Annotated in this window: 46 protein-coding genes and 8 tRNA genes (1 of these 54 running past the window's edge); 22 read left to right on the forward strand and 32 right to left on the reverse strand. The window is 41.3% G+C overall.

Features of this window, described 5'->3' with window-relative positions; translation table 11 throughout:
* The first annotated feature begins 152 nt into the window (after window positions 1–152).
* On the forward strand, window positions 153–1,625 hold the full coding sequence (gene ltrA, locus BM739_RS02005; RefSeq protein ID WP_076537314.1) for a group II intron reverse transcriptase/maturase: 1,473 nt from the start codon (window positions 153–155) through the stop codon (window positions 1,623–1,625).
* A 164-nt stretch (window positions 1,626–1,789) separates the two neighbouring features.
* On the opposite strand, the gene BM739_RS02015 is transcribed toward ltrA, so the two are convergent.
* From BM739_RS02015 to BM739_RS02030, 4 genes are all read right to left on the reverse strand, one after another.
* The gene (locus BM739_RS02015) at window positions 1,790–3,109 is read right to left on the reverse strand and encodes a tyrosine-type recombinase/integrase (RefSeq protein ID WP_076536790.1); all 1,320 of its coding nucleotides are present in this window, start codon (window positions 3,107–3,109) and stop codon (window positions 1,790–1,792) included.
* An 87-nt stretch (window positions 3,110–3,196) separates the two neighbouring features.
* Window positions 3,197–3,287: transfer RNA gene (locus BM739_RS02020), tRNA-Ser, on the reverse strand.
* A 133-nt stretch (window positions 3,288–3,420) separates the two neighbouring features.
* Complete coding sequence (locus BM739_RS02025) at window positions 3,421–3,696, reverse strand: hypothetical protein (protein ID WP_076537315.1); 276 nt, start codon at window positions 3,694–3,696, stop codon at window positions 3,421–3,423.
* A 108-nt stretch (window positions 3,697–3,804) separates the two neighbouring features.
* Window positions 3,805–4,452: a 2OG-Fe(II) oxygenase gene (locus BM739_RS02030; RefSeq protein WP_076536793.1), complete on the reverse strand. Its 648-nt coding sequence runs from the start codon at window positions 4,450–4,452 to the stop codon at window positions 3,805–3,807.
* 491 nt (window positions 4,453–4,943) lie between these two features.
* Between BM739_RS02030 and BM739_RS02035 the strand changes: the two genes are divergently transcribed.
* The 3 genes from BM739_RS02035 (at window position 4,944) to BM739_RS02045 (ending at window position 7,612) form a co-directional block, all read left to right on the forward strand.
* Complete coding sequence (locus BM739_RS02035; RefSeq protein ID WP_076536795.1) at window positions 4,944–5,411, forward strand: MarR family transcriptional regulator; 468 nt, start codon at window positions 4,944–4,946, stop codon at window positions 5,409–5,411.
* Between the two features lie 12 nt (window positions 5,412–5,423).
* Window positions 5,424–6,485 carry an HlyD family secretion protein gene (locus BM739_RS02040; RefSeq protein WP_076536797.1) on the forward strand — a complete coding sequence of 354 codons (1,062 nt, stop codon included), beginning with the start codon at window positions 5,424–5,426 and terminating at the stop codon, window positions 6,483–6,485.
* Between the two features lie 95 nt (window positions 6,486–6,580).
* Entirely contained in the window at window positions 6,581–7,612 is a 1,032-nt protein-coding gene (locus BM739_RS02045; RefSeq protein WP_076536799.1) for a DUF2955 domain-containing protein, read from the forward strand.
* Between the two features lie 43 nt (window positions 7,613–7,655).
* On the opposite strand, the gene BM739_RS02050 is transcribed toward BM739_RS02045, so the two are convergent.
* Together BM739_RS02050 and BM739_RS02055 are read right to left on the reverse strand one after the other, a co-directional pair.
* The gene (locus BM739_RS02050) at window positions 7,656–8,255 is read right to left on the reverse strand and encodes a glutathione S-transferase family protein (RefSeq protein WP_076537317.1); all 600 of its coding nucleotides are present in this window, start codon (window positions 8,253–8,255) and stop codon (window positions 7,656–7,658) included.
* A 58-nt stretch (window positions 8,256–8,313) separates the two neighbouring features.
* A complete protein-coding gene (locus BM739_RS02055) occupies window positions 8,314–11,724 on the reverse strand; it encodes a PAS domain-containing hybrid sensor histidine kinase/response regulator (protein WP_076536801.1) in 3,411 nt (1,136 codons plus the stop codon).
* Between the two features lie 186 nt (window positions 11,725–11,910).
* Here BM739_RS02055 and acs point away from each other — a divergent pair, with 186 nt between their 5' ends.
* From acs to BM739_RS02070, 3 genes are all read left to right on the forward strand, one after another.
* Window positions 11,911–13,863, forward strand: a complete 1,953-nt coding sequence (gene acs, locus BM739_RS02060) for an acetate--CoA ligase (protein WP_076536803.1) — start codon at window positions 11,911–11,913, stop codon at window positions 13,861–13,863.
* Window positions 13,864–14,128: 265 nt separating this feature from the next.
* Window positions 14,129–15,883: a DEAD/DEAH box helicase gene (locus tag BM739_RS02065; RefSeq protein ID WP_076536806.1), complete on the forward strand. Its 1,755-nt coding sequence runs from the start codon at window positions 14,129–14,131 to the stop codon at window positions 15,881–15,883.
* A gap of 72 nt (window positions 15,884–15,955) precedes the next feature.
* Complete coding sequence (locus BM739_RS02070) at window positions 15,956–16,216, forward strand: GrxA family glutaredoxin (protein ID WP_076536809.1); 261 nt, start codon at window positions 15,956–15,958, stop codon at window positions 16,214–16,216.
* Window positions 16,217–16,318: 102 nt separating this feature from the next.
* Here BM739_RS02070 and BM739_RS02075 read toward each other — a convergent pair whose 3' ends face one another.
* The 16 genes from BM739_RS02075 to BM739_RS02150 form a co-directional block, all read right to left on the reverse strand.
* Entirely contained in the window at window positions 16,319–17,470 is a 1,152-nt protein-coding gene (locus BM739_RS02075) for a DcaP family trimeric outer membrane transporter (protein ID WP_076536811.1), read from the reverse strand.
* A gap of 291 nt (window positions 17,471–17,761) precedes the next feature.
* Window positions 17,762–17,837: transfer RNA gene (locus tag BM739_RS02080), tRNA-Lys, on the reverse strand.
* 151 nt (window positions 17,838–17,988) lie between these two features.
* Window positions 17,989–18,064, reverse strand: a tRNA-Lys gene (locus BM739_RS02085).
* Window positions 18,065–18,133: 69 nt separating this feature from the next.
* A tRNA-Lys gene (locus BM739_RS02090) sits at window positions 18,134–18,209 on the reverse strand.
* 69 nt (window positions 18,210–18,278) lie between these two features.
* Window positions 18,279–18,354: transfer RNA gene (locus BM739_RS02095), tRNA-Lys, on the reverse strand.
* Between the two features lie 68 nt (window positions 18,355–18,422).
* A tRNA-Lys gene (locus BM739_RS02100) sits at window positions 18,423–18,498 on the reverse strand.
* Between the two features lie 151 nt (window positions 18,499–18,649).
* Window positions 18,650–18,725: transfer RNA gene (locus BM739_RS02105), tRNA-Lys, on the reverse strand.
* A gap of 301 nt (window positions 18,726–19,026) precedes the next feature.
* On the reverse strand, window positions 19,027–19,752 hold the full coding sequence (gene ybgF / locus BM739_RS02110; protein ID WP_076536813.1) for a tol-pal system protein YbgF: 726 nt from the start codon (window positions 19,750–19,752) through the stop codon (window positions 19,027–19,029).
* Between the two features lie 64 nt (window positions 19,753–19,816).
* Complete coding sequence (gene pal, locus BM739_RS02115) at window positions 19,817–20,365, reverse strand: peptidoglycan-associated lipoprotein Pal (RefSeq protein ID WP_076536815.1); 549 nt, start codon at window positions 20,363–20,365, stop codon at window positions 19,817–19,819.
* Between the two features lie 18 nt (window positions 20,366–20,383).
* A complete protein-coding gene (gene tolB, locus BM739_RS02120; protein WP_076536817.1) occupies window positions 20,384–21,712 on the reverse strand; it encodes a Tol-Pal system beta propeller repeat protein TolB in 1,329 nt (442 codons plus the stop codon).
* 9 nt (window positions 21,713–21,721) lie between these two features.
* Window positions 21,722–22,654 (reverse strand): cell envelope integrity protein TolA, encoded by a 933-nt coding sequence (gene tolA / locus BM739_RS02125; RefSeq protein ID WP_076536819.1) that lies wholly within the window; start codon window positions 22,652–22,654, stop codon window positions 21,722–21,724.
* A gap of 4 nt (window positions 22,655–22,658) precedes the next feature.
* Entirely contained in the window at window positions 22,659–23,093 is a 435-nt protein-coding gene (gene tolR / locus BM739_RS02130; RefSeq protein ID WP_102436497.1) for a protein TolR, read from the reverse strand.
* Window positions 23,084–23,773 (reverse strand): protein TolQ, encoded by a 690-nt coding sequence (tolQ, locus tag BM739_RS02135; protein ID WP_076536823.1) that lies wholly within the window; start codon window positions 23,771–23,773, stop codon window positions 23,084–23,086. The genes tolR and tolQ overlap by 10 nt, the downstream gene beginning before the upstream one ends.
* Window positions 23,763–24,164, reverse strand: coding sequence for a tol-pal system-associated acyl-CoA thioesterase (ybgC, locus tag BM739_RS02140; protein ID WP_139326809.1), 402 nt, complete (start codon window positions 24,162–24,164; stop codon window positions 23,763–23,765). Before ybgC ends, tolQ begins: the two co-directional genes overlap by 11 nt.
* Before the next feature lie 279 nt (window positions 24,165–24,443).
* Window positions 24,444–26,606, reverse strand: coding sequence for a prolyl oligopeptidase family protein (locus tag BM739_RS02145; RefSeq protein ID WP_254843446.1), 2,163 nt, complete (start codon window positions 26,604–26,606; stop codon window positions 24,444–24,446).
* A gap of 649 nt (window positions 26,607–27,255) precedes the next feature.
* On the reverse strand, window positions 27,256–28,125 hold the full coding sequence (locus BM739_RS02150; RefSeq protein ID WP_076536828.1) for an OmpA family protein: 870 nt from the start codon (window positions 28,123–28,125) through the stop codon (window positions 27,256–27,258).
* A 139-nt stretch (window positions 28,126–28,264) separates the two neighbouring features.
* Here BM739_RS02150 and rnt point away from each other — a divergent pair, with 139 nt between their 5' ends.
* Window positions 28,265–28,969, forward strand: a complete 705-nt coding sequence (rnt, locus tag BM739_RS02155; protein ID WP_076536830.1) for a ribonuclease T — start codon at window positions 28,265–28,267, stop codon at window positions 28,967–28,969.
* 125 nt (window positions 28,970–29,094) lie between these two features.
* On the opposite strand, the gene BM739_RS02160 is transcribed toward rnt, so the two are convergent.
* The gene (locus BM739_RS02160) at window positions 29,095–29,700 is read right to left on the reverse strand and encodes a peroxiredoxin (RefSeq protein WP_076536832.1); all 606 of its coding nucleotides are present in this window, start codon (window positions 29,698–29,700) and stop codon (window positions 29,095–29,097) included.
* A gap of 410 nt (window positions 29,701–30,110) precedes the next feature.
* Between BM739_RS02160 and BM739_RS02165 the strand changes: the two genes are divergently transcribed.
* The gene (locus BM739_RS02165) at window positions 30,111–31,430 is read left to right on the forward strand and encodes a Na+/H+ antiporter family protein (protein ID WP_076536834.1); all 1,320 of its coding nucleotides are present in this window, start codon (window positions 30,111–30,113) and stop codon (window positions 31,428–31,430) included.
* Window positions 31,431–31,558: 128 nt separating this feature from the next.
* Here the strand turns inward: BM739_RS02165 and upp are convergent, their stop codons facing one another.
* Window positions 31,559–32,185, reverse strand: a complete 627-nt coding sequence (gene upp / locus BM739_RS02170) for a uracil phosphoribosyltransferase (protein ID WP_076536836.1) — start codon at window positions 32,183–32,185, stop codon at window positions 31,559–31,561.
* Window positions 32,186–32,426: 241 nt separating this feature from the next.
* On the opposite strand from upp, the gene purM reads away from it, so the two are divergent.
* Window positions 32,427–33,464: a phosphoribosylformylglycinamidine cyclo-ligase gene (purM, locus tag BM739_RS02175; protein WP_076536838.1), complete on the forward strand. Its 1,038-nt coding sequence runs from the start codon at window positions 32,427–32,429 to the stop codon at window positions 33,462–33,464.
* Window positions 33,465–34,109: a phosphoribosylglycinamide formyltransferase gene (gene purN, locus BM739_RS02180; RefSeq protein WP_076536840.1), complete on the forward strand. Its 645-nt coding sequence runs from the start codon at window positions 33,465–33,467 to the stop codon at window positions 34,107–34,109. It begins immediately after the preceding gene.
* A gap of 82 nt (window positions 34,110–34,191) precedes the next feature.
* Here the strand turns inward: purN and cysB are convergent, their stop codons facing one another.
* On the reverse strand, window positions 34,192–35,166 hold the full coding sequence (cysB, locus tag BM739_RS02185) for an HTH-type transcriptional regulator CysB (protein WP_076537318.1): 975 nt from the start codon (window positions 35,164–35,166) through the stop codon (window positions 34,192–34,194).
* A gap of 286 nt (window positions 35,167–35,452) precedes the next feature.
* Here cysB and BM739_RS02190 point away from each other — a divergent pair, with 286 nt between their 5' ends.
* The gene (locus tag BM739_RS02190; protein ID WP_076536842.1) at window positions 35,453–36,238 is read left to right on the forward strand and encodes a hypothetical protein; all 786 of its coding nucleotides are present in this window, start codon (window positions 35,453–35,455) and stop codon (window positions 36,236–36,238) included.
* Window positions 36,239–36,453: 215 nt separating this feature from the next.
* On the opposite strand, the gene topA is transcribed toward BM739_RS02190, so the two are convergent.
* Entirely contained in the window at window positions 36,454–39,147 is a 2,694-nt protein-coding gene (gene topA / locus BM739_RS02195) for a type I DNA topoisomerase (RefSeq protein WP_076536844.1), read from the reverse strand.
* Between the two features lie 346 nt (window positions 39,148–39,493).
* On the opposite strand from topA, the gene astB reads away from it, so the two are divergent.
* Window positions 39,494–40,828 carry an N-succinylarginine dihydrolase gene (astB, locus tag BM739_RS02200; RefSeq protein ID WP_076536846.1) on the forward strand — a complete coding sequence of 445 codons (1,335 nt, stop codon included), beginning with the start codon at window positions 39,494–39,496 and terminating at the stop codon, window positions 40,826–40,828.
* Between the two features lie 63 nt (window positions 40,829–40,891).
* Here astB and BM739_RS02205 read toward each other — a convergent pair whose 3' ends face one another.
* Window positions 40,892–43,387 (reverse strand): hypothetical protein, encoded by a 2,496-nt coding sequence (locus tag BM739_RS02205; protein ID WP_076537320.1) that lies wholly within the window; start codon window positions 43,385–43,387, stop codon window positions 40,892–40,894.
* A gap of 626 nt (window positions 43,388–44,013) precedes the next feature.
* Here BM739_RS02205 and BM739_RS02215 point away from each other — a divergent pair.
* The 4 genes from BM739_RS02215 to BM739_RS02230 all read left to right on the forward strand — a co-directional run bounded on the left by BM739_RS02215 (window position 44,014) and on the right by BM739_RS02230 (window position 48,203).
* Entirely contained in the window at window positions 44,014–45,324 is a 1,311-nt protein-coding gene (locus tag BM739_RS02215; protein ID WP_139326798.1) for a dicarboxylate/amino acid:cation symporter, read from the forward strand.
* A 96-nt stretch (window positions 45,325–45,420) separates the two neighbouring features.
* On the forward strand, window positions 45,421–46,095 hold the full coding sequence (locus BM739_RS02220) for a LysE family transporter (RefSeq protein ID WP_076536848.1): 675 nt from the start codon (window positions 45,421–45,423) through the stop codon (window positions 46,093–46,095).
* Between the two features lie 90 nt (window positions 46,096–46,185).
* Window positions 46,186–46,860, forward strand: a complete 675-nt coding sequence (locus tag BM739_RS02225) for a response regulator (protein WP_076536850.1) — start codon at window positions 46,186–46,188, stop codon at window positions 46,858–46,860.
* Complete coding sequence (locus BM739_RS02230; RefSeq protein ID WP_076536851.1) at window positions 46,851–48,203, forward strand: ATP-binding protein; 1,353 nt, start codon at window positions 46,851–46,853, stop codon at window positions 48,201–48,203. The genes BM739_RS02225 and BM739_RS02230 overlap by 10 nt, the downstream gene beginning before the upstream one ends.
* A 3-nt stretch (window positions 48,204–48,206) precedes the next feature.
* Here BM739_RS02230 and BM739_RS02235 read toward each other — a convergent pair whose 3' ends face one another.
* On the reverse strand, window positions 48,207–48,905 hold the full coding sequence (locus BM739_RS02235; protein ID WP_076536853.1) for a 2OG-Fe(II) oxygenase: 699 nt from the start codon (window positions 48,903–48,905) through the stop codon (window positions 48,207–48,209).
* A 123-nt stretch (window positions 48,906–49,028) separates the two neighbouring features.
* On the opposite strand from BM739_RS02235, the gene BM739_RS02240 reads away from it, so the two are divergent.
* Window positions 49,029–50,291 (forward strand): DUF3391 domain-containing protein, encoded by a 1,263-nt coding sequence (locus BM739_RS02240; RefSeq protein ID WP_076536854.1) that lies wholly within the window; start codon window positions 49,029–49,031, stop codon window positions 50,289–50,291.
* A gap of 99 nt (window positions 50,292–50,390) precedes the next feature.
* Here BM739_RS02240 and corA read toward each other — a convergent pair whose 3' ends face one another.
* Both corA and yejK read right to left on the reverse strand, forming a co-directional pair.
* A complete protein-coding gene (gene corA, locus BM739_RS02245; protein ID WP_076536856.1) occupies window positions 50,391–51,338 on the reverse strand; it encodes a magnesium/cobalt transporter CorA in 948 nt (315 codons plus the stop codon).
* 200 nt (window positions 51,339–51,538) lie between these two features.
* On the reverse strand, window positions 51,539–52,567 hold the full coding sequence (yejK, locus tag BM739_RS02250; protein ID WP_076536857.1) for a nucleoid-associated protein YejK: 1,029 nt from the start codon (window positions 52,565–52,567) through the stop codon (window positions 51,539–51,541).
* Between the two features lie 265 nt (window positions 52,568–52,832).
* Here yejK and BM739_RS02255 point away from each other — a divergent pair, with 265 nt between their 5' ends.
* The 4 genes from BM739_RS02255 to BM739_RS02270 all read left to right on the forward strand — a co-directional run bounded on the left by BM739_RS02255 (window position 52,833) and on the right by BM739_RS02270 (window position 55,929).
* Complete coding sequence (locus BM739_RS02255) at window positions 52,833–53,051, forward strand: YejL family protein (RefSeq protein WP_076536859.1); 219 nt, start codon at window positions 52,833–52,835, stop codon at window positions 53,049–53,051.
* Window positions 53,052–53,127: 76 nt separating this feature from the next.
* Entirely contained in the window at window positions 53,128–54,918 is a 1,791-nt protein-coding gene (locus tag BM739_RS02260) for a DUF3413 domain-containing protein (RefSeq protein WP_076536860.1), read from the forward strand.
* 199 nt (window positions 54,919–55,117) lie between these two features.
* Window positions 55,118–55,194 (forward strand) — tRNA-Pro (locus BM739_RS02265).
* Window positions 55,195–55,581: 387 nt separating this feature from the next.
* Window positions 55,582–55,929 carry a hypothetical protein gene (locus tag BM739_RS02270; RefSeq protein WP_076536862.1) on the forward strand — a complete coding sequence of 116 codons (348 nt, stop codon included), beginning with the start codon at window positions 55,582–55,584 and terminating at the stop codon, window positions 55,927–55,929.
* A 129-nt stretch (window positions 55,930–56,058) separates the two neighbouring features.
* Here the strand turns inward: BM739_RS02270 and msrQ are convergent, their stop codons facing one another.
* Together msrQ and msrP are read right to left on the reverse strand one after the other, a co-directional pair.
* Entirely contained in the window at window positions 56,059–56,688 is a 630-nt protein-coding gene (gene msrQ / locus BM739_RS02275) for a protein-methionine-sulfoxide reductase heme-binding subunit MsrQ (RefSeq protein WP_076536864.1), read from the reverse strand.
* Window positions 56,688–57,671 carry the 3' portion of a protein-methionine-sulfoxide reductase catalytic subunit MsrP gene (msrP, locus tag BM739_RS02280; RefSeq protein ID WP_076536866.1) on the reverse strand. It continues 51 nt past the right edge of the window, so the window shows 984 of its 1,035 coding nt (coding positions 52–1,035); its start codon lies off the right edge, out of view; it ends in the stop codon at window positions 56,688–56,690. The genes msrQ and msrP overlap by 1 nt, the downstream gene beginning before the upstream one ends.

Consider the following 57,671-nt stretch of genomic DNA (forward strand, 5'->3'; position numbering starts at 1 on the left):
ATAGTGATGCTGGTATAGGAGGTTGGAAAAAGCAAAAGCTGCATTGTAACGATGCAGATACAGACTGGTGTCTGATCACGAAAGTGAGCCCACTTCCGACTGGTCTCCCGTTGCAAGATAATTTGAAGAACTTTATTCAAGGAGAAACGCAAATGATGATTTCAACAGAGATTAGTGCCTCTCCTGACAGCGAACAATGGCAGTCCATAGACTGGAAATCCGTTGAACCGCATGTATTAAAGCTTCAAATGCGTATTGCAAAGGCAACACGAGAAGGTAAACACGGTAAGGCGAAAGCATTGCAATGGATACTGACTCACTCGCGTTCAGCAAAACTTCTTGCTGTTAGACGAGTATCAAAAAGCAAAGGCAGTAGAACGCCTGGAATAGATGGTGTCATCTGGAACACRGATGCACGCCGCATGAAAGCAGTAAATCAATTGAGCAGGAAGGCATATCAAGCCAAACCACTTAAGCGTATCTATATCCCCAAAAAGAATGGCAAACTCAGACCTCTTGGTATCCCATGCATGATAGACAGAGCGCAACAAGCGCTCCACCTTCTTGCATTAGAGCCTATATCAGAGACGTTTGCCGACCCTAACAGCTATGGATTTAGACCCAATCGTAGCACTGCCGACGCAGTCGATCAGTGCTTCAAATGCTTGGCTCTAAAGARATCAGCGCAATGGGTTCTTGAGGGAGACATCAAATCCTGCTTCGACAAAATCGRGCATCAATGGCTAATGGATAACATCGCCATAGATAAACGTATGTTGGAACAATGGTTAAAGTCTGGTTTTATGGATAAAGGGCTGTTTTATCGTACTGATGAGGGCACGCCACAAGGAGGGGTTATATCCCCAACCTTGATGCTAATGACCCTTGCWGGACTTGAGCAGCGCATAAAGTCTACAGCACTCAAAAAGGGTGCCAGAGCCAACTTTATTGGATACGCCGACGATTTCGTCGTCACTTGCGCTTCAAAGGAAGTGCTCGAGAACGATATCAAACCGTTGATAGCTAATTTCTTAGCGGAAAGAGGCTTAACACTCTCCGAAGAGAAAACGCATATTACCCACATCAGCAAGGGTTTTGACTTCTTAGGGTTCAATCACAGGAAGTACAAAGGGAAATTGCTCATTAAACCGAGTAAATCCAATACCTTGTTGTTCTTGAGTAACCTGCGCGAACTCATCAAAAAGCACGCAACCATCCCAGTTAACGATCTTATCAAACTGATAAATCCAAAACTAAGGGGTTGGGCGAATTATTATCGTCATTGCGTTGCTAAACAAGTATTCGGGTATGTTGGGCACAAACTATTCTATACGTTATGGCACTGGGCAGTAAGGCGCCATCCAACAAAGTCTAAGACTTGGGTAGCCCTTAAATACTTCATCAACCGCAAAGGCCAATGGCAATTTCACGGTTGGCAGAAGGTCAAGGATATGGATTGCCAATTCAATCTATTCCAAATAGCCAAAGTGCCCATTGAGAGACATGTAAAAATCCGAAATGCGGCTATACCATTCGATCCTCAATACCAAGAATATTTGGCTAGGAGAAAATCGAAAAGGCAAGCTCGTAATTCTTGGAATGAACCAGCTCTCACTGCTTTATAAGTTGCTGGGTATCAAACGATACCTTTGTGGAGGCTTGAGCCTAGTGCAGTGAAAGTTGCACGCTGGGTTCTTAGGAGGGCGGCACTTGGTAACAAGTGTCGTCTATCCGACAAAAGCGTGATAGCTTTGCCCTGTTAAGATTACACATTAAACCTACCCGATCATCAAATATCATATTCAAGTCGCTCAATGTATTTGAGTAATGCCCTAGCCTGAACATCCTTACCATAACGGCCGTAGGTGATGTTTGGGTTCGCGTGACCGACTATCTGCGCCACAATATGCTCGCTAATATCCAATCGCTTAAATTCATCGATAAAGGTGTGTCGTAGACTATAAGCCGTTGGTCTTTGGCTCGCTTTCATGCCAATGCAGGTTTGTAATATCGATAGGTGCTTACAGTAGGTTTTTGACCAGTCTTCCACTAATCCCACTGGTTTGTAATTAAACAGCTGGGGTTGTTGTTTACGTGTTTCAATAAATTCAATAAAGCCCTGCTTAATCAGGCTTTGGTGGATTGGAATGCTGCGTCTTGCATTGGCATTCTTTATACGTTGCCCTTTGCCGCTGTCATCAACGTTAATGCAATAAACACCCTCGATTACAACGATATCACTGGGTTTTAACTGACACGCCTCTGATGGCCTTAGGCCGCCATAAAGCATCAATCGGGTGACCCACTTAAAGTCCGCTGCTGAAGCTTGAAATTCAGCTGAATGTATCAGCCTTTTTAATTCACTCTTATCCCAACGAGGTCTTTCTTGGTTAGCTTTAACTTTGGGCTTTTGCCCTACTGTCACGTTTTCAAAAGGATTGTGATTGCAGTAGTTCATTAACTTGCACCACTTAAAAAACTGAAATACGGCCGCTAAGTATTCTTTATTGCTTTTATAACTTCTGCCCTGTGTGAGCAATTCATCACGGTACTTCATCGCATCAGCCGAGGTGATGTCGTTAGTGCAAATAGTTTGAGTACTTTTTGATGACCGGTTACCGATTGTTGGCAGTAACTTAATGAAGTGACAGGTTCGCTGCTCTAGTTGCTTAATAGAGAGTGGTCTAATGCCTGATTTCTCTTTTGAAGTGACAAAACCTGCTAGAGCATCATTTAACGTCACCACGGGCATTGCTTGGGCGACAGCCGTGGTTTCACGGTGTTCATACACCTTAGTATCTCTGATGGGGATTTTGTACTGCTTAGGTGAAGCGGTACTGGCTGAGTTGTTTTTATCAAATTCACTACGGAGACTGTTAATCACTTCATCAACATAATGAATAAAGTCATTAATACCCGTTTGATGGTCAATTGTATTGATGATTTTTTTCAGCGTGCCTGCGACATCGATATTGCGAATAGACGCTTCTGCTCTGTCACGAGTCAACAAGGAAACTTTAATATCAAAAGGAAAGCCTTTATCGCGTAACGATTTGGCTAAACAGATACGTGTGAAGTACACACGATTGGGAGCTCTATAAAGGTACATTGTCTGAGTCAATCCTCTCAGAAAGCCCCTCAAACGCCAGAAACAAAAAAAGCCGTTGATAATCAACGGCTTTTCTCGTATTTAATATGGCGGAGAGATAGGGATTTGAACCCTAGATGGGCTACAAACCCATGCCGGTTTTCAAGACCGGTGCATTCGACCACTCTGCCATCTCTCCGAACGCCGCGAATAATATGACAAGCTGCGGTCGCTGTAAATCCCTAAATGACATAAAAGTGTTTAAGTGTTGATAAAAAAGCCAAAGTGCTCATTAATTAAATTGTCTGGGCAATAATTCAACTTTAGTTTCACTACTTTTGCATAGAATCACGCAGCCATAGTATTGCTGAGTATATGAGGTGGCTTACTGCGGCAATGATAGCAACATAGATAAAAGTAGGCGTAAACCAGCTGATGCCAGTGTCATAAACAAATTGCCAATTTGTGCCTTCAGCGCCGTGGAATATACCCCCAGGATTTTCGAGCCATTCCCATATCACAATAAAGAGTGTTACCAATACCGAGACGATTAATCCGCTGATAATGCCAAAAGACCAAAAATGTTTTATTGCAGTTGCTAATTTCAACGGCTCTCTCCTGTCAAAATTCAATAAAAAATGATGCTTCATTATCAAAACTAGTAAAATAAACCGCTTATCGCCCAGCAGTTGGTTAAGCGTATCTCAACGAATAACTTACCTCGGCGGATCGACTTTAGCAGCGATAGAAGTATTAACCCTAAACCAACCAGCGATAGAATAACGATCCCGTTTGGCTGCCAATACTTCGTGGGGGAAATCTTCACTTAAAAAAGTCACTATCGTGCCCAGTAACGGCACCACTTTAATGCCCTCTTTATCGAAGTTATCTTGATATAAAACTAACTCGCCGCCATCTGTTGCTGACCACGCTCGATTAAAATAAACCACGATTGAAAGCACGCGATTCGCTTCACCCTTAAAAGCATCATAGTGTCTTTTATAATAATCACCTGGGCCATAATGAGCAAAGTGACTTTCAAATGAAAACAAACCTAAAAATAAGCGTCTGTTTAAAAAACTTTGCAAGTGGGCAGTCCAAGTTAACCAATCTCTGCCAGCATCAGATCCATTGGTTATCCAGCTAATGGCATCAGTTCTGACAAACTCATTTTTTAAATACTCGCTGCCTCTTCCTATACCTGCTTCTTCAAACTTGTCAGCTTCTATCCCTTGCTGATAATTAAACAAATTATTCGCTAATGCATCTGGCAAGGCTGTTGGACGAATGCTGTAGCCTTTTGTTTCGATATCTTGCGCAATAAGCGCAAACAAGGTTTCATCAATTGGACTATCACCAGTCATTGATGGGCATTTCTTTATGGCGACCACATTGTCTACCTTTTTTAAATAAATACGTTTAAGGAAAAATCAGATAATACCTACCAAGAAGCAATTATCTTTATGATGAACTTACGAGTATCAATAGTCATGCTTGACCAAGTGGTGTTCGCACTGGTGCTACGATGACAAAAGCTATGATTGGAGTACTTTAATGAGGTTAGATAATTCAGTATAAGCTGAGTTACCGATATTGTTGCTAAATACTTTTTATTCATTTTTATTCGCACTTTGGTGTCAACTTTTGCCTGTTGGTTTTTCCTTTGTTGTTGCCACGCTTTACGACTTAAGTATTAACATTAATTCACCGCTTTATTTGTTTACTATTTATTCTGTTTTTTATCATTACCTTAAGGTCATTTAGGCTGAACAAACGATTTTGATGGTAAAAAAACAATTTACTTAGCGTGCTAACTAAGTAGAATAATTAGCACGCTAAGTAAATGAGAGCCATGATGCAAAAAGAATTTGACCATATGAAAGAGCTATCACTGGCAGAGCAATTGGGCCGTCTGCATCGCTTATGGCGCACCGCTGTTGATATCGAACTCGCTCCTTTAGGGCTAACTTATCCACGCTGGACCGCCTTATGGAAACTGTGGCGATTGGGCGACAACCTCAGTCAAAAAGTCTTAGCCAATGCCTTAGAAATTGAACTGGCCTCTTTAATGCGCACCTTAAGCCAATTAGAACAGCAAGGGCTCATTGAACGCCACTGTTGCCCCCATGATAAACGCGCCAGAATTGTCAATTTGACTCCTGCTGGGCTAGATTTAATAACGAAAGTCGAAGTAACAATTATCAATATCCGCACCCAATTGCTCTTAGGCATAAACCCAGAAGAAGTTACTGAGTTTGAAAGAGTCATTAATCTGATTGGTAATAATGCGCTAACTAAGTTAGCTAAAACGACAGACAAGTAAGTGAATACAAATATGACACCTGATCAACAATTTTCGCGGTTCACAAAAATTGCCTTAGCAGGCTTTATGCTAGTGTTTGGCTATTTTATGTTTGCTGATGCCACTATGCCATTAACGCCGCAGGCTATGGCAACTCGGGTTGTGACAAAGGTTACCCCACAAGTTAATGGCCGCATTAAAACCATTGCTGTAACCAATAACCAAGTTGTTAGCAAAGGTAAATTACTGTTTGAAGTCGATCCTAGACCCTATAAGTTAGCGGTAGATGAAGCGCAGCTGGCTTTAGAGCAAGTCCAGCAAGATAACGTTGAGCTAGATGCCTCTTTGTTAGCGGCGCAAGCTGATGTCAATGCCAGCCAAACCACATCACAACAAAAGCGCAGTGAAGCAAAGCGTCTTGATGCACTGTACAAAACCAATGGCGTATCTCAACAGCAACGCGATCAAGCTGATAGCGATGCCGCTGCGGCTGAAGCCAATTTACTGGCAACCCAAGCCCGTTTAAAGCAATTAGAAGTGAGCCGCGGTGTTTACGGTAACAAAAACTTAAAAATACGTCAGGCCGAAAACCGCTTAGCCCAAGCCAAATTAAACCTGTCTTATACCCAAGTTCATGCGGATCAAGACGGCACAGTGACTAACTTACAAATCATGGTCGGCGGCTTTGCAGCCATTGGGCAGCCACTACTGGCTCTTGTTTCTGATGATGTTGATATTATTGCTGATTTTAGAGAAAAGGCATTACGAGATGTCTCAATTGCATCTAAAGCCCTTGTTGCCTTTGACGGTGAACCAGGCCGTTTATATCACGCCCATGTCAGCAGTATAGATGCAGGGGTTAGCGCCGGACAGTTCGATGCCAATGGCAGTTTAGCGACCCCGCAACAATCTGATCGCTGGGTCCGTGACGCCCAAAGAATGAGACTGCATTTACAATTAGATAATGACGAAGTCATGAGAACATTGCCAACAGGTGCACGGGCAACTGTGCAGATAATGCCAGAAAATAGTTTGCTGAACTTATTAGCTCATGGGCAAATTAAAGCCATCAGTATGCTGCACTATATCTATTAACATCATACATTTGATAGCTGCGCTATATCTATTAACATCATACATTTGATAGCTGCGCTATTTTAAATATATTACAGCGACACAAGGCAACAATCATGTTACTAAGATTTAATCCCATGACAGCCAATGATTTACGTCAATGTCTACGTATTGCCACTGCTGGCACGATTGGCTTTACTTTGTGCAAACTGTTCGGCTTTAGTAATGGGGTGTTTTTTACTGTTACCCCTATGGTATTGCTAGGGCTAGCACCTGTGCTCACCGCCCATGTTGCGCGGCAGGTGTTGGCGTCTTCGGTCACCGCTGGATTAGTGGTAGGCGTTATCGGTGGTTTATTTGGTGGTCATCCAGTCTTAATGACCCTGATTATTTTTGGGGTGTTTATTGGCTTTTTTAGCGCCATGACCCGTGGCAGCTTTTTTCTATATGGTGCCAATAGCTTACTTAATCTGAGCATCATGCTTAATTTTGCCAGTTACCCTGATACCGATCTAAACAGTCTTATCGGCGCTAATCTGGGCGCCACAATACTGGCCATCATTATCGCCTATATCATGGTTACATTAATCCCTGATGTTGAACCCAGAAAATTGACAAAACCACCAGCAAAGTCAGTATATCGAATGCGACATGAGGTTTTACTGGGGGCAAGCGTTGCCACGGCATCTTTTATTGTCTTTCAAATATTTAACCTCAAAGACTCTATGTCGGCGCAAGCTGCCACAATTTTATTACTTTACCCGATGCATTTTACTGGAGTATTAAATTATGCCCTTAAGCGGGCGACGGGTACTTTTTTAGGGGTAACATTTGGTGTGTTAGCCCAGTTGTTTCTTTATGACTGGTCGGGGCTGCTTATCTTAGTGGTGCCAGTTTTATGGTTCGGGTTAATGCTATTTAGCCAAGTTCATGTAAAAGAAAACGTCGGCGCAGGCGTTGGTTTTGGAGCCATGACCACGCTGGGTATTTTATTTGGCCAATACCTCAGCCCAGGGAGCGATCTGATATATAGCGCACTTTACCGCATTAGTAGTATTTTGGTTGCCATAGTTGCGACTTTATTGCTGTGTTGCATCATGCACACTTTGCTTAACCGATTTGCTGCAACCCGCTTAAGTTATCAGTAATGCTGCTAATGATTAAGCTAGCCAGATAAAAGATCGCGATTGATTAATCGATCATGGGGACAAAACCCGCTTGTGACTCAACATTAGCTAACCATTGTTGGATATTGGGATAAACCGCTAAATCAAAGCCACCTTCATGGGCCACATGGGTATAGGCATAAAGCGCAATATCAGCAAGGCTAAATAGCTCACCGAGCATAAATGCCTGCCCTGCTAACTGGTTATCAAGTAATTTTAATACCTTACGCCCCTGAATTTGTAAGTGATCAAACTCTGCTTGTCGCTCTACTGGCATACCTTGATAAAGTTTGATAAACCGCGCTACAGCAATACAAGGCTCGTGACTGTATTGCTCAAAGAACAACCATTGATACATTAAGGCTTTATTAAATTCATCAACCGGAATTAACCCCGAGCCTGCGGCCAAATAACCAATAATGGCATTAGACTCGGCTAGCACTCGACCATCATCTAGCTCAATAATCGGTAACTTACCATTGGGATTTTTAGCTAAAAAAGCCTTGGTTTGGCAGCCTCCAGCCATAATGTCCACGTCTTGCCATTGATAATCAATGTTAAGTAGCGCCAGAGTCAGCTTTATTTTGTAACAGTTACCTGATTTTTCATCGCCATAAACAGTTATCATTGCTCATCCTTTTGCTGTTAACGCGCTTTATTTCGTTTATTAATCCTTCATTGGCCTACTTCACTAAACTTGATATTAACGCCCTTAATGCCGCTGGTTTAATCATTTTAGCCATATAGTGATAACCACGTTTTTGTACATCTTCAACCAAATCCTTATTCGTATTAGCCGTTATCAAAATCCCGGGTAAATGCTCACCGTAGCGCGAACGAATACCATCCATAGCATCGACACCATTTTGATTATTATCCAAATGGTAATCGGCTAAGACGATATCAGGAGCAACACCTTTAAGGCCAAGTTTAATGCGGGCATCGGCTAAATCGGTTGCACAAATCACCTCACACTTCCAGCGAGTTAATAAACTTTCAAGCCCTGCTAATATCGCCTCTTCATTATCAATACACAGCACTTTCACCCCAGCTAATGGCTGAGTTAAGCTTGGCACTGGTTTGACTGATTTTTCACTGATGGTTTCCCCTAAAGGCACGATAATGGAGAACACTGAACCTTGACCAAGTTTTGATGAAACCTGAATTTGATGATCTAACACTTTACTTATTCGATCAGCAATGGCGAGCCCTAAGCCTAAGCCACTGACATTTTGGCTACTGGGATGATTTAAGCGTTTAAACTCTTTAAATATCTCTTCTGTTTCATGCTCATCAATGCCACAACCAGTATCTAACACCTGAATTTCGAGATACTTACCTCGGCGGCGACAACCCAATAGCACTTTTCCGCCTCGAGCATAGCGGTAAGCATTGGTTAAAAAGTTTTGTAATATGCGCCTTAGCAACGATAAATCTGAGTTTACCGTGGCATTACAAGGGACCATATTGAAGCGAATTTGCGTGTCTTTTGACATGGCCTCAAACTCAACAGCAAGACCTGTGAGTAAGTCGGCAATAGCAAAATCACGGCGATTAACCTCCACCATGCCTGAATCAAGCTTTGAGATATCCAATAAATCAGTTAATAACTCCCCCGCTGTACGCAAGGAGTTGTTGATATGGGATAAAGTGGTTTGCCCTTCTAAATCAAGGTTTGGGTATTGCGCTAATGAGGCGGTAAATAACCTTGCAGCATTAAGTGGCTGCATAAGATCATGCCCAACAGCGGCAAGAAAACGACTTTTTGACGCATTAGCCATTTCCTCTTGGGCCTTTGCTTCTAGTAGTTCGCTGTTAAGCATTGCCAGTTCATAGGTACGTTCTTGTACTCTACTTTCAAGGGTTTCATTGGCTTCAAGTAAGGCTTTTTCTTGCTGACGATATTGCGTGATATCGGTAAAGGTCATCACAAAGCCGCCATCTGGCATTGGATTGCCTTGAATTTTTATCACTTTACCGTCTCGGCGTTGTCGCTCTGAGGTATGCTCTGTACCCGCGCGCATATGTTGCACCCGCATCTCAACTTGTTCTTCAACTTCACCTACACCGCAATAGCCTCTGGCAGCGTTAAAACGTACCACCTCACTAATGGGCATCCCTTGCTTTAAAAAACCATCAGGATAATCGTATAGCTCAGCATATTTATAATTCCATGCGACCAGATTTAAATCTTTGTCCACCACACTCATGCCTTCATAAGCATGTTCAATGGCGCCGCGTAACATATCCTGGCTTAACATGACTTTGGTTGAAGCTTCATCCACTAAACTAAAAACTTCATCAAGGGCTAAATCGCGCCCTTGTAACACCGATTCCATCACCAATGAGGCGCTCGATGCTCCTAGCACACCTGCAAGCATATGCTCTGTGTGCGAAATTAACGCTTCATCTGCCACTTTATGCCAAGAGTCACTTCTTACTGCTGCAGGGGAGTATTGACTAAAGCTTTCATAAGCGCGGGTTGGACTGACAAAGCGACTGGCAAGAATTAATAAGTCTTGCTGTGATATCGCCCCATGCTTACGGTTACTGTCCTTTTTAATAATGCCTGGATTAATAAAATGGCTGGCTTGAATGCGCTCAGCAACCCCTGCTCTAAACCATAGTGAGCCTAAAATATAAAAGGCAATATTGGCTAATAGCGCCACTAAAGTGTCATCCACTTCCGGACTAATAGATGCCAAAATCCCAGTATCGCCCACTAAGCCTACGCTGCGCTCAAATAAAATATAACACCACAATGAAAAGCCTACTGCTAAGCCTAAAAATACCCCAGCACGATTACCATACTTCCAATACAAGCCACCTATGAGTGCGGGTGCTAGCTGAGCAAAAGCACCGAATGATAGCTGGCCAAGGTGAGATAACGATTCATTACTACCAAATATTAAGTAACTAAAATAACCCAAGGCCAAAATAATGATGATGGCTAAACGGCGCGCATTTAATAAAAAACGCGCAAATTGATTGAAATTCGTGCCAGTGATTTTACCGGTACGTAGCATGACTGGGACTAACCATTCGTTACTGATCATGACACTAATGGTCACAACAGCAACAATCACCATACCAGTCGCTGCTGAAAGCGTACCTAATAAGGCAATAACGGCGAGAACAGGCTGATCCAATGCTAAAGGCAGGTTAATCACATAAGTGTCTGCCGCCACGGTATCACCAAGTAATAATTTACCAGCAAGGGCTAATGGCGCCACAAATAAACCAAACATGGCCAAATACAAAGGAAAGATCCAGCGGGCTTTTTTTAATACCCCTTCTTCTGCACATTCAACCACCATCACATGAAATTGCCTTGGCATACACATAAAGGCGGCAATCCCCACCAGCATTTCCGGTAAAATTGATGCGATATTTAAGATGCCATGGTTGATGAGTTCTTTGTCTTTCGCTTGTTGCCAGATATCATCAAAACCATCAAAAAAGCCATAAGTAATCACCACCCCGACAATCAAAAAGGCGACTAATTTAATCAGTGACTCAAAAGCGATCGCCACCATCATCCCAGGGTTATGTTCGGTGGCATCCAGTTTACGAGTGCCAAATAAAATTGCAAAAATGGCCAAAATGAAAGTGATCACCAGTGGGATACTGACGCCATTTAAAGGTAAATTATCTGGTTGAAATAAATTAAGGCTAAATACCATGGCTTTAAGTTGCAGCGCGATATAAGGCATGATGCCGCAAAGTGCGATTAGGGTGACAATAGCAGCAAGGGTTTGAGATTTGCCGTAACGCGCGGCAATAAAATCGGCTACTGAGGTGATATTTTGCGCTTTAGAGACCAAAACCATTTTGCGTAATACCCCAAAACCTAGGGTAAAAATCAGTATTGGCCCAAGATAAATCGGTAAAAAAGACCATAAATCGTTCGCTGATTGACCAACAGTGCCAAGAAAGCTCCAAGAAGAACAGTAAACCGCTAGACTTAAGCCGTATATCCAGACTTGAACTTTTTTAGTGATTTTACTAAACCAACGTTCAGCGCCCCACGCCAGTATAAACAGTAACGACACATAGCAAATTGCAATCACAGCAACGACTAAGGTTAAATTCATAGCTTTCTCTTTTTATTATATTCGCTTATTAATTATGCAATAATTTTGCGTTATTTGCATGAGATGTTAACACGCGCAACAAACTAAATATTAAGGATATTTTAAAACTAGACCAAGGTCTAATGGAGTTAACATCATCATGCAGAGGATACTTTCATAACGCAAATTTTGACAAAGGGAAGCCATATGAGCTCGCAGTCTCTCTACAAAGTACCAGCCGATTTCGCTAAAAATGCACTGGTCGATAATGATAAGTATAAAAAAATGTACCAAGAATCTGTGGTTAATCCTGAAGGTTTTTGGAGAGAACACGGTAAGCGCATCGATTGGATCAAGCCTTATACCAAAATTAAACAAACCTCTTTTGATGATCATAATCTGTCTATTGAATGGTTTTATGATGGCACATTGAACGCATCTGCAAACTGCTTAGACCGCCACTTAGAAGATAACGGCGACCGCGTTGCTATTATTTGGGAAGGTGATGATGCTAATGAGCAACGTAAAATCACTTATCGTGAACTGCATACTGACGTATGTAAATTTGCCAACGCCCTGCGTAGCCAAGGTGTATGTAAAGGCGATGTAGTCACAATTTATATGCCTATGGTGCCAGAAGCGGCCGTTGCTATGCTGGCTTGTGCCCGCATTGGTGCGATCCATTCGGTAGTATTTGGCGGCTTCTCACCTGATTCAATTGCATCACGTGTGATTGATGGCAAATCAAAAGTTTTGATCACCGCTGATGAAGGCGTACGTGGTGGCCGTAAAATTCCGCTTAAACGTAGCATTGATGAAGCGCTTAATAACCCAGATGTAGATTGTGTCGAAAAAGTCATTGTACTTAATCGAACTGGTGGGGACATTGACTGGGTTGAAGGCCGAGATATTTGGTGGAGCGATGTCGTTGCAACGGCATCTGAGCATTGCCAAGCAGAAGAAATGGGCGCTGAAGACCCACTATTTCTTTTATACACTTCAGGCTCAACCGGTAACCCGAAAGGTGTGTTGCATACCACTGGGGGTTATATGGTTTACGCCTCAATGACTCACGAGTATGTTTTTGATTACAAAGAAGGTGAAGTCTATTGGTGTACTGCTGATGTGGGTTGGATCACCGGTCACTCCTACATGGTATATGGTCCACTAGCCAATGGCGCAACTATCCTTATTCATGAAGGGGTACCAAACTCTCCAAATCCTGCTCGCCTTGGTGAAATGGTTGACCGTCATAAAGTTAATATTTTATATACTGCGCCAACGTTAATTCGCGCTTTAATGGCAGAAGGTAAAGAACAGTTTGATGGTTTTGATGGTAGCTCATTACGGGTAATGGGTTCGGTGGGTGAGCCCATTAACCCAGAGGCTTGGCGCTGGTACCATGAAGTGATTGGTCATGAATCCTGCCCAATTGTGGATACATGGTGGCAGACTGAAACCGGCGGTATTTTGATTAGCCCACTACCTGGTGCCACAGATGCAAAACCGGGCTCTGCAACCCGTCCATTTTTTGGGGTTCAGCCGGCATTAGTCGATAACATGGGTAATATTCTTGAAGGCGCTGTTGACGGTAACTTGGTTATTCTTGACTCTTGGCCAGGCCAAATGCGAACCGTCTTTGGCGACCATGATCGTTTTGCCTTAACTTACTTTAAAACCTTTAGAGGTATGTACTTCACTGGTGACGGCGCTCGTCGTGATGAGGATGGTTATTACTGGATCACTGGCCGTGTTGATGACGTAATCAACGTATCGGGTCACCGCCTTGGTACTGCAGAAGTTGAAAGCGCGCTTGTATCACATGATCTTGTAGCTGAAGCCGCGGTTGTGGGTTATCCCCATGACATTAAAGGCCAAGGCATTTATGCCTATGTAACCTTAATTAACGGCGTTGAAGAAACAGAAGAGTTACGTCAAGGGCTACGTCAATGGGTTCGTAAAGAAATTGGCGCACTGGCTACCCCAGATTTAATTCAATGGGCTGGCGGTTTACCTAAAACACGTTCAGGTAAAATCATGCGTCGCTTCTTACGTAAAATAGCCGCAAATGAAGTAACAAACCTAGGTGATTCTTCTACCCTGGCTGATCCAGCGGTGATTGATACCTTGATTGAGTCGCGTTTAAACAAAACTGAATAACAGCAGTTTTAAATAAGAGGTTATTAAGTACTCCCCACCCTCTTACCAACCTGAGAACTCCTGACCAGATTCTCGTTGCCCCCTCACTGAGGGGGCTTTTTTTTATATTTGATATAATTATTCTGGCTTAAAACTCTATCAACCCATGCTGAAATGATATGTATTAGCCGATTTTTATTGAATATGCTGCGCCGCGCTAGCTTACATTCATGTTAAAGTATCCAGCATAATCAATATCAAATAATAAACTATTTCATACTTACTTATGTCTGCAACCATTTCACTTCGCGATTACCAACAAGACTCTGTTAACGCTGCTATAACCCATTTTAAGCAATCTAATGACTCTGCAGTGCTGGTACTTCCAACAGGTGCAGGCAAAAGTATTGTGATAGCTGAACTGGCCCGTATTGCCCGTGGTAACGTTTTAGTATTGACCCATGTGAAAGAACTGGTGGCACAAAATGCAGAAAAAGTGGGGTTACTCACAGAAGATGCCAATATTTATTCTGCGGGCTTAAAACAAAAAAAAGCCCATGGTAAAACCGTGGTTGCTAGTGTGCAATCAGCAGCGCGAAAGCCCGAGCAATTCAACCAACCCTTTTCATTGGTGATTATTGATGAATGTCACCGCGTCAGTAATGATAAAGATAGTCAGTATCAACAGTTATTAACCCACCTCAAAAAAATTAATCCACAAATTAAACTGTTAGGGCTAACTGCCACGCCTTATCGATTGGGTTTGGGTTGGATATATCGACATCATTACCATGGCAAAATGGGCAATGCTGACAAGCCAGTATTTGAAAAGTGCATTTTTGAATTACCTATGCGGCCGCTCATTAAAAAAGGCTACTTAACCGCGCCCAAAATATTTGACGGCTTAAGCGCCCAATATGACTTTAGTCAGTTAGAGCCGAGTAATACAGGTGAGTACCCGCAAAAAGAGGTCGATGATCTGTTAAACCATCAAGGCCGCGCAACCACAGCTATCATAAAACAAGTACAACAGTTATCAGACTCACGTAAAGGAGTGTTGATTTTTGCGGCCACTGTTCGACATGCAAAAGAAGTACTTAAATTATTAAATGACGATGCGGCACTCATTACAGCAGATACACCACATGCAGAACGCGATGACATTATTAGTCAGTTCAAACAACAAAAAATTAAATTCATCGTCAATGTTGCTGTATTAACCACCGGCTTTGATGCCCCACATGTCGATTTAATCGTTATTTTAAGGCCCACTGCATCAGTAAGCTTATTTCAACAAATGATTGGCCGAGGTTTACGTTTAGCACCAGATAAACAAGATTGCTTAGTCATTGATTATGCGGCTAACGGTTATGATTTATATTTTCCTGAAGTAGGACAAGTAAAACCCAATAGTAAATCTGTGCCAGTACAAGTACATTGCCCTGTATGCCAATTTGCCAATACGTTTTGGGGTTTAGTTGATAATGACGGCGATATCATTGAACACTTCGGTAGGCGCTGTCAGGGGCTTATAGATACTGTTAATTCTGGTGTTCAACAATGTGATTTTAGATTTCGTTCTAAAGCTTGCCCTGATTGTGGCGCTGAAAATGATATCGCGGCACGTATTTGTCATACGTGTCAATCGACCCTTATTGATCCTGATAAACGCTTAAAGCAGGTATTGTCGTCTCAACATCATCATTTATTTAAATGCCAAGAAATGCAGCTTATCGAAGAAAATGGCAAACTTGTGGTGCAGTACTTTGATATTGAATCGAATGACTTTAAAGAATACTTTAATATGGACACACCAGCGCAGCGTCGCGCTTTGTTTGCCATATTTATCTCACCTCATTCTCGAACACCCGGCATGAAGCACCCACAATATAAAAAGCCTGCCGATTTAATCGCCCATAGTGAGCATTTTAAAAAGCCGGACTTATTACTTTTTAAAAAACAAAAGCATAAATGGGATTTAGTCGAAAAGTTTTTTGACTATAAAGGCCGTTATAAAACAATCACTGAGAGTAGTTTCTAGTCGCTGCGCTTATACAATATCAATTCAACAAAACTTATGGTATAAATCCTCAAATCAAAATAAGGAGTCACTATGTTTGTTGTTATTTTTGGCCGTCCAGGCTGTCCATATTGTGTTCGTGCTGTTGAATTATCAGAAAAATTAACCGCGCAACGTGACGATTTTAAATTCAAATATGTCGATATTCACGCTGAAGGTATTTCTAAAGCAGACTTAGAGAAAACCGTTGGTAAGCCAGTTGAAACAGTACCGCAAATCTTCGTTGATGAAGTTCATGTTGGCGGTTACACAGAATATGATAAGTACGTTCGCGACAATAAATTAGTTGCTTAATCACCAATGATTACAACTAAGCTGCGTTGAGCGCATTTCGCAGACAAGAAAAAGGGTTAATTCATTGAATTAACCCTTTTTTGTTTTTAACAGAAATATTTTTTATAAAACGTATTTAGCAGAGAATAATACTCGGCTTAAATCACCATCTGCGCCACTTTCTTTTTCGTTCATCGCATACATATACTCAACACCAAAAGTTAACGGTTTTGTTGGAGAGTACAGTAAATTGATATAACCAGAATACGAACTCGCATTTACAGCATCGCTTGAAAGCGTGGTATCGTTATCAATTTCTAGTGCAGCCAAGGTAAAACTACTACGTAATTTGTCATTCCACCAATGACGGTAAGAGGCAAAGCCACCGTACGAGCTAATCGTCTTAATATTACCTGACTCATCTAAGTTACCGGCATTAGCAAAGTTAAGTGCCATATAGCGACCTAGACCTTCACCATATGTGGCCGAAAACTTAAAGTCATCATCACCAACGGGAATAACACCAGCAAGACTGACACCATAGCCTACTTCGGACGAGTCAACAGCTTCAGTACCTACATTTTGCTCTACATTCAACTGTCGAACCATTGCAGCAAGTGAAATTGCAGAGCCTCCTTCAGACTTAAAATTATAACGAGCAACGACATCAGGAACCATACCGCTACCGCTGGTCACTCTTGACGCTGTATCATATTGATTTACGGTTGTTTCTGGGTTCTCTACCGCAATTTGAAAGCCGCCATTGGTATAACGGATCATCGCTTGACGCACAAACGGCGTACCATCTGCAGCACCGACAAAGTCTAGATTTTCAGGTAATGCACCTGGATTTTGGAAGGTTGTCCATGTTTGACCAACAGTCCAATTGTCATAACTGACAAAGGCTTGTCGAATTCGCGGGGAATAACTGTTTGATACTCGCTCATTACCATCTGTATGAGTCATAAAATCAAGTTCGATAAATCCCGAGAGTTTATGACCATCAAAGTCTGATACGGTTTTAAAATTAAAACGAGTTTCGCGGGCTTGAAAGTCGACGACTTCCTTACCGTTACCAGCTTCACCATAAATGGTACCTGGTACATAAAATTGACGAGATAAGTTACCTGAATCTGGTGCCCCATTGCTATAGCTGCTGAACATCACATCAGCTTTAACATAACCACCAAACTCCATTTCTGTATCTGCATAGGTGACATTACTCATTGCTAGTAAAGAACACCCTATTACTAAACCAACTTTTGCTTGTTTCATCATTCTCTCCCTATTCTTTTCATCCCTAGCAATATGACTCACTTAACAAGTAAGCAACATTAGCAATAGGTCTATTAGACAAAAGTAGGTGAGCAACGAAAAAATAAGCCCTAAAGACTGACGCTCGACCAAATAAAGGCAAGAAGATTCAAAGTTTGGAAGTGAAAAAATGAAAATTAACGCTAAATAGTAAAGTGATTGTAAAAATGATAAAACGAAAAATAACAGAGGGATATTTAAGGGGAAATGACCTGAATTAAAGCCGAACAGGCAATCTCACTTTCAGAAAAGTGGTGGGTCGTGAAGGATTCGAACCTTCGACCAATTGGTTAAAAGCCAACTGCTCTACCAACTGAGCTAACGACCCATCTTGATTTTATCAACACTAATGTCTTGATTGGAACAAAAGCCAACTGTCTGTTTTGAACAAGCAACTGAGCTAACGACCCATCTAGTTTTACGTAACGATTCATTACGTCTGAATTAAAGCCAAACCGGCAATCTCACTTTCAGAAAAGTGGTGGGTCGTGAAGGATTCGAACCTTCGACCAATTGGTTAAAAGCCAACTGCTCTACCAACTGAGCTAACGACCCATCTAGTTTTACGTAACGATTCATTACGTCTGAATTAAAGCCAAACTGGCAATCTCACYTTCAGAAAAGTGGTGGGTCGTGAAGGATTCGAACCTTCGACCAATTGGTTAAAAGCCAACTGCTCTACCAACTGAGCTAACGACCCATCTAGTTTTACGTAACGATTCATTACGTCTGAATTAAAGCCAAACTGGCAATCTCACCTTCAGAAAAGTGGTGGGTCGTGAAGGATTCGAACCTTCGACCAATTGGTTAAAAGCCAACTGCTCTACCAACTGAGCTAACGACCCATCTAGTTTTACGTAACGATTCATTACGTCTGAATTAAAGCCAAACTGGCAATCTCACCTTCAGAAAGTGGTGGGTCGTGAAGGATTCGAACCTTCGACCAATTGGTTAAAAGCCAACTGCTCTACCAACTGAGCTAACGACCCATCTTGGTTTTATCAACACTAATGTCTTGATTGGAACAAAAGCCAACTGTCTGTTTTGAACAAGCAACTGAGCTAACGACCCATCTAGTTTTACGTAACGATTGATTACGTCTGAATTAAAGCCAAACCGGCAATCTCACTTTCAGAAAAGTGGTGGGTCGTGAAGGATTCGAACCTTCGACCAATTGGTTAAAAGCCAACTGCTCTACCAACTGAGCTAACGACCCATCTTGGTTTTATCAACACTAAAGTCTTGATTGGAACAAAAGCCAACTGTCTGTTTTGAACAAGCAACTGAGCTAACGACCCATCTTAAAGCTTTCAGAATAATTGAAGTCTATAAATAGTATTCAATCAATCTGTCATCAAAATAAGTTAATCTAACTCATTCAAATGACCCCAGAACGTCGCTCCGTTCTGAGGGCGCCTATAATACCTTTTTCATTTGCTCATGCAAGCGCAATTTAGCGTTTTTTTGCCGTTTGCACTAAAAACAAACTAAGAGGCTGTTTTTAGGTTAAATTAGGGTTACAACGCAGACAATTGTTGCTGTGCTAAACGTGCCGACGCACTATTTGTGTATTCTTTAAGCACTCGATTGTAAAAAGTAGTTGCGGTAGCTTTATCACCTTCTTTTTCAGCAATCATGCCTAACTTAACTAAACTATCACCACGCTTATTAGAATTAGGATATTTAGTGACCACAGCATCAAAAGCTTGCTTCGCTTCAGTAAAGGTACCTTTATTAAACAACAGTTGCCCTAACCAATAATTTGCATTTGCTGCATAAGTGGAATCAGGGTATTGCTTAATAAAATTACTAAAGGCAGGAATAGCCTCATCGTACTTACGTTCTTTAAGCACTAAATTCACCGCTTGCTCGTAACTTGCAGTTTCACCTAAGCTAGATGGGCCTGCTGAAGCGGCATTATTTTCAGCAACGGTAACCGTAGTCGCCGCTGCACTAGCTGATAAATTAGCAATTTCTTCATACAACTGACGTTGACGCTGTAACATTTGACTAATTTGATAGTCTTGCTGCTCAGTAATGCCTCGCAAATCTAATACTTCACGTTGCAAAGTATCTAAACGCTGCTGCGCTTCAAATTCCGTTTGTTGTTTTGCTTTAATGATACGCTCGAGACGAGATATACGATCGTCATTTGAACCACCAGCAAGATCTTGCACCGGTGCTGGCGCAGCAGTGGCACCAGCAGCAAAAAACATTGCAGCAAATAAAACAGCATGTTTCATCAATAAACTCCTAAACTGGCCAGCAAGTGCTGGCCTTCCTATTACGTCAGCTCAACCGCGATGATTAGTAAACTAAAACACCACGACGGTTTTTAGCAAAGCCACTCTCGCTACGAGAGAAATCTAATGGCTTTTCTTCACCATAACTAACAACACTCATTTGACTTGGCTGTACACCCATACCTTGAAGGTATTTCGCAATGGCTTTTGCACGTCTTTCACCTAAAGCAATGTTGTATTCAGGTGTACCACGCTCATCGGCATGACCTTCGATTAATACGCGAACATTTGGATGCTCAACTAAGTAATTGCCATGAGCTTGAATAATGGCAGCGTTTTCGCTTTGTACTTCACTGCGGTCAAAATCAAAATAAATGATATTTTGAGCGCGTAATTCTTCTTGCTCTACGCGTTGTTGCTCTTCAGGCGTTAAGATTGGTGCAACGCCTCCTGTTTCAACACCACCAGAACCGTATTCACCGCCAGTAGTTGTGGTTGAGCCACTTGTAGAACCACTTGCATCGGTTTCAGATTCTGAAGTTGTGCTACATGCACCTAATGCCATAACAGGTACAACAACTAACATAGCTTTAAACAACTTATTCAGATTCATTGGAAATCCTTATTAATATTATAAAAATGGTGACCAGGCTGGTGATTTAACTTCACCTTGACCTGCGGGTAATCTTGCTTTAAATCGTCCATCCATAGACACCGCAGCGAGCACTTGCTTGCCTTGGTGTGTAGTACCATAGATAACCATGGTGCCATTTGGTGCAATACTTGGCGACTCATCAAGGGTCGTTGATGTCAGCACTTGCATAAAACGGGTTTGCAAGTCCATTCGTGCAATATTGTATTTCCCGTTAGTACGGTTTACAAAAATCATACTGCGACCATCTGGAGTGATCGTGCCACCTAAGTTCCACTCGCCTTCAAAGGTCATACGTGAAATTTTACCTGTGCTGAGTTTCACTTGGTAAATTTGCGGTTTTCCGCCGCGCTCAGAGGTAAAAATAAGTGATTCTCCATCTGGCATCCACGATGCTTCAGTATCGATAGCATAATGATTAGTAATACGCTTTATCGCTTTACTGGCAATATCGATTACGTAAATTTCAGGCTGCCCATCTTTAGATAGGGTCACAGCAAGCTTTTTACCATCTGGAGAGAAACTCGGTGCGCCATTAATCCCCTGATGAGAACTGACTTTAGTACGCTCTTGGGTATAAATATCTTGCACAAAGATTTCCGCTTTACGGTTTTCAAAGCTCACATAAGCTAAACGTCTGCCATCAGGTGACCAACTTGGTGACATTAATGGCTCAGGCGAGCGAAGTAACATTTGCTCGTTATAACCATCATAGTCGGCAATCATCAAATGGTAAGGAGATTTTTCACCTTGTTTAACTACAACATAAGCGACTCGACTTAAAAATGCCCCGCGAATACCGGTTAATTTTTCATAAACAATGTCACTAATGCGGTGACCATATTGTCTAAACTGTGCTTCACTGATAACAGTTTCACGGCTCTCAAGCAGAAGCTCACTGTTTTTCATTGGGCCTTTATCAGTTTGTAGCTGGGCTTTGACTAAATCAATCAGATCAAAACTCACCAAATATTGATTGGTGCCATAAGGCTTAATTGAGCCCACTAATAACGCTTCAGATGCCGTTGAATTCCACACTTGAGAGGTAAACTCTTTCACAGTGCTGATATTTGCTTGCGGTAAACTGCGCGCATCAAGCGGACTAAATGTGCCACTGCGAGCTAAGTCACTGGTCACCACATCGCTGATACGCTCAGGTGCAGGCCCAGTGCCTTGCCATACAAACGGCATAACCGCGATAGGTCTTGCAGCATCAACACCTTCAGTAATAACGATATCTAATGCAGCATTCGCACTGCTACTTACAAGTACTACAAATAGTGTTAACCATTTTGCCAAAATCTTCATGTGACCCCTTTAATTAAATTCCGGTGATACGGTTAAATTAATTTCTTTCATTTTGTTATACACATCAGCTTCAGAAGAAACTGGTAACCGCCCTGCTTTATTTATCGCAGCTTTCGCTGCACGACAAACAACTTGATCGCCACTTAATGTTTGACTCGCGGTAACAAAGCCATCTGGCGCTAATCGAATTAACACACGGCAACTTTTACCACGCATTGACTCATCAACAACCAAATTACGTTGGATGGTTGATTTAATCATCGCGGTATACTTGTTTACCTCAGATACAACCTGCTTATTACGGGTTGCAGATAAGGCAACTTGCTCAGCAGCCATCGCATCGGCCATTTCTTTTTCCTGGCGAGCTCGTTCAGCTTCTTCGGCTTTACGCTTACGTTCTGCTTCTTCTTTACGTTTTCTGTCTTCTTCACGCTTTTTAGCCGCTGCCGCTTCTTCACGCTGACGCTTTTCTTCAGCTTTTTTCTCTGCAGCTATACGCTCAGCTTCTTGCTGTTTACGAAGTTCGGCGGCCTTTTCTGCTTTGGCTTTTTCTGCAGCTTCTTTTTGCTGCGCAGCCTTAGCGGCATTATTGGCTTTTATGGTTTCTTGCTCTTTTTGCTTACGTTGAATTTCAAGCTGCTTAATACGCTCTTGTTCTTTTCGCACTTCTTCTCTAGCTTTGCGCGCTTGTCTATCAATTTCAGCTTGACGTTGTTTTTCTTTTCGCTCGGCATCGCTTCGTTGTTGTTTAAGTTTTTCAGCATGGTCATTAATGCGCTGCTGTTCAACCACAACGGCCTGCACAATGGGTTCGGATTGGGTTTGTGGTAAATGTTTAGGTTTATCTTCAAAACTAATGCCTAAAGCAAGCACCACGATAACACCAATATGAATGCCGGCAGAAATAACAACGGGTAAAGTTAATTCAGATTTAACAGCCACTAAACTACTCCTCTGGCGAATCAGTCATTAAGCCCACCGCAGGTACACCAGCACCTTGTAAACTGACCATGAGTTGAATCACGTTTTCATATGCAATGCGACGGTCAGCTTTTACTACAACTGGTCTTTCTGGCTCAAGCTGGATCATTGCGCCCACTTGCACTGAAATTTCATCCAAGGAGAGTGGATCGTTATTTGATCCGCTACCCACATTAAGAAAATATTCACCAAACTCATCAATAGAGGCAACAATAGGCGGTTTGCTTTCTGCCGATAATGGTTCAGCTTTGCCTTGAGGTAGTTCCACCTTTACGCCTTGTGAAACAATTGGCGCTGTCACCATAAAAATAATAAGCAGCACCAACATTACGTCGATATAAGGTACAACATTAATTTCGGCAACTGGACGGCGGCGCTTACGTTGATACATTACACCGATTCCTTCTCGCTGTAGGCTTGGCGTTGTAATATGTTAGAAAATTCTTCCATAAAGTTAACGTGGGCCATTTCAAGTTTTTCTACTTGTGTCGAGAAACGGTTATAGGCAATAACAGCTGGAATCGCAGCAAATAACCCCATAGCGGTCGCGATCAAAGCTTCAGCAATACCCGGTGCTACCATAGTTAAAGTGGCATTTTCTACTGTGCCCAATGCAATAAATGAATTCATAATGCCCCATACTGTACCGAACAGGCCGATATAAGGACTGGTTGAACCGATTGTGGCTAATAAAGGTAAATGAGTATCAAGTTTTTCAACTTCACGGGATAAACTGACTCGCATCGCCCTAGATGTGCCGTCCATAACCGCTTCAGGAGACTTACTGTTTGCTGAGCTTAAGCGTGAGTACTCTTTAAAGCCTGCGACAAATAATGCTTCAAGGCCAGTCAATGATTCGCCGCGAATTGACAACTCTTTGTAAAGTTTATTCAAATCCACACCAGACCAAAAAGTATCTTCAAATTTTATTGATTTAGCGCGGGCTGAGTTGAGCAATTTACGGCGCTGAATGATTACCGCCCACGAGGCAATAGATAAACATAATAAGGTTAGCATCACTAACTTAACGAGAAGACTTGCCTCTAGAAAAAGACCGATAAAAGAAATTTCAGCTTGCACGATTAAACTCCTGCACAATATTGGATGGAATAGCCCTAGGTCTCATTCGAGATAAAGCAATACAAGCGACAACAATAGTGGCTTCACAATAGCTAACACCATTATCATCTAGCAATCGCTGTTTAAATATCAGCGAGGCTTTTTTTAATTCTGTGAGCTCAGATTCAACAATTAAGTTCTGCTCGAATCTTGCAGCAACTTTAAAGTCTAGCTCAGCATGTTTCACCACAAAAGCAATGTCATCAGCTAACAATTCAGTTTGCTTTATTCCCATAGCTTTTAACCACTCAGTGCGAGCACGTTCGAAAAAGTTTAAATAATTCGAATGATAAACAACACCACCAGCATCGGTGTCTTCATAATAAATAGAAATAGGCCATGTAAACATAATTAGCGATTGTGAATTTTGCGTAATAAAAGATGGCTTACTATACCGAGTACCACCACGCTTGTGAACAAAGCGACCTAGCAAAACGGTGATTATTTTAGGGTTTAAGACTTAATTTGGCATTAAAATATGGCTTTTGCAGAGATATTGGCGGCAAATGAATAAAGTTTAATGTTAGCACCTTTTGCAGTTACATTTAGGTAACATAAAAATTGAGATTAACATCATGAATAAGCTGTAAATCTAGGCCTTTCAAGATATTAATCTCAACATAAATTATCACTAATGAATTTTGGCCGGAATAGCTAAACCAAAACTGTGCCACAAGAAACTGTATATATCCGCAGCTTCATCAATTTTCATGGCAGTAGGTTTACCAGAGCCATGACCAGCATTGGATTCAATACGCATAATCACCGGCTTGTCTGCTTGTTGATGTTTTTGCATCATCGCAGCAAATTTAAAGCTATGCAGTGGCACAACGCGGTCATCATGATCTGCTGTCATCACCATAGTGGCAGGATAATCTCCTGGTTTGACATTATGATACGGAGAGTATGCTAATAATGCAGGGAATTGCTCAGCCACATCGGCGCTGCCATATTCACTGACCCAGGCCCAACCTATGGTAAACTTCTGAAAACGCAGCATATCGAGCACACCGACCGCTGGCAGTACTGCGGCAAATAAATCAGGTCGCTGTGTTAATACCGCGCCCATCAATAAACCACCATTACTGCGACCATAAGCACCTAACTTTGATTTGTTGGTGTAACCATTATCAATCAGGTATTCCGCAGCAGCGTAATAGTCATCAAACACATTCTGCTTTTTATCGAACATGCCTGCTTGATGCCAACTTTCGCCATATTCTGCCCCGCCGCGGATATTGGGAACGGCATATATTCCGCCCATATCAAGCCAGGCAATATTTGCAGGGCTAAAACGTGGTGTCATCGAAATCGAAAAGCCACCATAGGCATAGAGCAGTGTTGGGTTGTCGCCATTAAGGCTTACCCCTTTTTTATAAGACACCATCATTGGAATACGGGTGCCATCTTTACTGGAATAAAACACTTGCTCAGAAACGTAGTCATCGGGATTAAACGAAACTTTAGGCTGATTATATAAACTGGTTTCACCGCTTCTAAAATCAAACTTATAAATCGTTTGCGGTTGCACATAGCTATTGAAGGCAAAATAAAAATAATCTTTACTGCGTTTTCCGTATGGGCCTAAAACACGCCCTTTACCTGGAAGCGCAACATCTTGCCTTTTGGTGCCATTTAAACCGTATATCGATACTTTACCTAATACATCATGTAGGTAACTCACTACAAAGTTATCATGGACAATCGCAATATCGTTAATGGGATCGCTAGACTCAGGGATAATGGTTTGCCAATGGGCTTTTTCTGGGCGATTAATATTTATCTCAATGACTTTTCCATTTGGCGCATCTAAATCTGTCTTAAAATAGAAGTGCTCTTCATCATTACCAAGGAAAACATATTGAGCTTCTAAATCGGTGATTAACTCAACCACTTTAGCATCAGCAGATTGCAGTGACTTATAGAAGAACCGATTGCGGCTATCAGTGCCTTGAGTGACAGTTAATAATAAGTAGTCACCCTTTTCGGTTATTTCAGCTCCAAAGCCCCAATCTTTGTTTTGTGGTCGCTCATAAATAAGTATATCTTCAGCTTGCTGGGTACCAATTTTGTGGTAATACACTTTTTGATTAAAATTGACATCAGCCAGTGCATCGCCACCGACTGGTGCATCATAGCGAGAATAATAAACACCTTGGTTATTGGCGTCCCACGTGGCGGTTGAAAACTTAATCCACTCCAATTTATCGACCAGCGCTGCGCCAGAGGCAATATCAATGAACTGCCATTGCTGCCAGTCAGATCCAGATTTTGAAACGCCGTAGGCCAGTGTTTTACCGTCATTACTGACAGAAACACCAGATAGCGCAACGGTACCGTTTTCAGAAAGTGTATTGGGGTTAAGTAATTCTTTGGAATTGCCATCTTTGTCAGTTACATACAACACAGACTGTGACTGCAAGCCGTCATTTTGATAGAAAAAAGTATTTGAGCCATGTTCAAATGGCGCTGACACTTTCTCAAAATTCCATAACGCTGTTATGCGATCAACCACAGCTTGCTTATTGTTAATGTTATTTAAATACTGACTACCAAAATCTTGTTGTTGTTTAACCCACTGTTCAGTTTCTGGCGTATTTTGCTCTAAATGTCTGAAAGGATCGGCAACACTCACACCGTGTAGTGTTTCAACTAAATCTTGTTCGACTATATTTGGATAAGAATATTTAGTGGTACTTGTGACTTGTTCTACCGTGGAGTCTGGTGCGTGTTGACAACCAGCAAGTACAGTTCCAAGGACAATGGAGAGTAGTGAACCCTGTAATAAGGGCATTTTTATTATCATTTTTAAGCAACCTTCTTTTGCATTGTGGCTTCATGCCTGAAAGTAATATACCTCAAAATATAATTATTGCGACAATCTGTATTTATTTAGTGATTACAAGACTATTTCATAGGCTTATCACAAGATTATTTATAATAAAAATAAGTAGCCAGATACTTTAATTGAATAACTTAACAATTGATTATCATCAAATCTTGGGCGTTTACGACTAAATATGCACACTAGATGATTATTAATTTACTTATTGCGCTTTTAGTTCATAAATGGGTGCTTAAGCGCTAAAGTCCAATCAAAAGTAGCATTAGTTTTTTTAATGCGAAGATGGAATTTTTCTAGTTTGTCAGCTTAGAGCAAAGTCTCTAATATATGCCTTGTTTTCAGGACATAGCTTATTAAGTTGACATAGCTTACTGAGTTATAGAAAACCAAGAACTTCTAGTTGATGTATCCCAATACCTCAACTTATCCCTGGTTCTTATGCTTGACTTCCTTCCTTGAATTTGTGAATACAAATTTTTTGCCCACTTTATTAAGTGGGCTTTTTTTTGCCTGTTTTTCGAGAATAAGACACAAATAGTAGAGACAAAAAAGGCCTAATCACCTGACTAAGCCAATTAGACAATTTATCATCTGTAGCTTAAATCGTTTTAGAAATTTTAATCACGACTCGACGGTTGCGATCTCTTTCTTCTGAAAGTTGATTCGATGCCACATGGCGTCTTTCACCATGACCGGTTTTATGAATTCTGCTTTGCTCAATACCACTGGCAACTAATAAATCGGCCACAGAATCGGCACGTCTATCCGATACCCTTTGGTTAACCGAACGCCCACCATAACTATCGGTATAAGCGTCAACAAACACTAGCTCAACATCAGGGTCATAAGATAAGTATTCCTGCACTCGGTTTAATTGATGCTTAGAGAAGCGGGTTAATGCCGTGCCGCCTGCTTCATAATTAAGTACAGTAAATGCGATATCGTCAAAACTATAAGGTAATAGCGTGGACAAACAAGAGCGGAATTGACGATATTCGCCACCAAAATTAGCTGCTGATAACCCTACCTCGACTTTATCGGTACGGTTGTACCAATCAGCATAATAAAATGTCGGCTGCATGCCTTTACTTAATTCTGTCAGCATCGACCAAGCGGCTTTACGCGGCACTTCACCGTTAAACTGCTTATGGTAGGTTAAGGTGGTGATCTCTTTTGCATTAACGCCAGGTCGCCATTGGGGCGCTTTACTGATCAGCTGCGCCTCGGTGATTTGATCGGGTTTATTCCACATATCAAGACTAAAATTCAAATTTAAGTCTTTACCTGCACGACTCGTGAAAATAGCTTTGCCGTATGCAGGGATGTCATGTTCAAGCCGGCACTCTATCGGGCTACTTTCGCTTAGACGCCACATCGAGTCATCAAGAGACGCAACATATTGTTGTAAATCAGCTTGTGCTGAAGATACAAAACAAAAACTGCTTACTAAAAGTAATTTACGCCACATAAAAACATCCCGATTGCTGGTCACATAATTTTTATCGGCAGTATTTAATTTTTCTTTAGCAGAATTATTCGCCGATCAAACATGACACCGAGGCGCAGTTTTAGCATAATAGCCGCCAGAATGAAGAATGAGGTTTTTAATGAGCGATATCTGCGACGCAAACAAATTCAAACACCGCTTTAGAGGTTACTTCCCTGTAGTTATCGATGTCGAGACTGCGGGATTTAATGCTGCAACTGATGCGTTGCTAGAAATAGCTGTCACCACCCTTAAAATGAATGATGATGGTGTGATTGAATTGGATAAAACCATTCACTTTCATATCGAGCCTTTTGAAGGTGCCAATCTTGAACCTGAAGCCTTAGCCTTTAATGGGATTGATCCAACCAATCCATTACGTGGTGCTATTGACGAAAAACAAGCATTTCTAGAAATCTTCAAAATGGTTAAAAAAGCGCAAAAAGCGGCTGACTGTCATCGCTGTATTATCGTTGCCCATAATGCGGCATTTGATATTGGCTTTGTAAATAAAGCCATTGAGCGCAATGATTTAAAACGTTCACCATTCCACCCTTTTGCGACCTTTGACACCGCAACCCTTGCAGGTCTTGCTATTGGTCATACGGTATTAGCCAAAGCCTGTAAAATGGCCGGCATTGATTTTGATAACAAAGAAGCACATTCCGCCTTATATGATACTGAACGTACTGCAGAACTTTTTTGTTATATCGTCAATAGATGGAAAGCGTTAGGTGGCTGGCCTATGCCAGTTGCAGAAGACACTGAAGACGCTTCAGCAGGGCCTGAGACAAATGCAGCCGTTGTGACAAACTCTGAAACTTAATGAAGATTCAATTGAGCCGTTATCACAACTATAGCGGCTTAAATAAAGACAACATCTTGGGTTAACACACCCTAAAAACAAAAAAGCTGCCATTGGCAGCTTTTTTAATCTAATTCGCTAAAAACTTAAAGCTGCTCAGAATTATCTTTTAAGTAAGAAGCAACACCTTCAGTAGTTGCAGTCATACCCTTGTCGCCTTTTTCCCAGCCAGCAGGACAAACTTCACCGTGCTCTTCGTGGAATTGTAATGCATCGATCATACGTAGCATTTCATCAACGTTACGACCTAGTGGTAGATCGTTAACAACTTGATGGCGTACTTGACCTTCTTTGTCGATTAAGAAAGACGCACGGAAAGCAACACCAGCTTCTGGATGCTCAACATCGTAAGCTTTACAGATTTCGTGTTTAACGTCAGCAACTAGCGTGTAGTTAACTTCACCAATACCGCCTTTATCTACTGAAGTATTTCTCCAAGCGTTGTGTGAGAACTGAGAGTCAATTGAAACACCAATAACTTCAACACCGCGTTTAGTGAATTCTTCAATACGGTGATCAAATGCGATCAACTCAGAAGGACACACGAAAGTGAAATCAAGTGGGTAAAAGAAAACAACAGCTTGCTTACCTTTGATAGCAGTCGCTAGGTTGAAGCTATCAACGATTTCACCAGTACCAAGAACCGCAGCGGCAGTAAAATCTGGGGCCGGACGGCCTACTAATACGCTCATTTTATATCTCCATCTATGGATTGAAAAAAATTTAAAACAATGCCTGTTAATCTGGATGGCATTATACCCGAACTGCAGCAATATGCGAGATAGCTCGCATTAATGCATACCTAAATAGATATATTGTTCTCATATTTGAGCTATACCTTACCCGTTATTGATAAAAGAGATAAGCCCTTTATGCTGAAAAGTATTTCAGCTGCTGATAAATGCTCCATATTAAAAAGATTCTGTGACATAAAGAATAAAAATAACATCCTTACAAGCCTTGTTACAAGAATCATAAACCCCAATCACAAGCAGGCAAAACATTTAAACTCGTTAGAGATAAACTGGACATGTATACCTATACAGATAAGAATAAGATCAGAATAATTATCTAAAACACAACTCAATAAGAATTAATTAATATGAATGCCGTCGTAATTGCTGTCACCTTAATGCTTGCATTAAGTCTTATGCGTGTGAATGTTGTCATCGCGCTCACCATTAGTGCCCTCGCGGCTGGCCTATTTGGTGGATTAGACATACATCAAACCATCACCGCTTTTAATAATGGTCTCGGTGGCGGAGCGCAAATTGCGTTAAGTTATGCACTTTTAGGTGCCTTTGCTGCTGCACTGTCACACTCAGGGTTAACCACGCTCATTTCCCACAACATCATTAGAAAAGTGGGAAAAGAACCAAACAGCACCAATACCTTAGTCGTTCGTTGGTTGATCTTAGCGTCAATATTAATCATGGCCATTAGCTCGCAAAATATTTTGCCTATTCATATCGCCTTTATTCCGATTCTAATTCCGCCACTATTACATGTATTAAGTAAGCTCAACATTGATCGCCGCTTAGTGGCTTGTATCATCACTTTTGGCTTAGTAACCACCTACATGATTTTACCCATTGGTTTTGGTGGCATTTTCTTAAATGACATCTTGTTAGCTAATTTGAACAATAATGGCCTTGGCGCAGTTAAAGAGCAAATTCCAATGGCAATGATGCTACCCGCTCTGGGGATGATCACTGGCTTATTAATAGCGGTATTTATCACTTACCGTAAACCACGTCAGTATGAAATTAAAGATGTCGAGTCCACTGAAAAAGCAGTGAGTATCAACAAGAAAACTATCGTTATTTCTTTGTTCGCCATTTTTGCAACCTTAGTGGTGCAGCTACAAACCGATTCAATGATTTTTGGCGCCTTGACGGGTTTCCTCATTTTCCGCTTCTCTGGCATCATCAAAGCGGATGTGAGACAAGATATGTTTAACCAAGGCGTGCTAATGATGGCCAATATTGGTTTTATCATGATTGCAGCTGCAGGTTTCGCTGCTGTAGTAAAATCGACTGGTGAAGTCAGCACCTTAGTAACCTCACTAGGCGATATCATTGGTGATAATAAAGCATTAGCGGCATTATTAATGCTAGTGGTAGGCTTACTTATCACTATGGGGATTGGCTCTTCTTTCTCGACGATTCCTATTATTGCTACGATTTATGTGCCATTAGCAATGACTTTTGGCTTTTCAGTGGCGGCTACAATCGCCTTGGTAGGCACAGCTGCGGCATTAGGTGATGCGGGCTCTCCTGCATCTGACTCAACCTTAGGCCCAACTGCAGGCTTAAATGCTGATGGCCAGCACGATCATATTCGTGACAGTGTTATCCCAACCTTTATTCATTACAACATTCCGTTAATTGCATTTGGTTGGATTGCAGCGATGGTTTTGTAGTTCATAAAAAAAGCAGTAAAAAGGGAGCCAATTGGCTCCCTTTTTATTGCTTAACACTGCTATTAACTTAGGTTAGTGACTAATGCTAGTAACTCATGCGAGTAACTAATGTCAGTAACTGAGGTTAATTACTTAGTACCAAATATCTTGTCACCAGCATCACCTAAACCAGGTAAAATATAACCTTGCTCATTTAGGCAGTCATCAATAGCGGCGGTATATAATTCAATATCTGGATGGGCAGCTTCTAGTGCCTTAATGCCTTCAGGGGCAGCCACAAGCACTAATGCTTTAATGGACACACAGCCACGGCTTTTTAGTAAATCGATAGTGGCGATCATTGAGCCGCCAGTAGCAAGCATTGGATCAACCACAATGGCAACGCGCTCATCAACATTACTGACTAACTTGTCAAAATATGGCACTGGCTCAAGTGTTTCTTCATCACGGTAAATACCCACAACTGAAATTTTAGCGCTTGGCATATGCTCTAAAACACCGTCCATCATGCCAAGGCCTGCACGTAGAATAGGTACCACTGTCACCTTCTTGCCTTTTATCTGCTCAATTTCAACAGGGCCGTTCCAACCAGGGATGGTCACTTTTTCAGTTTCAAAATCAGAAGTGGCTTCATAAGTTAATAAACTACCGACTTCAGTAGCAAGCTCACGAAATCTTTTAGTACTAATATCAGCTTCGCGCATTAAACCCACTTTATGGCGGATTAACGGGTGTTTAACTTCAACGACTTTCATTTTTGCACTCCTATTGATGAGATATTTTTCGCAAATTCTTCAAATCTTAGTTTATTTATCCTCATTAGAAAACATAAAGTTTCATATTTGCAGGCAATCTCACGCTAAAACAATAAAACTATTACAGAAAACTGTTTTCATGGGCGCATAAATCCAAATGATGGCTTTCGACGACGATCACAAGCTGTTAGAATATCGCCGCATAAAATCCCATAAAACGATGTACCCTAGAGGATCCTCCGTGACTACTCCTACACCACTTAGTTACAAAGACGCTGGCGTTGATATCGATGCTGGTAATGCATTAGTAGATAACATTAAAACTGCAGTAAAACGCACTCATCGTCCTGAAGTTATGGGCAATTTAGGTGGTTTTGGCGCGCTATGCGAGCTACCAACTAAATATAAACACCCTGTATTAGTTTCTGGTACTGACGGTGTTGGTACAAAACTGCGTTTAGCCATTGATTACCAAAAGCATGACACTGTCGGTGTTGATTTAGTTGCTATGTGTGTTAATGACCTAATCGTATCTGGTGCAGAGCCTTTATTCTTCCTTGATTACTACGCAACAGGCAAGCTTGATGTCGAAACAGCAACTTCAGTTGTTAATGGCATTGCAGAAGGCTGTTTTCAGTCTGGTTGTGCCTTAATTGGCGGCGAAACCGCTGAAATGCCTGGCATGTACGAAGGTGAAGATTACGATTTAGCAGGCTTTTGTGTAGGTGTTGCTGAAAAAGAAAACCTTATCGATGGTACTAAAGTAAAATCTGGCGATGCGTTAATTGCTCTGGGTTCTACAGGTCCTCATTCAAATGGTTATTCTTTAATTCGTAAAGTACTTGAAGTAAGCAAAGCTGATCCTAAGCAAGATTTAGCCGGTAAGCCGCTTATCGATCATCTGTTAGAACCAACAAGAATTTATGTTAAGCCGCTTTTAAAGCTGCTTGAACAAACAGAAGTGCATGCCATGGCTCACATCACTGGCGGCGGCTTCTGGGAAAATATTCCTCGTGTACTGCCTAATGATTGCAAAGCCGTTGTCAAAGGTGATTCTTGGCAGTGGCCTGTAGTTTTCGATTGGTTAATGGAAAACGGCAACATTGAACAATTTGAAATGTACCGCACCTTTAACTGCGGTGTAGGCATGATCATCGCCTTACCAGCAGAGCAAGTTGATGCGGCTTTAACCTTGCTACAAGCTGAAGGTGAAAACGCTTGGTTAATCGGTGAAATTGCTACTCGCCAAGGCGACGAAGAGCAAGTGGAGATTAACTAGATGACTGATTGCTGTCGTGTTCTAGTACTCATCTCTGGTAATGGTAGTAATTTACAAGCCATTATTGATGGTTGCGATGACAATGTCAGTGCTGAGGTGGTCGGCGTAATTAGTAATAAGCCTGATGCCTACGGATTAATCCGTGCGCATCAGAGTGAAATTGATACTAGCTGCATTATTGCACGCAAAGATGAAACTCGTGTCCAATATGATCAACGCCTGAAGCAAGCCATCGAGAAATATCAACCTGATTTAATTGTACTTGCTGGCTTTATGCGTATTTTATCTGATGAATTTGTTAGCCAATATCTAGGAAAGATGATCAACATCCATCCTTCTTTATTGCCTAAATACACTGGATTAAATACCCATCAAAGAGCCATAGAAGCCAAAGATGCTGAACATGGCGCCAGTGTGCACTTTGTTATTCCGCAGCTTGATGCAGGGCCTGTGATTTTGCAAGCTAAAGTACCGGTTTATGAAGAAGATGATATTGATACGCTTGCTTCACGTGTACATGAACAAGAGCATGCTATTTACCCACTGGTCGTTAAATGGTTCAGCTTACAGCGTTTAAAAATGGTGAATAACATCGCCTATTTAGATGATAAAGCGATTGGCGTTCATGGTTACGCACCTGACTAAATCACGTTAAGTTGCTAACAGCTTAAAATAAAAAATCTCGCATTGGCGAGATTTTTTGTTTAAGCACCCTTCAAGTTCAACACTAGCGAACAGGTAACGCCATACCAGCAAACATTTCATCAATTAATTGCTGGTCACGTAAAGCGACCGCTTTTTCTACCACATCACGGGTGAGATGCGGGGCGAAGTTATACATAAAGTCATACATGTAACTTCTTAAAAAGCTGCCACGCCTAAAGCCTATTTTCGTGGTGCTGTGGGCAAATAAATGGCTCGCGTCAATGGCTACCAAGTCTTTGTCAATAATGGGATCAATGGCCATAGATGCAATCACACCCACGCCTAAGCCTAATCTGACATAGGTTTTTAGCACATCTGCGCTCGTGGCACTAAATACTACTCTGGGCTCAAGTTCGGCTTTATTAAATGATTTTTCTATTTCTGAGGCTTTATCAAAGCCAAATACATAAGTCACTAACGGAAATTCAGCTAAATCTTCAATAGTTAAGGTTTTAAGATTGGCTAATGGATGATCTTTGGTCACCACCACAGAACGATTCCAGTGGTAACAAGGCAGCATGATTAAATCTGAGTATAAGTGCATCGCTTCTGTTGCAATGGCAAAGTCGGCATCACCGCGAGCAGCTTGTTCACTAATTTGCGATGGCGTACCTTGGTGCATATGTAAGTTAACTTTTGGATAGCGCTTAATAAAAGGCTTAATCACTTGCGGTAAAGCATAACGCGCCTGAGTATCAGTGGTTGCGATATTCAGCTCGCCTTGGTTAGGCTGGGTATATTCTTCTGATACTTTTTTAATGCTTTCAACTTTACCCAAAATGTCATTAGAAATATCAATAACCAACTGCCCTGCGGGGGTCACATGTGTGAGATGTTTACCACTGCGACCAAAGATTTGGATCCCTAACTCATCTTCTAGCATCCGTACTTGTTTGCTGATCCCCGGCTGAGAAGTATAAAGGTCTTCAGCGGTAGCCGAGACATTCAAGTTATGTTTTACCACTTCGGCAATATATCTTAGTTGCTGTAATTTCATGTTACGACCTTCACCCTTGCCAATCACATCTTATTTTAACCTTATAGCTAAATGTTATAGAACATCTAAAATATTAATGCAAACAGTAATAACAACATTGAGAATTTTGCATGCAATTGGTCTGTAATGCTAATCTTGACCACTGTGTCACTATTTCCACAATTTTTCGTCAGAATGTAAGACTTTTTTACGACACACACTTTGTCATAAGCTAGAATACCAGCTTAGATATTTATAAAAGTGGCAGTTAAGCCACTGTCCAATTTTATTATTGAATGGAAACCACATGACCTTTACTTTGGTACTGATCCTTATAGGTGCACTTTTTCTCCTCATCATTGGTATCAGTCTGATACAACAACAAAAAGAGCGTGCTGAAGCCGAACGCCGAATGGAATTAAAACGTCAGCGAGCCATCATTGATGAAACTGAGTCAGTACTATCCAGCACTGGCTTAGCCTCCTTTCCTAGCAGTATTATTTTGGCGTTATATAAACGCATCAATGAAGCCCTAGAGGTGTCGATTTCCTATCTAGTAAATCAGCCTCAGCAGGCGGATTACCAACGTAGACAAATTGACATTCAAGCGCAAATAACCAATTTAAATAACAATGCAATGCAAGCCTTAGCCATAGAAAACTTTCGTTTGCCTGACAATGACAAGCAAATTCTAGAATTAGTACAAATGCTTAAAAAATTGAAAGCCATTGTTCGGGCTGAAAATAATAAAGGTAAAATAGAGCCGCAGGTGTTTGCTGAAGCAGAAAGTCGAATCGACAGTTATCAGTTACGCATCAATGTTGAATCCATGCTTTCAAGAGCAAGAGCGTCTAATTCGCTAAAACAATTTGGCTCTTCTAAGCAAATGGTGTCTAAGGCGCTAGCCACACTGCAAGCCATTAAGGCGAAAACCCCGGATGACCCATTTATCACCCGCAAAGTTGACGAAGCCAAAGAATTACTCAGTGAGATAAATTCACAGCAAAAACAAGTGATCCCAGATGCGGTGAAGCCGAATAAAAATGAAGGTGATGATATTGATATGCTGTTCCAACCTAAAAAGAAGTGGTGATCACTTAACCCATTAGCTTGAAACTTTTTAAAGCCTCTTCGGAGGCTTTTTTATTAGCCGAAATATAATGTTGCCCCAATAGCCAAAACTCATAACTTAGATGCTCATTATCCGATCGCGAGTTATATCGATAATTCAAAAACCTAAAAATAGAGCAATAAAAATGGGACCCTATGGTCCCATTTTTCAGTCACTAATTTGTTAGAAAAAGAAGATTAATCGTCCTTCTTCTTTACTGCTTTTTTCGCTGCAGGCTTTTTGGCCGCCGCTTTCTTAGCTGGCTTTTTCTTAGTCGATTCACTCACCCATTTGCCACCAATGAATTTTGATGACCAACCAGTGGCTTTTCCGTCAACTTCAGTAGCAACATATTGCTCTTTGGTTTTTCGACTAAATTTAACCGCGGCTTTATTACCATCATCATCAGTCACTGGCGCATCGGCAAGGTACTGATATTTTGGCCATAGTTGCTCACGATAATGAACCAGCTCTTCAACCAAAGGCGCACGTGTTTCACGAGATTTAGGGAACGTACTTGCTGCAAGGAAAATACCTGCCGCGCCGTCACGCAATACAAAATGCGCATCTGACTTAGTACATTTTAAATCCGGTAAGAAGATAGGATCTTCTTTAGGTGGCGCCGCTTCGCCGCTTTTTAGCAACTTGCGGGTATTTTTACATTCGGTGTTAGTACAACCAAAGTATTTACCAAAGCGGCCATTTTTAAGTTCCATATCATTGCCGCACTTATCGCATTCAATGATTGGCCCTTCATAACCTTTAATCTTAAATTGACCGGCTTCGATTTCGTAACCTTCACAGGTTGGATTATTACCACAAACATGCAATTTACGTTCTTCATCGATGAGGTAACTGTCCATCGCTGTGCCGCATTTGCCACAACGATGTTTAGCACGCAGCGCATCTGTTTCAGCATCTTCATTGTCGCTGACCGCTTCTTCACCAGGTGTTAAGTTCATGGTGGTTTTACAGCGCTCTTTTGGCGGCAATGCATAGCCAGAACAGCCCAAGAACACACCGGTAGTGCCGGTACGAATACCCATTGGGCGACCACAGGTTGGACACTTAATGTCTTCCGCTAGCACCATCTCATTAAGACGCATGCCGCCTTCTTCCGGGTCTAACTCGGCATGTTTAAGCTGCTTAGTTAAATCGCCATAGAAACCATCAAGGACTTTTTTCCACTCAAGTTTACCTTGAGCGACATCATCGAGGGTTTGCTCCATGCTAGCTGTAAAGTCAAAGTTCATAATGTCACTGAAGCTTTCAACTAAACGGTCACTAACAATTTCACCCATTTTTTCAGCGAAGAATCGACGGTTTTCTACTTTTACATAACCGCGGTCTTGAATGGTCGAAATAATCGTTGCATAGGTTGATGGACGACCAATACCGCGTTTTTCAAGTTCTTTCACTAATGACGCTTCACTAAAACGCGCAGGCGGCTTAGTAAAGTGCTGCTTAGGTAACAATTCATTCAGATCTAACACATCGCCTTTATTAACCACTGGCAAGGTCTTGTCTTCTTCGTTTTTCTTACCCATTGGCGGTTGCACTTTAGTCCAACCGTCAAAGCGCAGTGTACGACCACTGGCTTTAAGTTCGTAATCACCCGCAGTCACAGTCAAACGAGTCGCATCATATTTAGCTGGATTCATTTGACATGCAACGAATTGGCGCCAAATAAGCTCATAAAGGCGCTGAGCGTCTCTTTCCATGTCAGTCATTGTAGCTGATAGGATTTTAACGTTAGACGGTCTGATAGCCTCATGCGCCTCTTGAGCGCCCTCTTTACTACCATATCGAATTGGGTTTTCTGGTAAATAGTCGTTGCCGTACTCAGAAGCGATCATTTCCCGTACGCCATCTACCGCTTCTTGACTTAAATTAGTCGAGTCAGTACGCATATAGGTAATATGGCCCGCTTCATAAAGACGCTGCGCCATCATCATGGTCTTTTTAACACCAAAACCAAGACGAGTACTCGCTGCTTGTTGTAATGTTGAGGTGATATATGGCGCTGATGGTTTACTTGATGTCGCTTTATCATCACGACCGGTAACCACAAACTTTGAATCTTTTAACGCATCTAATGCTACTTGAGCTTGGGCTTCATTAATCGGGCTAAAGGCAGCCGACTGATATTTTGCCACTTGCATTTTTAGCTTTTGAGCTTGCGAGGTTGCTAAATCAGCGTGCACATCCCAAAATTCTTCAGGGACAAACGCCTTAATCTCACCTTCACGCTCAACTACCAGTCTAACGGCTACCGATTGAACACGGCCTGCAGATAAACCGCGAGCTACTTTTTTCCAAAGTAATGGTGACACCATGAAACCCACAACTCGGTCTAAGAAGCGACGCGCTTGTTGTGCGTTAACCATGTTGGTATCAAGTACCGACGGTTTGCTAAATGCATCTTGAATGGCTGTTTTGGTAATTTCGTTGAACACAACGCGTTGATAACGGGATTCGTCACCACCAATAATTTCCTGTAAATGCCATGCAATTGCCTCACCCTCTCTATCCAAATCGGTTGCGAGATAGATGTGGTCAGCAGTTTCAGCTAATGCTTGCAGCTCTTTAACGACTTTTTCTTTACCCGGTAGGATTTGATACTTAGCCGCCCAGCCTTTTTCTGGGTTAATCCCCATGCGGGCAACTAAAGCACGTTTATCCCGCGCAAGTTTGTATTTAGCTTTTTCTTCAGGCGCCATTTTTCTAACTTCAGCCGGCGTTTTAGTCGCAACCGTGCTGTCTGGCGATGATGATGTAGGCAAATCACGGATGTGACCTACACTCGATTTAACGATGAATTCTTTACCAAGGTACTTATTAATAGTCTTGGCTTTGGCCGGCGATTCGACAATAACTAGTGATTTACCCATAGTTTAATTTGCGCCAAAAAGTCTCTAACAGATATAAATTGGTTCCATATATAGAGTGTTGAGACGAATGTTTCAAGTAAATACCTCTAATATGTGTCCAGCGAGCCATTTTTTAATCAATTATAAAAAAGGAGAAAAAATAATATTGCGTTAATAAAAAGTAATATTTCATTATTTAGGGTCTAGCAAGTAAAACTTGTGCATGTTTAGTCACTTTTTCAATATTTGCGACCCGAGTCACCGCTTGTTAACCCTTATATCATCAGTATACTGACGGTAATTTCACAAATTTAAATCGTAAAAAACCTATTTAAATAACAATAATAATGACTTTTAAGGAAAATAAATGAAGCACTTCGAAGCAAACTTCGATGGTCTAGTCGGGCCAACGCACAACTATGCAGGGCTATCTTTCGGAAACGTTGCTTCATACAGTAACGCGGCCCAAGCATCAAACCCAAAGGCTGCCGCTAAGCAAGGGCTTCAAAAAGCAAAAGCACTTGCCGATCTCGGCATGGTTCAAGGTGTATTAGCTCCGCAAGAGCGACCAGACCTTTATTCGCTGCGTCGTATGGGTTTTGCTGGCTCTGACGCTGAAGTGTTAGCACAAGCTGCGAAACAAGCTCCTGCATTACTTAATGCCTGCTGTAGTGCTTCATCTATGTGGACAGCTAATGCGGCTACTGTTTCTCCAAGTGCTGACAGCCGAGATGGCAAGGTTCATTTTACGCCAGCAAATCTGGTAGATAAGTTACATCGTAGTATAGAACCTATAACTACGGCGAATATTTTAAAGGCAACATTTAAAGATGAACGTTTTTTTAAACATCATCAACATTTACCAGAACATGCAAGCTTTGGTGATGAAGGCGCAGCCAATCACACCCGTTTGTGTGGTGATTATGGTCATGCTGGGGTTGAGTTATTTGTCTACGGTCAAGAAGCGACTAATCCAAATGCAGTTAAACCGACTAAATACCCTGCAAGGCAAACATTAGAAGCATCACAAGCGGTCGCCCGATTACATCAACTCGATGACGAAAGCTGCGTTTTCATGCAGCAAAACCCTGATGTGATTGATCAAGGGGTTTTCCACAATGATGTTATTTCTGTCGGCAACCAAAATGTGCTGTTTTATCATGAGCAAGCATTTTTAAATACCGATGCAAAATTTGCTGAAATACGCAGTAAGATGAATGCAGAAATGCACTTTATCAAAGTAGCAACTGAGCAAGTATCAATAAATGATGCGGTTAAAAGCTATTTATTTAATACCCAAATTATTACATTACCAAATGGTGAGATGGCCATCATAGCGCCAACAAATTGCCAAGAAAACCCAGCGGTCCATGCTTATTTAAATGAACTGGTGACCTTAGGTACGCCGATAAAACAAGTTAAATACTTTGATGTCAAACAAAGCATGCAAAATGGCGGCGGCCCTGCTTGTTTGCGTTTACGTGTAGCAATGAGTGAGCTGGAGATTTCAGCGGTTAATCAACACACCTTAATGAATGATGCATTATTTAATCGCCTTAATACTTGGGTTGATAAGCATTACCGCGACAGTTTAGCTGTGGCAGACTTAGCCGACCCGCAGTTAATTATTGAATCGCGTACCGCATTGGATGAGTTAACTCAGATATTAAAACTTGGCAGTGTTTATCAATTTCAGAAGTAGCTTTTAAATAGTAATAAACACAAAAAGGGCGCCTAAGCGCCCTTTTTCAATTATTAACTCTATTTATAGAATGCTAATTGGGATAGTAATAACTTCAGTAACTGTTCCACCCGGAGTTTCTACTTTAACAGAGAACACTCCATTATTAGGCTCATCTTCACCTTTTAATGACACAGCAAAAGAGCGACCACCATTATGATTAGAACTTGGCCAAATATATTGGGATGTACTAGTTACTGACCCCGCAGATGCCGCGAATGTCACAATACTCCCAGCAGGTAGCTGTTGGTTATGCAAATCAGAAAGCGTGAAATAGACTGCTGCAGAGCCTTTGCCAATAATTTGAATTGGGAAACTAACTAAATCCCCAGTTAAATCATAATAAGCAGCAAAATGTCTTCTGACTAAAACTGCAGGGTCACCCGCATCATCAACACCAATCACTTCATCATCAACAACAATCTCAGTAGGTAGTGTTGCCACTGCAGTGCTACCCGACATCACCATTACAATACTACGGCGGACAAATAATGATTTTTCGTCAGTGATACCGTCAGCACAACCATCATGAGCCGGTTCAGAACAAAGTACGCCATTGTATAAGCCATCAGCTTTGTCAAAAACAGTATTAACATTGAAGTCGATTAACTCTTCAAGAGAGCCACCATCAAGGCCTTTTAAAGCATCCTCTGCTTGAGGGTTAAAAACAGTATCCTCATTGTAGTCATTAAAGGCATCGTCTAAGTCAAACTTTTGACCTGTGACATCTTTGCCATTTAAAAACTCATTGTATTCATCTGCATCAAAACGACCATTACCATTTAAGTCTGGGAAAGATTCTTCACCAATTGCCGTTGCTGTAATTGTTGCTCGCCCACCATATGGCTGACCATAAAAGTTGCCGTAAACGATGTTTGCTTCTGAACAGGTAAGGTCTTCTGTTTTATCGGCCAAGCTATAGCACTTAAGAGAGGCTTGTGGACTGATAGTTTGATTCCCTAAAGCATCGGTAAATGTCTTACCTTCTGGTCTAGGAAGTTGAGAGGTCCATATTACTGAACAAGCACCATTCAATGTTTGACATGCATCTTCAATCACACCACCTTCAGTGGTGAAAGATACTGTTGTGCCATCAGGGACTGGGTTATTAAATGCATCTGCCATACGTGCAGTGACAACAACCTCCGTACCTTCTTCATCCCAACCTTCAGCGTTATATACTTCAGCTGATAGTGAGAAACTATCTTGATCAGGAATACCCGTAGATACGATAAGCTGACTTGACTGGCTTGAAATTACAGGGCTAGATCCTTGCACTGTACCTGTCACACGCACAGAAGTTGCAACAGTACCTGTTGTGACAACAGTTTGAACAATACCATCGTTGTTAGTCGTTGCAGTAATCGGATCTATTGAAATACCACCCGCTATGGTATTCAATGAAAAATCTACTGCTTGGTTAGCAACAACATTACTGTTTTTATCTAACACGCGAAATTTGACCACTGACGATTCAATCCCGCCGGTACCTAAAATACCAATATTTTCAGGTTGTGCTTCTACAAATACAATACTACCGATATCTGCTTGTAGAATGTTTAAAGTTGCCACTGCAGATAAGCTAATGCCACCCGCGTTTGCAGTGACATTAATTTGATCTTCACCCACACAACCTTGAGCAAGATAGGTTGATGTCGCGACCCCATTTGACGAGGACACTGGTGAGCTAAGTTCGGCTTGAGCAGGAGATTTTGTCGCACAGGTTGAAGAGAAGTTAACATCTATAGGTTGGGTAAATGGATTACCTTCTTCATCTTGAATAAGCACAGTTACTGTTGCCGTGCCACCTGCAGTTAATTCTGCAGTACTCACTTGTGCAACACCTTTTTCAAAAGGTGAACCGCTACCCATTTCAACATTGGTTGCACCAACCACAACGATGGTTTCACCTTTTTCACCACTTGATAATGAAGCCGTCACTAATCCAGCACCCAAAGAGCTGCCGGCATAAATATCAACAGATGCTTTACCCTCATCGTCAGTTACTGCCGATGTAATCGGTAAATCACCAATATCAGAGGCAAAAGAAACGATTGTGGCGTTATTAATACCTGTCACAGTTGCAACTAATACACCCGGAGATAAAGTACTTATAGTATCAACAGCTTCACCTGCAGAATCAAATAATTGTAAGGTTACCTGAGCACCACCACCTGCCTCGCCACCATCACCAAGCATAGTAAAGGCTTTAGTGTCTATTTCACCTGACTCTATTGATGCAGACACTGAACCCGAGCCGGCTATCTCAGCTGAATAAAGTGTTATGGTTGCAATACCATCTGAATCTGTCACTGCTGATGCAGTCGCGTTATCAAACGTACCTAAATTTGAATCATTTAGTGCAAAAGTAACCAATTCACCAGCAAGTACACCATCAATTGAATTTGAAACTAACGCTGTAAGAGTTGAGCCATCAATTGCCGATATAACTTGGTTCGATAAAGCTAACTCTACAGTGGTAATATTAACTCCGCCGCCGCCGTTGCCATCACCGACCATAGTAAAAGCAACAGAATTACTTTCACCACTATCAATAGATGCTGTCACAGTACCAGAACCGGCGATATCAGCAGAAAAAAGCGTTATTGTTGCCACACCTTCAGAATTAGTCACTGCTGTTGCGGTTTCGTTATTAAAAGTTCCTAGCTCGGCATTATTTAATGCAAAAGTAACCAAAGTCCCTGAAACGGCACCAGTAGACGAGTTAATCACAGTTGCTGTTAATTCAGCACCGACAGTTGCATCTACATCTTGTGTGGAAATAGTTAATCCGACATCAATTGTGACAGGAACTGGATCCGTTCCTCCACTACCATCATCGGAAATGCTTCCTCCACCACTACAAGCAAATAGAAATATTGAACTTAAAAGCGCTAAAAATAGTCTTTGTGCTGACCTCATTGTCAGTCTCCCTGTTACATTAAACTCGTACTTATGAATTATAATAGTTACTTAGTAGGCGATATTAAACAAAATATTGCAACTTTCTCTTTACTCTACTGTTTTTTTCCACATTTATCCTCAAAAACTTTAACTTTTACACCATTTCATAAGATTTAGTTTCCTGCTAGGCTTTAAAATGTAAAAAATAAAATACTTATAAAAATGATGGGAAGGATGTAGTTTTGATTAATAAAAGTAAGCTTGGTTTAACAAGCAAAATACTAATAGGTATGGCAGCGGGTATTATTCTTGGATTAATTCTAAGAAATGTGTTTCCCGAAAGCTTATTCGTAAAAGATTATATTACTGAAGGTATCTTGCACGTTGTTGGAACCATCTTCATTTCAAGTTTAAAAATGTTAGTGGTTCCGCTAGTGTTCGTATCACTGGTGTGCGGTACCTGTTCGTTGAGTGACCCGTCCAAATTAGGCCGCCTTGGCGGTAAAACTATTGCGTTTTACATGTTCACCACTGCCATTGCTTTAACAGTAGCAATTTCAATGGCCATTCTGGTTCACCCAGGTAACGCATCACTGGCAACCTCTGCGATGGAATTCAGCGCTAAAGATGCCCCGAGCCTTGCTGAAGTCGTGATTAATATCGTACCAACAAACCCAATTGAAGCCATGAGCCAAGGCAACATGCTGCAAATCATTATTTTTGCAGTCATCTTTGGTTTTGCAATTTCACACATTGGCGAGCGCGGCGCACGTGTATCGGCATTATTTAATGATTTAAATGAAGTCATCATGCGCGTGGTTACTTTAATCATGCAACTTGCGCCTTATGGTGTATTTGCGCTGATGGCAAAACTAAGCTTAACCTTAGGTTTAGAAACCTTCGGTAGTGTTGTTCAATACTTCTTCTTGGTAATTTTTGTCTTACTACTGCAAGCATTAGTTGTTTATCCTACGTTACTCAAAGCATTCTCAGGTTTAAGCCCGTTAATGTTCTTACGTAAAATCCGTGATGTGCAATTATTTGCTTTCAGTACTGCAAGTTCAAATGCCACCTTACCTGTTACCATCGAGACGTGTGAACACCGTTTAGGTGCTGACAATAAAGTCGCCTCATTCACCTTACCTCTAGGCGCTACCATCAATATGGATGGCACCGCAATTATGCAAGGTGTGGCAACGGTATTTATTGCCCAAGTATTTGGTATTGAACTAAGCCTAATGGATTATGTAACAGTGGTTGTGACTGCGACATTGGCATCCATTGGTACTGCTGGCGTTCCTGGCGTTGGCTTAATCATGCTTGCCATGGTACTGAACCAAGTTGGCCTTCCTGTTGAAGGTATTGCATTGATTATCGGTGTCGATCGTCTGCTTGATATGATCCGTACCGCGGTTAACGTAACGGGTGACTCAGTCGCCACTATCGTCATTGCTAAATCTGAAGGTGAGTTCAATGAAGCTGTATTCAATGATTCACAAGCGGGTAAAGTAAGTGCAAGCTTTGAAGATCAAGTTAAGAACGTCAAAGCGTAAAATACATTGGTATTGAATATTTAGGCGCCATGTTATGGCGCCTTTTTTATTTGTGTTATAACCTAACTAATCAGATGCTTAACTCATGAGATTAAAATGGATTTTACCCTGCTTTCAACCCTTGCGGTTATTCACTCTTTAGCATTAATTAGCCCAGGGCCTGATTTCGCTATTATAGTAAAAACAGCCACACAACAAACTCGCAGCACTGCAATCATGTGCGCGGTAGGAATAAGCGTCGCTATATTAGTGCACAGTCTGTTATCGCTTTTAGGTATCAGCATCATGATCCAGCAATCTGCAATGGCTTACATAGTGGTGCAAATTATTGGGGTGAGTTACTTGGCATGGATGGGTTATGGCGCTTTAGCGGCCTCATACCGGGCATATACACAAACTCAAGCATCATCGGAGGAAACTGAACTCAATGCCAGTATCCCTCACCAAGGCACTATGTCTGCTTTAAAAGGCTTTCAAATTGGCCTTTATACTAATTTGCTAAACCCTAAAGCGTTAATATTCTTTATTACCATTTTTACCGTACTGGTGACACCACAGGTCACTATAGAAACGAAATTTGCTTCAGCTAGCTTATTATTTAGCTTATCTATCATTTGGTTTTGCTTTCTCGCCATCATATTAACCAACCCAAAAATTCAACACAAAATGGCTAAAGGCAATAATATGATTAATATCATTACCGGTATTATTTTCCTTGGCGTCGCTATTACCATTGCAATGTCATTAATATCCGAGCACCTATTGAGCTAGGGGCGATTGAAAGTTAAATGCCTCTGTGTCAGCTACAGTTAAGTATTTGGCTGCTAATATCTAACGATTAACAACGTAAGAGTATTTCCTATGAGAATTTTGGTAATCGAAGACGATCCGATTTTATCGCACCATCTAAATGTGCAGTTGTCTGAATTAGGCAATCAAGTCCAAGTGGCTTTGACGGCTAAAGAAGGATTTTATCAAGCAACCAACTATCCTATTGATATTGCCATCGTTGACCTTGGCCTACCCGATAAAGATGGCATGACATTGATTTCTGACATTCGAAATGCTGGCGTCAAAGCCCCTATTCTCATCTTAACCGCCAGAGTTAACTGGCAAGATAAAGTAGAAGGCCTGAATGCCGGTGCTGATGATTACTTGGTAAAACCATTTCAAAAAGAAGAGTTAGTCGCTCGTCTTGACGCTCTAGTGCGCCGCAGTGCAGGCTTTGTTAAATCGACCATCAGCTCAGGTGCACTGCAGCTTGATTTAGCCGCCAAACAAGTCTCACTGAATGATGCGCCAATGGAAGTCACCGCCTTTGAATATTTAATTTTGGAATACTTAATGCGCCACTGCCATGAGGTCGTTGCCAAGCAACGCTTACTTGATGTGATTTATGGTGATAAAGAAGGTGACCCTAATACTATCGAGGTAATGGTGAGCCGTATCAGAAAAAAATTGACTAAAGGCGCTATTGAAAACCCCATCGCAACAATACGCGGTCAAGGATATAAATTTAACTTACCATGCAGCTAAGATTTAAACCTAAAAAGCGTCTACTCACGAGGATGTTAATCACATCCTTAGCGATTATTGCACTTGTTGGCTTTGGCCTAGCTTGGTCATTGACCATTTTACACGCCCAAAATAGTTACAATGTCGAAACCTCGCAATTAATCGCTGAAATGCCTCAAATTGCAGCCGAATTAAGAGAGCACGACTTAATTCCGAAAAATAACAATTGGCTGCAAGAAAACAACAAACAAAAACGCTATCTCATGGCCAGTTGTGGTGACAATTATCGCCAAATTTGGACCTCTACACTGGCAAAAGAAAACGGCATTAATGACATTTGCAGCCGCTTTAAAACTGTTGCCGATACATCCCCGCCCTATTATCTCACCATGGCAAATAATAAGTCCTATTTTGCCTATCAATTACCGGTTGAGTTGAATCAACAGCAATACAATATGATTGTGCTTAAAGATGCAAAAACCGTTGAAAGAGACTTCAAACGCTTTAAACGCTTAACCTATCTGCGACTGGCAGTGGTGTTGGGTTTAGCCTTTATATTACTGATAAGTGCCGCCTATTGGGGCATGCACCCAATGATTACCCTTAAACAAGAGTTGCAAGCAATAACCAAGGGCAAAAAGCAAACTCTATCAAGTGATTACCCACAAGAGCTAAAGGGTGTCACCCAAGCATTAAACCAATTGTTAGTGCAATCTAGCGAGCAACAAACCCGCTATCAAAATGCCATGAATGATTTAGCCCATAGCTTAAAAACACGATTAGCTGCGGTTCACGCGATCACTGACGACAATCAGCTCAGTAAAGCCGATGCAAGTGAAAAAATCATGCAGCAAATAGGACAAATGGATCAACTCGTTAAATACCAACTCAAAAGAGCCTTGGTCGGCCGACAAGGGTTAGTACATGAACAAACGCCCGTATTACCCATGGTTGAGCAGTTAACACAAATGTTGTTGAAGATTTATCATGAAAAGTCAGTGCTGTTTAGCTGTGATATTGACCCCGATATAAGCTTTCCTGTCAACAAAGGTGATTTGATGGAGCTATGCGGCAATTTAATGGAAAATGCCTTTAGATTGTGTATCAGCCAAGTCAAGGTGACAGCCTGTTTTGATAACGATGGCACTGCGGTGTTAATTGTTGAAGATGATGGCCCTGGAGTTGAAAACTCGCTTATAGAGCGCATTATTCAGCGTGGCGTGCGCGCTGATACCCAATCCCCCGGTCAAGGTATTGGACTTGCTGTTTGTAATGAAATTGTCAGCAGTTATCACGGCATCTTGTCGATTACAGAAAGTCAGTTACAAGGTGCAAAATTTACCATTAAACTCCCAAATCAATAAGCATTACTTTGCTTTGGTAGCATAGAGTTGCTCAGCGCGATTAAACATTATCCATGAAGTGGCAATATATTTATCATCGCTGATAGGGATATTGCCCCTATGAGTGTGTGTAAAGCCTGCGGGAGCAATAACCATAGTGCCTTTTGTTGGCTTAATGGCTTTATTTTGATAGTAAAACTCAGTTTCACCGCCTTGCTCAACATCATTAAGGTAATACATATACAGTAATACCCTATGCAAAGCTTCATCAGAACCAGACTGCGGAAAATGTTCAGAATGCCAATGGGGGTAACCGCCTACATTTTGCTGATACTTTTGCACATTTACCGTACCGCTGCGGTATAAATATTGCGTTATTGCTTTGGCTTTATTTGCCCCTAGATCAGCAAAGTTATCAGGACTTAACGTAACTGCGTCACCTTTATCATTAGCTACAGTGACAGCGACCGCGCCCATCAGTGCCATAGGGTATTGGCTGAAGTAGTTTGCCGCATGAGTTAATGTTAACTGTAATAACTCATTTTTAAGCGGGGTTAAGTTATTGTGCAAGTCCAAGGTTAAATCTAAACTGCGCTTTTTTTGCCTATCGACACCCTGTCCGGTCTTTCCTTCAGTCACTCCTGAGTGATTATCGAATGCATTTCGTAACCTGTCGCACAAATCAGTACTAATCGCATTGGGTATAACGTCAATAAAATCCATAATCTATAGGCACTTTTTAATATTGTAATGATATTATGCTGCCACGGAATGTTTTGAACTGCAAAGTGCATACACATAACCACTATAAATAAAACAATAAACCAGGTGATATTCTTTTAATCTATGAACAAAAACATCAAAATTTCAATCAATCAACTTCAGGTAGGCCATTTCATTCGACTACCTATTTCATGGAAAGATCACCCATTTTTATTTAGTAATTTCAAACTAAAATCCCAGTCACAAATTGAATTAATTAAAAGCCTCAATATTAATGATATTTATTATGACGCCGAGCGCAGTGATTTAGGATTAATAGACTTAAAAAACTCAGCGAATAAAAACGCCAGTACAGTGGTTGATCCTGAGGAGCTAAAACAGATTAAAGCGAAAATGGAGTCTTACAAACAGATCCAAATAGAAGCCCAAAAAAAGTTACGCCGTAATTTAAAAAAAACCGAACAGCAATTTGAGCGCTCTATCGCCATGATGCGCTCAAGCGTATCAAAGCTTGGCAGTCGCCCTTTAAATTCGGTCAGCGATGCAAAAGAAATGATCACAGACATGACCAATATGCTATTGAGTTCTGATGATTTGGTGCTGCATTTAATGACTGATGCCAAGCCCAATGATGTCATTTTCCATCATTCACTCAATGTGTCGACAATGTGTATGATGCTGGCTAAAAACTTAAACTGGTCTCGTGATGAAATTGAACTTATAGGTCTTGGCGCGTTATTTCATGATCTGGGGAAACTAAAAATCCCCAGTAATATTATGAATAAACAAGTGCCACTAACGACACCGGAAAAGAACTTATTAAAACAGCATTCTTTGATGAGCCTCAACTTTTTAAAATTAGCTGACAGCTTTCCTGAGCAGGCTAAACCCATGATTGCTAATCATCATGAGTACCTTGACGGCTCTGGTTACCCCAAAGGCCTAAAAGGCGATCAGTTAGACAAATATTCACAACTAATAAGTGTTATTAATGAATACGATAACTTGTGTAACGGTACTAAGTTAGCAAAAGCTAAAACCCCTTATGCTTCTTTGGGGCTACTTTACAAAAATTATCAAAATAAACTTAACCCTGAGTACGTTGGTAAACTCATCAAAACCATCGGTGTTTATCCACCGGGCAGCCTGATCGAGCTTTCAAGTGGCCAATTTGGCATGGTGATGTCAGTAAATCTGAACAAGATATTATTTCCGCAAATTATGCTCTACGATCCTATCGTTCCAAAAGAGCAAGCGCCAATTATTGATTTAGAAAAAGAAGACATCAGCATTGTGCGCTGTTTGCCAGCGTCGGCATTACCCGAAAAAATCTTCAAGTATCTAAGCCCAAGAGAAAACATAAGTTATGCCATTGGCAATGCATAATCGAATAGCTGAGTTTGCGTTTTAACATCAGCATCGGCCAACAAAAAAGCCATTAACGGTTACGTTAATGGCTTTAAAGTCATCAGCTTTATAAAAGCGCTATAGCCAGCCTTTACGTTTAAAGAAGAAATACGTACCGGCAGCGCTGGCAAGCATCATTCCTATGGCCATGGGATAGCCAAAACGCCAATCTAGCTCAGGCATATTGGTAAAGTTCATTCCATAACTACTGGCAATTACCGTTGGCGGTAAAAACACCACTGCGGCAACTGAGAAAATTTTAATGATTTTAGTCTGTTGTATACCACTAAAGCCCATCGCTGCATCCAGCAAAAAGTTTAACTTATCGAAAATAAATTGGCTGTGGGGCATCAATGATTCAATATCAGACAGCATTTCACGCAAGTCTTTAATATTTTCTTCTGATAAATGCTCGCGGTAATAACGTTGGATATAACGTAAAGAGCGCTGAGTATCGAGCAAACTTAAGCGGATTTTACCGTTGGAATCTTCTTGTAAGGTAATGAGCTTAAACACATCATCTAATTCTTGATCTTCAAACACTTGCTCACCGACACTTTCAAGCACTGAGTAAACATCTTCAATTAAATCAGACAGGTAATCGACTTTAAGGGTAAAAAGTTCCAGCATTAATCCCTGAGGAGAGGTAACATCTAAGCGACCCAAGCGTAAGTAGTTACGCAGTAAGCGAATTAGGCCGATATCCTCTTCACGGATCGTCAGCAAAAAGTCCTTACGTAAATTGAAAGAAACGTTAATGCCTCTAACATCTGATCCTACACGCTGAGGGAATAATGAATTGATGTGTAAGCCATCTTTACTTTGGAAAAAACGAGCAGAGGCTTCAATCTCATTGATGTCTTCTTCTTCGGGTACTTCTTCTACCGAAAACCGACTTAGCCATTCCCTTTCATCATCATTGGGTTTAAACATATCTAACCACAATGTTCGATCGGGAATACTGTCTCGAACATTTAATTCGTGAACAGTTAACTTGCGATTTTCATAAACATAGGCAGTAATCATGTATCCCCCAATGTGGTCGATTTCTCGTCCACTGACAATAGGTTAAATTTGCTGGCTAGTGTACTAAAAAGAACACACATTGCCATGATAAAAATGTAAAAACAGCCAAATTCCCTAATTAATGTGCTGAAATCGTTAAATCTTTAAATTAACTTCAAAAAAAAGTGCCCATTTGGACACTTTAATTGTAAATCGTTGCTTTATTCACCTTTTAGGCGACGGTCTAATTGATCTTTTAAGTTTGCAGGCACGCCCTTAATCAAAAGCGTGTCAGAAATAGGATCGTAGATAACTCGCTCACCTAAATGGCCGCCATCAAAACTTAATGTTACCCCGCCACCGGTACCTGAAAACTTCTTCAAGGTGCGTAAACTGGCCTTATCCGCTGGAAACTCTTCATCAAGTTCATAAGAGCCACCGCAGGCAAAGTCATAAAACGAATCCATACCCGAGTCGGCAAGTTCATCCGCTAAATCTTTGACTTCAATATCAGCGCCTTCATCTGCTCTTTCTGAACAATACTCGAATACCTTGTCGCGGCACTGCTGACGCTCATCTTTGGTTAATTCACTACTTGCTACAAAATCTTCAACTGCATGCATTAGAGTTTTATTTTGCGCTTTCGTATTTACCCCTTCAACACAGCCCATAAAATCAAGGAAGAAGTCTGCCACTTTACGGCCCGCGCGGCCTCTAACAAATGAAATATATTTACGTGAAGCTTTGTCTGCTTGCCATTCGGTTAAATCGATTCTGGCGGCAAGTTGGACATTGGTTAAATCCAGATGATTATTTTGCGACAACTCCATATCATCAAGTACCGTCATTGAAGGCTTGGCATTAAGCAAGGCAACAAACAAATAATCGCTGGTCATGTTGGTATAGCAAGACATTAATAAAAAACCGCCTTGGCTAAAATCATATTTAGCGAGTTCTTCTTGTAAAAGCTTACTGGCAGCACTGCTAAACTCAACAAAGCCTAATTCACCACTGCGGTATTCGCTTAATGCATCAGAAAAAGCGGGATTTGCTTCGCCATCTTCGCCGTGGGTTCCAAAAAAGCCAAACCCTTTACCCGCTTTACCGGTATAGGTTTGGTGTAATTCTTCTAACATTGCTTCTACGGCGCTGCTATTTAATAGTGGCTGAGGTCTTAAACGACAACTTAGTTGCCCCTGACTATCTTGAGAAATTTCATGGATAATTGCTTGTTCGATATTAATGCTCATAAGCCCTAACTGATCTTTGTGATGGAAGCGAAATAGCGGTAGATATCATAACAGACCATGTTCAAAAATCTAAAAATAAAACCGTCAAATTACGTCAAATGCCTCTCCAGAGATCCAACGGTTAAACAGATGGTCAGTCCGCTTTAGAAAACACCAGCTCGAAACCCCATAATCGCTAACGCCCTGCAACAGAAACTTGCAGCGTATCAGCATTAAATCCGATATAATCACGTGCTAATTCATTACTTTTTGAACGATTTCGAATATGGCTATCCAATCTAAATACACCAACACCCAAGTTGAAGCATTAATTTCTGAGCTATTAGCAGTGCTGAATAAGCATCAAGCACCTACAGACTTAAGCTTAATGGTGCTAGGTAACTGCGTTTCTCACTTATTGGAAAACAAGGTACCCAGTGAGTCTCGTCAAGCAGTAGCTGAGCAATTCGCTAAAGCCTTGGCTCAATCTGTAAAAACCAGTTAAGTATCATTAAAAGGCATTTAAATTAATCAATTATCCTGTTATTTTTGATTAATACGGATTAGGAAAACGATACCGCATGGTTGAGCGCAAAAAACAAATGACCCGTGACAAAGTGTCACGTCTTGTTAACTGGGGCCACTGGTTTGCCTTCTTTAATGGCTTATTAGCTATTATTGTGGGAACACGGTATCTCAGTAGTGTGGGTTACCCTGAAACCTTTATTGGATGGGGTTACTTAGCCATTAGCAGTATTGGTCATTTTAGCTTTTTGGCTTTTATTGTTTACGTCGTTTTTCTCTTCCCTGCCACATTATTACTGCCTTATTCAAAAATACTGCGGGGTTATGCAGCCTTAATTGCAACCCTTGGCTTATGTATTTTACTCTATGACACCGTGATATTTGATGATTATGGTATTCACTTAAGTCCATTCGCGTTTGACTTAGCTTGGTCAGATCTCAATGCCCTATTAGGTAACACCTCTTATATTGCAACGCCTATCGGCATAATTTTAATTGAGCTCACAGCAGCGAATTTTCTGTGGAAACGAATTGAAAAAATAGAGAAAAAGCAGCTAGGTAATAAAGTCCTTGCTTTTATCGGTATTTGTTTTGTCAGTAGTCATGTTATCCATATTTGGGCAGATGCTAATGATGTTACCCAAATTACCCGTTTTGATGACACCATGCCATTGTCTTATCCGGCAACGGCACGCTCATTTATGGAAAACCACGGTATTGAAGGCACCACTGCGCCAGATAAGACCTATCAAACAAAATCAAAACAACTGAATTACCCAATAGCTGCGCTGCAATGCAAAGCGCAAAAACAACAAAATATCCTCATCGTCTCGGTTGACGGTTTAAGAGCTGATATGGTGAACTCGGCAACAATGCCGTTTTTCAGCCAGTATCAGCTGCAGAATAAACAATTTACTGAACACTTTAGTGGTGGCAACCAATTTAAAACCGGGATGTTTGCCTTACTTTATGGCTTACAAGGCAGCTATAGTGATAAAAAAGCGTTTGAGCATACTGCGCCAGTATTGACCCAAGTATTGTCAGAGCAAGGCTATCATCAAGCGGTATTTATGCCCCAAGACAATGCCGACGAATTTGCCAACCATGCCATTTTTGACGGCATGGATATGCACCTAAGCCATAGTGATATTGGTAGCGCCCAAACCGACATCAAAAATACTGAGCTATTTATTCAATGGCAAGCTCAGCAAGCCACGCCTTGGTTTTCATTGGTAAACTTATCTGCTACTAAGCACTATGACACCCCAATTGGCTTTTTAGGCATTGAAACCGTTAAACCCCATCTAAGCTTAAAACCTGCTGAAAAAGTGTTATATAACCAATATAGACAGTCGCTATTCTTTATCGATCAGCAAATACAACAACTGCTTACAAACCTTGATGAGCAAACCTTAGTCATTGTCACCGGTACCCACGGACAAATTTTCAGTAGTAATCCTCGTGAAGTTAATCAGGATCTTTCGCCTGCTAATGTCAAAGTGCCCTTTGTTATGCATTGGCCTAAAACAAGCTCTGATACCGTAAATTATCGAACTAGCCACTATGGCGTAGTGCCGACAATCATGGGGCAAGCACTGCACTGTAATAACCCAATCACCGATTACAGCTCTGGTTATAACCTATTACAACCTAGCGAGCAGAGCTGGGTTTATATCGGTGACAGCAGTACATTTGCAATTTATCAACGAGATGAAATTACGGTTCTAGGCCGACACGGAAAATATCGAATTTATGATATCGACTACAAAAAACGTCTTAAGCGAAAACTCAGTGCTCCTGAGCTAATTCAGGTCATGCGAGAAGGTCGAAGGCTTTACAATAAATAACCATTAAACCGTGGTTGTGACTATTTAACTCAATCGCGGTTTAGTCGTCAGAAAATATTGACTATTATCCAAGCGAAAGATAACTAAAGATGTAAAAGCTACAGAGCAAATGCCTGTTTATTAATCATTTAAATTCAATTTTGCATTTTATTGTTGCGGCGCAAATACCTTCTAGGTAATCTAGCTAAAGAATGACGTTCGGGATATGGCCTAGTCCGGTAAGGCGCTTGTCTGGGGGACAAGAGATCACAGGTTCAAATCCTGTTATCCCGACCAATTCTTCTGCTTTAGTGTTACCTCCCTTCTTTAAGTTTTCGTTTGCCTAAATAACACATAAAATCAATACACATTAATTAAGCTCTGCGGCTTAAATTAGCTTAATAACTTCATCTGTCGTTGCCGCACAAGTAAAATATCACCACATAAGCCCAAGCCGAGTTTTAATCCTCAAATCTCAGTTTCAGCGCTTTCATCTATCTTTGTCACCTAAAGAACTATTCTCTATTAAATATGTGATAGAGGTTAGAAATTAGCATGACGAAATCGGTTATATTGCGCCAAGATTTTACCTCTTGATTAAAATATTCTGACTCAAGACACTCTGTTCAAGACGGCCTTACTCAGAACATCATCAAACTATTGTCAAATTGTCGGAGAATTCCTATGTGGTGGCGCGTACTATTAATCACCTTTGCGTACATGTTACTTGGCGCACACTTTTTGCGATACGCTCAAATGCCATTAGCCATAATTTGTGCGGTTTTGCCGTTACTTTTGGCTTTTAAAAGTAACTTTTTAAACCGAGTAATCCAAATCGGCTTGGTATTAGGTACCATCGCGGTATGGGGCGTAAGCACGGTTCAATATATTGATTTACGAATTGCCATGGAGCAACCTTGGCAGCGCCTTGCTGGGATTATGACAGGGGTAATGCTATTTAGTCTATTTGCCAGTTACTCGGTCAATGGTTTAGTGAAACAAGCTAGAAGCAAACAAAGCTTATTTAGATAAATGATGTAGATAACAGCTGTTATGAAAGCCGTTTAATCACCTTTAAATAACAATACCGACAATATGTCGGTATTTTTCTGTCATCGCCTAAGGCTTATGCCTGCAAGCTAAAACATTCAGGTTTGCCATTTAGCTTTTCGAATTAGCTTTGGGCTTCGATTTCGGCATCAGCCAATGACTAATTTGGCGTCTTCTTAGCCATAGCAAACACGCTATCACAGCAATATAAATACTCGGTTCGATAATCTCAGATTTGACCGACCAGTAAAAATGAATCGGCGCCAATATCGCTAACACATAAATCCAATTATGTAATGATTGCCAGCGTCTACCCATACTGCGCCTTAATGCTTTAAAAGACGTCACCGCGAGCAATAGTGCAATAATAAAGCCGCTAAACCCGACTAAAATGTAAGGCCGTTTAATGACTTCTTCAATTAAAAAGCCCCATGCAAACAGCAAATCTAAACTGATAAAGGCGCTAATGTGTAAACAAGCATAGGCAAATACATATAAACCCACTAGCCGCCTTGTTTGCAATAACAAGCCTTGTTTAGTCAGCTTAGCCAGTGGTGAGATCATTAAGGTCACCACCAAAGCATTTATCGCCCCCATACCGGTAAAATGAATAATATATTGCACCGGATCGCCACCAGCATTATCGGTTACTACCAACATAATTAAATAAACAAATGGTAAGATAAAACCAAGATGTAAAAGCCCTTTTAACCACAATAAACCACCCGGGGTTAAGCGCATTAATAATACTTCCTCAAATCAAGATTGTTATATAAACCAGCCACAGACTCACCATAACCATTAAACATTTGCGTTGGGATACGTTTGGCTGAAAACAAACCTCCTTCACCAATACTGCGCTCAGAGGCCTGCGACCAACGAGGATGATCAACCTGCGGATTCACATTGGCATAAAAACCATATTCACTGGGCGCTAATTGGTTCCAACTGGTAGGCGGCTGTTTATCGGTAACGCGGATTTTAACGATGGACTTAATACTCTTAAAACCATACTTCCAAGGTAAAACTAATCTCACTGGGGCACCATTTTGCGGCGGCAAGGTTTTACCATATAAACCTACAGCAAGAAATGGCAATTCATTCATGGCTTCAGCAATGGTTACCCCTTCCACATAAGGGTAATGTATTCCGCCGCCCATTAAACGATTTCGCTGCCCCGGCATTTGGTCAGGGTCAAACAAGGTCTCAAAGGCCACATGAGTCGCTTTGTTAGATACCCCTGCCATTTTCAATAACTCAGCCAGTGAAAACCCTACCCAAGGCACCACCATTGACCACGCCTCTACACATCTTAGGCGGTAAATACGTTCTTCAAGGGCGAACTTAGTGGTTAAGTCGTTCAAATCTAGAGTTAACGGTTTATCCACTAAACCTTCAATTTTAAGCTCCCAAGGGTTCACTTGAAATGATTGTGCGTTTTCAAACGGGTCTTGTTTGTTAGTGCCAAATTCATAGAAATTATTGTGACGGGTAATTTTGTCTTCTGGAGTTAACTTATCATCACTTTGAAAGCGGCTGGGCTTAGTATAATCAAGACCTTGCACTGCAAACGCGGGTTTATCGTCACTGCCAAACAAATCGAATAAACCCGCCTGCACTTGCCCCGGCAAGCTAGCCCCAAGCGAGCCTAGCCCCAAGGCTTTTACGATATTTCGCCTATCTTTAAACACCGCTTCAGGGGTGACTTGATTGTCTTTTAATGC

This window comes from Shewanella sp. UCD-KL21 (assembly GCF_001957135.1).
In the GTDB taxonomy this organism is placed as follows: domain Bacteria; phylum Pseudomonadota; class Gammaproteobacteria; order Enterobacterales; family Shewanellaceae; genus Shewanella.

What these genes read in the sequence shown, in the direction of transcription:
- BM739_RS02190 (WP_076536842.1), top strand. Translation starts at nt 35,453, where the DNA reads ATGACCTTTACTTTGGTACTGATCCTTATAGGTGCACTTTTTCTCCTC.
- pal (WP_076536815.1), bottom strand. Translation starts at nt 20,365, where the DNA reads ATGAATCTGAATAAGTTGTTTAAAGCTATGTTAGTTGTTGTACCTGTT.
- BM739_RS02150 (WP_076536828.1), bottom strand. Translation starts at nt 28,125, where the DNA reads ATGTGGCGTAAATTACTTTTAGTAAGCAGTTTTTGTTTTGTATCTTCA.
- BM739_RS02270 (WP_076536862.1), top strand. Translation starts at nt 55,582, where the DNA reads ATGTGGTGGCGCGTACTATTAATCACCTTTGCGTACATGTTACTTGGC.
- BM739_RS02145 (WP_254843446.1), bottom strand. Translation starts at nt 26,606, where the DNA reads ATGCCCTTATTACAGGGTTCACTACTCTCCATTGTCCTTGGAACTGTA.
- BM739_RS02015 (WP_076536790.1), bottom strand. Translation starts at nt 3,109, where the DNA reads ATGTACCTTTATAGAGCTCCCAATCGTGTGTACTTCACACGTATCTGT.
- BM739_RS02225 (WP_076536850.1), top strand. Translation starts at nt 46,186, where the DNA reads ATGAGAATTTTGGTAATCGAAGACGATCCGATTTTATCGCACCATCTA.
- BM739_RS02160 (WP_076536832.1), bottom strand. Translation starts at nt 29,700, where the DNA reads ATGAGCGTATTAGTAGGCCGTCCGGCCCCAGATTTTACTGCCGCTGCG.
- purN (WP_076536840.1), top strand. Translation starts at nt 33,465, where the DNA reads ATGACTGATTGCTGTCGTGTTCTAGTACTCATCTCTGGTAATGGTAGT.
- cysB (WP_076537318.1), bottom strand. Translation starts at nt 35,166, where the DNA reads ATGAAATTACAGCAACTAAGATATATTGCCGAAGTGGTAAAACATAAC.
- corA (WP_076536856.1), bottom strand. Translation starts at nt 51,338, where the DNA reads ATGATTACTGCCTATGTTTATGAAAATCGCAAGTTAACTGTTCACGAA.
- BM739_RS02205 (WP_076537320.1), bottom strand. Translation starts at nt 43,387, where the DNA reads ATGGTCGGTGATGGCAACGGCGGCGGCGGAGTTAATATTACCACTGTA.
- BM739_RS02260 (WP_076536860.1), top strand. Translation starts at nt 53,128, where the DNA reads ATGGTTGAGCGCAAAAAACAAATGACCCGTGACAAAGTGTCACGTCTT.
- upp (WP_076536836.1), bottom strand. Translation starts at nt 32,185, where the DNA reads ATGAAAGTCGTTGAAGTTAAACACCCGTTAATCCGCCATAAAGTGGGT.
- BM739_RS02230 (WP_076536851.1), top strand. Translation starts at nt 46,851, where the DNA reads ATGCAGCTAAGATTTAAACCTAAAAAGCGTCTACTCACGAGGATGTTA.
- BM739_RS02040 (WP_076536797.1), top strand. Translation starts at nt 5,424, where the DNA reads ATGACACCTGATCAACAATTTTCGCGGTTCACAAAAATTGCCTTAGCA.
- BM739_RS02165 (WP_076536834.1), top strand. Translation starts at nt 30,111, where the DNA reads ATGAATGCCGTCGTAATTGCTGTCACCTTAATGCTTGCATTAAGTCTT.
- BM739_RS02240 (WP_076536854.1), top strand. Translation starts at nt 49,029, where the DNA reads ATGAACAAAAACATCAAAATTTCAATCAATCAACTTCAGGTAGGCCAT.
- BM739_RS02065 (WP_076536806.1), top strand. Translation starts at nt 14,129, where the DNA reads ATGTCTGCAACCATTTCACTTCGCGATTACCAACAAGACTCTGTTAAC.
- BM739_RS02055 (WP_076536801.1), bottom strand. Translation starts at nt 11,724, where the DNA reads ATGAATTTAACCTTAGTCGTTGCTGTGATTGCAATTTGCTATGTGTCG.
- BM739_RS02220 (WP_076536848.1), top strand. Translation starts at nt 45,421, where the DNA reads ATGGATTTTACCCTGCTTTCAACCCTTGCGGTTATTCACTCTTTAGCA.
- topA (WP_076536844.1), bottom strand. Translation starts at nt 39,147, where the DNA reads ATGGGTAAATCACTAGTTATTGTCGAATCGCCGGCCAAAGCCAAGACT.
- BM739_RS02255 (WP_076536859.1), top strand. Translation starts at nt 52,833, where the DNA reads ATGGCTATCCAATCTAAATACACCAACACCCAAGTTGAAGCATTAATT.
- msrQ (WP_076536864.1), bottom strand. Translation starts at nt 56,688, where the DNA reads ATGCGCTTAACCCCGGGTGGTTTATTGTGGTTAAAAGGGCTTTTACAT.
- ybgF (WP_076536813.1), bottom strand. Translation starts at nt 19,752, where the DNA reads ATGAAACATGCTGTTTTATTTGCTGCAATGTTTTTTGCTGCTGGTGCC.
- BM739_RS02045 (WP_076536799.1), top strand. Translation starts at nt 6,581, where the DNA reads ATGTTACTAAGATTTAATCCCATGACAGCCAATGATTTACGTCAATGT.
- BM739_RS02075 (WP_076536811.1), bottom strand. Translation starts at nt 17,470, where the DNA reads ATGAAACAAGCAAAAGTTGGTTTAGTAATAGGGTGTTCTTTACTAGCA.
- BM739_RS02030 (WP_076536793.1), bottom strand. Translation starts at nt 4,452, where the DNA reads ATGACTGGTGATAGTCCAATTGATGAAACCTTGTTTGCGCTTATTGCG.
- astB (WP_076536846.1), top strand. Translation starts at nt 39,494, where the DNA reads ATGAAGCACTTCGAAGCAAACTTCGATGGTCTAGTCGGGCCAACGCAC.
- BM739_RS02035 (WP_076536795.1), top strand. Translation starts at nt 4,944, where the DNA reads ATGCAAAAAGAATTTGACCATATGAAAGAGCTATCACTGGCAGAGCAA.
- yejK (WP_076536857.1), bottom strand. Translation starts at nt 52,567, where the DNA reads ATGAGCATTAATATCGAACAAGCAATTATCCATGAAATTTCTCAAGAT.
- acs (WP_076536803.1), top strand. Translation starts at nt 11,911, where the DNA reads ATGAGCTCGCAGTCTCTCTACAAAGTACCAGCCGATTTCGCTAAAAAT.
- rnt (WP_076536830.1), top strand. Translation starts at nt 28,265, where the DNA reads ATGAGCGATATCTGCGACGCAAACAAATTCAAACACCGCTTTAGAGGT.
- tolB (WP_076536817.1), bottom strand. Translation starts at nt 21,712, where the DNA reads ATGAAGATTTTGGCAAAATGGTTAACACTATTTGTAGTACTTGTAAGT.
- BM739_RS02070 (WP_076536809.1), top strand. Translation starts at nt 15,956, where the DNA reads ATGTTTGTTGTTATTTTTGGCCGTCCAGGCTGTCCATATTGTGTTCGT.
- BM739_RS02235 (WP_076536853.1), bottom strand. Translation starts at nt 48,905, where the DNA reads ATGGATTTTATTGACGTTATACCCAATGCGATTAGTACTGATTTGTGC.